This window comes from Eubacteriaceae bacterium Marseille-Q4139 (assembly GCA_018223415.1).
Lineage (GTDB): Bacteria > Bacillota > Clostridia > Lachnospirales > Lachnospiraceae > CABSIM01.
This window is the reverse complement of record JAGTTQ010000001.1, coordinates 1646865-1704535: the sequence shown is the minus strand read 5'-3', so window position 1 is coordinate 1704535 and position 57671 is coordinate 1646865. Positions and strand designations below refer to the sequence as shown.

The following is a 57671-nucleotide window of genomic DNA, read 5'->3' as shown; positions in this document are numbered from 1 at the left end:
CAGAAATATGAATTCATGTTCCAGAAAAAATTCGGCCAGAATTTTCTGATTGACACCCATGTGCTGGAGAAAATCATTGCGGCAGCCGGTGTGACGAAGGACGACTGCGTGCTGGAAATCGGGCCGGGCATCGGAACCATGACCCAGTACCTGGCCGAGCACGCCAGGCAGGTGGTGGCAGTGGAAATCGACAGGAACCTGATCCCGATTTTAAAAGAGACGCTGGCCGGATACGGGAATGTGGAAATCATCAATGAGGATATTCTTAAGGTTGACATAAAATCGCTGGCGGAGCAGTACAACGGCGGAAAGCCCATCAAGGTTGTGGCAAATCTTCCTTATTACATCACGACGCCGATCATTATGGGGTTATTTGAGAGCGGCGTGCCGGTGGACAACATTACGGTCATGGTGCAGAAAGAGGTGGCCGACCGGATGAAAGAAGGGCCCGGCTCCAAAGATTACGGGGCGCTGTCCCTGGCAGTCCAGTATTATGCAGAGCCGGAAATCGTGGCAAACGTGCCGCCGAACTGCTTTATTCCGCGGCCCAAGGTGGGCTCCGCGGTCATCCGTCTGACGAGGCATAAGGAAAAGCCGGTGACGGTGAAGGACGAGGCGCTCATGTTCAAGCTAATCCGTGCGTCCTTTAACCAGAGGCGGAAAACGCTCCAGAACGGCCTTAACAACTCGCCGGAGCTGCCGTTTACAAAGGAACAGATTGCCGCGGCCATCGACGCCCTCGGGCTTCCGGCGTCGGTTCGCGGGGAGGCACTGACCCTGGAACAGTTTGCGGCGCTCTCGGACGCCCTGGGCGGGGAGACGTAGGCGGCCGAAAGCAATTTCCAAAAACGGAAATCATTAAGCGGAAATCATTGGGGAAATGCCGGGCCGCTTTGCGGTTCCCGACTCATATATCAAAATGGAAAGGGGAAACAATCTATGGGATTCAATGAAAAGACACATGCATTCATCGCCGCGAAATTTTATGTCCATCTGACCGAACATTTCGGCGAGAGGGGAAAGGCTGCGTTCACCCATGCAGTCCGCTACTACGCGGAACAGCGCGGCCGCCGCATGGCCCAGAGAGCCATTCGGGACGGGCAGCCGTTAAACTATGAGACGTACTGCCGGTACGGCGAGTGGAAAAACACAAAGGATGTGGAAGAGCTGGGCTGTTCCAACCAGGTCACAGTGGAGAGCTACGGGCCTGACTACGTGATGCAGATTCACCGCTGCCCATGGCATACGCAATTTAAGGAAATGGGGCTGAAAGATGCCGGCCTGGCATATTGCAGCGTCCTGGACGCGTCCATCTGCCGCGGCTTCAACCCGGACATGGTCTACGAGGTGCCGCAGACGCTCCATGATCACGATTACTGCATCCAGATTATCCGGGATTCCGGCTTTGAGGACGGTCAGGCCGTGGAGAAGCGCCCGGAAGGGATTCGCCCCTTTGAATACCACTGCGGCCATTCCTACTGGTCGTTCAGCGAAGTTTCCGCCGCGATTTTCGGCGCGGAAGGCGAGACGGTGAATCTGGAGGTCATGGAAGACTTTAAGAATGAATACGGAGAGGAAATGGCAGGCATTCTGGCCGGGTACCGGAACACGAATTTCAATGTCTGTTAAGTAAAATGCTATGAAACAACTGAACTTGCTTGAAGCGCCGGTGGAAAAGGTATTTTTAAGCTACCTTGTGCCGTCCGTCAGCGCCACATTGGTGACATCCATCTACATCCTTGCAGACACCATGATGATCGGCCGCGGAATCGGCGCGCCCGGCATCGCGGCCTTAAACATCCTTCTGCCCCTGTACAGCCTGTACTACGGCATCGGCATGATGTGCGGCATCGGCGGCAGCGTCCTGTTCGGCTTTTCCCGCGGAAGCGGAAGAGAGGTTGAGGCGCGCCGGTACTTTACGACGGGGCTTATCATGGTGGTGGCAGCGGCCGCGGCTGCGCTCATCGGCGGCCATGTGTTTTTTGATCCGCTGACAAGACTTCTCGGAAGCACGGATTCCATGGAGGCATACATGGTGCCTTACGGCCGTGTCCTGATGACAGGGGCGCCGGTTTTCATGCTGTCGTCGTTTCTTCAGGCCTTTGTGCGGAACGACGGGGCGCCGAAGCTCGCCATGGCCGGCGTCATCAGCGGCGGCGTCACCAACGTGGTTTTAGACTATGTCTTCATTTTCCTGATGGGCTGGGGCATGGGCGGCGCGGCCCTTGCGACGGTCATGGGGACGACGCTTACGGTGGCCATTTTGTGCAGCCACTTCTTTTCGCCGGAGAACCGGCTGAAGCCGGAGCGCGGGGCAAGCTTCAGAAAAGCGAAAGAAATCGTGGGAAACGGCCTGTCGAGCTTCATTCTTGAGGTCTCCAATGGCCTTGTGATGCTGCTCTTTAACCGCCAGCTTCTCGCTTATGTGGGAGATCTCGGTGTCGTCGTCTACGGCATCATCAGCAACGCCTCCCTCGTGGTGGTTTCCATCAGCAACGGCCTTTCCCAGGCGGTTCAGCCGCTCCTTTCCGCCAATTTCGGCGCAGGGAAAACCGGCCGGATCACCGAGGCAAAACGGCTTGCAATCCGGGTAGCGCTCCTTGCCGGCTGTATCTTTACGGCTCTGGGCATGCTGTTCCCGACGCAGCTCACCTATCTGTTTCTGGAGCCGACGGAAGAAATTCTTGCCATGGCTGTGCCAGCAGTGCGGATTTATTTCCTGGGCTTTCTGGCGTGTGAGTGGAACATCATGTGCGGCACGTATTTCCAGGCCACCGTGCGGCCGAAAAAGTCCCTGACGATCACACTTCTCCGCGGCGTGGCCTTAAATGTGCTGTTCGTTTTCCTGCTGCCGGCAGTTTTCGGCGTAGACGGGATTTGGGCCGTCGTGACCGTATCGGAATTTATCACGGCTGCCGTTGTGTTCGTCTTCATGAAGCAGGAGGGCAGAAAAAATCAGGGATAATTCCCGAAAACCGGAGCCTGTAAAATCATGGCATTTCCAGTTGACACGGGAATGGGCGGTTGATAGAATTAGTTCAGACAGGAATTTTTGACAAAAAAGGAGCGGAAGAAAATGGGAATCAGAATTGGTATCCTGGGTTACGGAAACCTGGGAAAAGGCGTAGAATGTGCAGTAAAGCAGAATCCGGACATGGAGCTTGCGGCCGTGTTTACCAGGAGAAATCCGGACACGGTAAAGATCCTGACGGAGGGCGTTAAGGTATATCCATTAGACGAAGCGAAAAACATGACGGATCAGATCGACGTGATGATCCTCTGCGGCGGAAGCGCGACCGATCTGCCGGAGCAGACGCCGGAGTTTGCAAAGCTGTTCCATGTTGTCGACAGCTTTGACACCCACGCAAAGATCCCGGAGCATTATGCGGCCGTGGACGCAGCCGCAAAGGAAGGCGGGAAAGTGGCCGTCATCTCCGCAGGATGGGATCCCGGCATGTTCTCCTTAAACCGTGTATATGCGAATGCGGTGCTGCCGGATGGCCGTGACTATACGTTCTGGGGCAAAGGCGTGAGCCAGGGGCATTCCGATGCGATCCGCCGGATTGCAGGCGTAAAGGATGCAAGGCAGTACACAATCCCGGTGGACAGCGCGCTGGAGGCCATCCGGAGCGGCGAGACGCCGGAGCTTACGACGAGAGAAAAGCACACGAGAGAGTGCTTCGTTGTGGCGGAGGAAGGCGCCGACCTGGCAAAGATCGAAAACGAGATCAAGACCATGCCCAACTACTTTGCAGATTATGACACGACGGTTCATTTCATCACGGAAGAAGAGATGAAGAGAGACCACAGCCGTCTGCCCCACGGCGGCTTCGTGATCCGCAGCGGACGGACTGGCTGGGATCTGGAGAATAAGCATGTGATTGAGTACAGCTTAAAGCTGGATTCCAACCCGGAATTTACGTCGTCGGTGATCGCAGCATGCGCCCGCGCCGCATACCGCATGGCAAAAGAAGGCCAGACGGGCTGCCGGACGATTCTCGATATCCCGCCGGCATACCTTTCCGCAAAGAGCGGCGAGGAGCTGCGGAAGGAACTGCTGTAAAGAAACAGAATGATGTAAGGAATGTCAGAGGAAGATCAGCGTAGTCTGCTGCCGCACAGGATTTTTCTGCGGATTGCCTGTGCGGCGGGGCGCGCCCGCGAAGAGTCCGGCCGGATTGGCTTTCAGGACATGCGCGCGGCAGCAAAGGAAGTCCGCAAGCGGGCTTCTTTTTATTGCACAAGCCATGCCTCCGTTTCGGAGGAAAAACAGACAAGAGAGAAAAGGATGGAGAGTATGGGAAAGAGAGAAGGAACGGCACAGCAGTATAACGGGATTACCGAAGGTGTTATCTGGCAGCAGCTTTTAATATTTTTCTTCCCGATTCTGTTCGGGACTTTTTTTCAGCAGCTTTACAATACAGCAGACGCCATGATCGTAGGAAAGTTCGTGGGCAAGGAGGCCCTGTCGGCCGTAGGCGGTACGACGGGAACCCTGATTAACCTGCTGGTTGGCTTTTTCGTCGGCGTTTCCTCCGGCGCAGCCGTCGTCGTGTCCCAGTATTACGGGGCGAGACAGGAGGACTATGTGAGAAAGGCCGTCCATACGGCGTTCTGCATGGCGCTGGCCGGCGGCGTGCTCTTTCTGGTGGTCGGTGAAACCATGGCGCCCATCGCCCTGCGGGCCATGGGTGTGCCGGATGAAATCATGGACTACTCCGTCACCTACCTGCGGATTTATTTTGCCGGCATTATCGTGAACCTGCTCTACAACATGGGTGCGGCGATCCTCCGGGCAGTCGGCGATTCCAGGCGGCCGTTATTCTTCCTGATTGCGGCATGTCTCACGAACATTGTCCTGGATCTGGCGTTCGTTGTGGGCCTTAAGATGGAGGTTGCCGGCGCAGCCCTGGCGACGATTCTTTCCCAGCTCATTTCGGCAGTCCTCGTTATGGCGACGCTGATCCGCTCGAAGGAGTGCTACCGGTTCAACATAAAGGAACTGAAGGTGGATCGGATGATGCTTGTTAAGGTGGTAAAAATCGGCCTTCCTGCCGGCCTTCAGTCCACGATGTACTCCATCTCCAACATCCTGATCCAGGCCAACATCAACAGCTTCGGCACGGACACCATCGCGGCCTGGGCCGTGTACGGGAAAATCGACGGCCTGTTCTGGATGACCATGGACGCCATGGGTATTTCCGTGACGACCTTTGCCGGACAGAACTTCGGCGCGAGAAAAATTGACAGGCTGAAACGGGGAACGTATGTGGGCATCGGCATGTCCACGGTTATCACCCTGGTGTTAGGCGCTGTGATCTGGGTGCTCGGCGGGCCGCTTTCCTCCCTGTTCACCAGTGATCCGGCCGTCATGGAATTGAGCGGAAATATCATGCATTTCCTGATTCCGTTCTGGGTAACGTATATCTGTGTCAACGTGTATCCCTGTACCCTGCGCGGCATCGGCGACGCGTTCGTTCCCATGCTTTTGATCTGCTTCGGAACCTGCGTGCTCCGTGTGGCCTGGGTGTTCATCGTGACGCCGTTTAACCCGACGTTAATTACGACGCTTGTGAGCTATCCGTTAAGCTGGACGGTTACTTCCATTGCGTTTATCATTTATTATTACCGATTCAGCCCCATCAGGAAGCTGAAATAAGGATTCTATGAGGACAGAATTTGACTATATGGAAAAAGACGGGGGCGCCTGTGTGACAAAGGTTTTTTCACCAGGCGCCGCCTGTGTTATCCCGGAAAGCCTTGGCGGCCTGCCGGTCACGGAGCTTTCCGACAGGCTGTTTGCGGGGACGGGCGTGGAAGAGGTCTATCTTCCGGCCGGCTTAAAGAAGATTGGGAAATATGCGTTTTACAACTGCGAGCGCCTTTCTCTTTTCGACGTCCACGGCGCGGCCACGGAGATCGGCGGCGGCCTGTTTAACGGCTGCCGGAACATAAGGGAAATCCGCCTGCACATGGAGCGGGGCGCCAGATCCGGGCTTCGGGATTTTGTGACGGAGATAAACGGCCGCCTGACGGTGCGCTTCTTTTTTATGCAGGAGGACGGAACGGAGCGGGAGGAAGCGCGGTTAATTTTCCCCCTTTATTATGATGAGGCGGTGGAGAATACGCCGGCCAGGATCATAAGCTCCAGCATCCACGGCACCGGACAGAAATACCGCTACTGCTTTGAGGACAGAAAAGTGCGGTTTGACCGGTATGATAAGCTGTTCCCGCTGGAAAAATATGAAGAGGACGTTTTTTTGGCGGCGGAAATTGCCGTCTGCCGCCTGCGGCATCCGGCGGAGCTTTCCGCTGAGGCAAAAGGGGAGTATGAGGCGTTTTTGAGGGAACACCTTTCAGAGCTTCTTTATCAGGCTGTAAAGGACGAGGACTTGTTTTTCTGGCTCTTTGGGCAGTTCGGGGAAAGCCTGGGGCAGAGCGATCTGGACAGGCTGATTCTTGCGGCGTCGGAGAAAAAGAAGGCCGGGATTTCCGGCCGCCTTATGGAGGAAAAGCGCCGGAGGTTTGGCGCGAAAAAAGAGCTGTTTGAGCTTTAGGACGGAGGGATGAGAATGGAAGAGCCGTACCGCTCCCCGATTTTTAAGGAGCAGGAAAAAGCCGAGGCGCTGGCCGGTGTCTGCGCCGATATTCTTAAAAATTCCAGGAATGAACTGTATCTTTCCATGCGCTTTTTCGACAGCGCCTTAAACGCCCTGCGTCCCGTCCCGGATTTCTCCTTAAACGGGATGGGGACGGACGGGTCATCCCTGTTTTTCGATCCATCCTTTACGGCTGCTTTATACCGCCGAAACCGGATTTATGTAAACAGGATGCAGCTTCACATGATTTTCCACTGTCTTTTCGGCCATCCCTGGAACAGGAAAGGTCGGGATGAGAGGTACTGGAACCTGGCCTGCGACATTGCGGCGGAGTCCATGTTAGACGATTTAAAAAAGCCCTGCGTTTACCTGCATGTCCCGCCTTTCCGCAGAGAGCTTTACGGGCGGCTAAAAGAACAGCTTCCCGTCCTTTCTGCCGAGGGGATTTACCGCGTGCTCCTTTCCATGGGGCTTTCCGAGGCGGAATACGGGCGCATGTCCGCTGAATTTTACCGGGATGACCACTCCCGCTGGGAGGATAAAAACGGGCCGTCCATGCCGAATCAGAACAAAAAGAAGGACTGGGACGACAGGCGGGAGAAGATGCAGACGGAGATGGAGGCGTTTGCGTCCGAGGCGTCGGAGGACGAAAAAGAGCTTCACAGACAGATTGCCGCGGAGAACAGGGAGCGGTACGATTACCGGGAATTTTTACGGAAATTTTCTGTTTTAAAGGAAACTGTGCAGGTGGATCCCGATTCCTTTGACTATGTGTTTTACAGCTACGGCATGGAACTCTACGGAAATATGCCGCTCATCGAGCCCCTTGAAACTAAGGAGACGAAGCGGATCGAGGACTTTGTGATCGTCATCGACACGTCCATGTCCTGTTCCGGGGAGCTGGTGAAAAAATTTCTGGAGGAGACCTGTGCCGTGCTTTCGGAGAGCGAGAGCTTTTTTAGGAAGGTGAACATCCACATTTTGCAGTGCGACGATAAGGTGCGCCAGGATGTGAAAATCGAAAACAGGGATCAGCTCACGAAATACATGGAAAATCTGACGCTTTCCGGCATGGGCGGGACAGATTTTCGGCCGGCGTTCCTTTATGTGGAACAGATGCAGCGGGAAAACCGGTTTGACAGCCTGAAAGGGCTTTTGTATTTTACCGACGGCCGCGGGATTTTTCCGGTGAAAATGCCTCCATATGACACGGCTTTCGTGTTCATGCAGGAAAACTATATGGACGTGGATGTGCCGCCCTGGGCCATGAAGGTGATTCTTGACGAGGACGACCTGGATAAAAATGTCCGGGCCAGGTGACGGAGAAGGGAATAACATGAATATCAAGAGAGCAAAGGAAGAAATTAAGAATACGGTTCATGCATATCTTCTTAAAGATGAACACGGGGAGTACGTGATTCCGGCGGAAAGACAGAGGCCCGTCCTGCTTATGGGGCCGCCCGGCATCGGGAAAACGCAGATCATGGAACAGGCCGCCAGGGAGTGCGGGATCGGGCTGGTGTCCTATACGATTACCCACCACACGCGCCAGAGTGCCATCGGCCTGCCGTTTATCCAGGAAAAGGAGTACGGAGGCGTAAAAAAGCATGTGACGGAATACACCATGAGCGAGATTGTGGCGGCCGTCTATGACTGCATGGAGGCGACGGGGCTTTCGGAGGGGATTTTGTTTCTCGACGAGATCAACTGCGTTTCTGAGACTCTGGCGCCGGCCATGCTCCAATTTCTTCAGTACAAGACCTTCGGAAACCATAAAATCCCGGACGGCTGGATCGTCGTGACGGCCGGGAACCCGCCGGAGTACAATAAATCCGTCCGGGAGTTTGACCTGGCGACCCTCGACCGTGTGAAGCGGATCGACGTGGAGGCGGATTTTTCTGTTTGGAAGGAGTATGCGAAGAACGTCCGCATCCATCCGGCCATTGTGTCTTATCTGACGGCCAGGCCGCAGTATTTCTGCACGACGGAGACCACGGTGGACGGGAAACGGTTCGTCACGCCGAGGGGCTGGGAGGATTTGTCAAGATTCTTAGAGGTCTGCGAAAAGCTTGGAACGCCTGTGGACCGGGAGGTGGCGCTTCAGTATGCGGCGCACCCGAAGATTGCCGGGGATTTTGCGAATTATCTGGAGCTTTACTATAAATATCAGGCCAAATATCAGATCGAAGAGGTGCTTCGCGGGCACCGGGACGAGACGCTCATAAGAAAGGCGTCCCGGGCAGATTTCGATGAGCGGCTTTCTGTCATAAGCCTGCTTCTTTCCGGGCTCGAGACGGCGTTTCGGGGCGTTGGGGAGAAAAAAGCGGGGACAGAGCTTCTGTTCGGCGTTTTGAAGGAATTTAAGGCGCGGGTTTTGGCAGAAGGCGGAACTGCGGGGATCGAAAGTTCGGGCAGGCAGAACGCAGGCGCGGCCTCGGTTTTCGAGGCGCTGGTGCATGAATTCCAGGAAGACCATGAGCGAAAGAAAAAGGCAAAACTGCTCTCCAGGGAACAGGAATACCGGTACCGGGACGCGGAGGCGGCATTAAACGGATATCTTCTGGCGTTAAAGAGTGAGGGGCTTTCAGAGCCGGAGACGGCCTTTTCCAAGGTGCGGGAGCTGTTCGGAAACGACAGGGAGGCGTATTTTAAAGCCTGCGAAGACACGGCGGCAATGCTTGAGCATGCTTTTGATTTCATGGAAGCGGCCTTCGGCGACAGTCAGGAGATGGTGAGCTTTATTTCGGAGTTGAATTCCAGTCCGCACGCCGTGGACTTCTTAAAGGAGCAGGAATGCGAACGCTATTACCAGTATAATAAAAAGCTTTTGTTTGAGGACAGGGAAGCCGAACTTTTAAGGCGGCTTGACAGCTTAGAAGGACTGTAAAAAGAGGAGGAAAACATCATGCAGTACGAGGGAACCTTATACCGTCCGCCCAGTGAGGCGCGGAGCCTGATTATCCAGGTGACGATTGGCTGTGCCCATAACAGGTGCACCTTCTGCAACATGTACCGCGAGAAAAAATTCCGCATCCGGACAAAAGAGGAGATCATGCGGGATCTCGACGAATGCCATGCCGTGTACGGGCCGTATGTGCGCCGCGTGTTCTTTGCCGACGGGGATGCGCTTGTGGTAAAGACGGAGATGCTTCTGGAGCTTCTCGCCTATGTCCGGGAAAAATTCCCGGCGGCGGAGCGGATTGCCGCTTACGGGACGGCAAAGGATGTGCTCCGTAAAACGGAGGACGAGCTTCGGGCACTGGCGGCAGCCGGGCTGGAGCTCATCTATCTCGGGGCAGAGTCCGGGGACGACAAAGTCCTTGCCCACATCAAGAAAGACGTGACGGCGGCACAGATTGCGGCGGCCGGGCAGAAACTAAAGCGCTGCGGCCTGAAGACGTCGGTGACGCTGATTTCCGGCCTCGGCGGGAGAAAAGGCATCCGGGAGCATGCCGTAAAGTCGGCGGAGCTCATCAACCAGATGAATCCGGAGTACGCCTCCTTTTTGACGCTTCGCCTTTATGAGGGGACGGAGATGAATGAGGAAGTGAAGCGCGGCGACATGGAGCTCATCACGCCGGACGAGATCGTCGAGGAGATGGAGCTGTTCCTTAAAAACATCGACTCGCCGGGCACGATTTTCCGCACCAACCACGCTTCCAACTACGTGGTTCTGGCCGGGACGTTCAACGAGGACATCCCGGACATGTTAGAGCAGCTTGAGGATGCGAAGGCGAGACAGAGATACCGTCTGGAAGAGTGGAGACGCCATATTTAAAAGGACGTGAATGCAATGCGGGAATATTTTATGAAGACAGAGCGCCTCGGGTTTTCCGTATGGGAAAAGGACGATCTGGAGTTTGCGAAGCTTTTGTGGGGCGAGCCGGAGGTCACGCGGTTCATCTGCGCCTTGGGGGTATTTTCCGGGGAAGATATCAAAAAGAGACTTGAGACGGAGATGAGAACCCGGGAGAGCTTCGGTGTCCAGTATTGGCCGGTGTTTCTTTTGGAAACCGGCGAGCTTGCCGGCTGCTGCGGGTTAAGGCCCCATGACGGCGGAAAAGAAGCTGGAAAAGTTTTTGAGATTGGTTTTCATTTCCGCAGCCGGTTCTGGGGACAGGGGCTTGCAAAAGAAGCGGCCGGGGCCGTGATCCGGTATGCCTTCGAGACGCTCTCGGCCGACGGACTTTTTGCCGGGCATCATCCGGAAAACAGGCGGTCGGAGAAGCTGTTGAAAGAGCTGGGATTTGAATTCCTAGGAACGGAGTTTTATGAGCCGACGGGGCTTTTGCATCCGTCGTATTGGATGGAGAAGAAAGCTTATAGAGTGTAGTTGTCGGCACGGACAGAGGCAGGGAAGTAATCGTATCTTGCAGAACGGCATAGCGTATAGCTATGCCGTTCTGCTTTTTCTTGCCGTTTCGTGCTCCTCCGCGCTATTCCCCTTTGATGATGCCCTGCAAATCCTGTTTCACCTGCTGATAGGTCAAGGCGGGTATGGGAATACAGATCCCGGAGATCAATTCCACTTCAAACCGCCGGATGGCGACGATAAACAGCGTGTTTACCAGATAGCCCCGGCGGAGCGGGTAGAACAATTCCGGCAATTCCTTTGCGATCTCACCGATGGAGCTGTTACAGGAGATCACCCGGTCAATGCAGACAAACTCGGTTTTCCTGCGCTGGCTCTGCACATACAAGACCGTATTGGGATTGACGAAAATCGTCTGCGTCCCACTTCGGATTGGCAGGCGCCGCCCGGATGGGCGCTCCAACAGCAGGCTGCGGACAAAATGCGTGGTATTCATGTCCAGTTTCAATATCTTGCTTTCACGAGGCTGCATATACTCATAGGAATTGTGCTGGTGTACCATCTTCAATTCCCCGCCGATCATGCGGTAGCTAATGGTGAAATGATTGATGACGCGGAAAGATCCCTCCAAACTTTCCACGATGATCTGGCCGCAGACCTGGGCCGCTTTGTCTCCCAGGGAAACCGGGAAATACTCTTCCTGAACCACGCGGACTGCTTTCCCGGTAAAGCCCTTGAAATGCTCCCGGATGGTGTTGCCGCCAAACAATAGCGGTTCCCCTGTGCCCAGGTAAACGCTGTCGGGACATAGGTAGGAAAACCATTTATCTAAATCCCCCGCATAGTGGGCGTGGAACAATTCTTTTGTAAGCGCCGCGACTTTCTCTAAATTGATTTTTTCTGTTGCCATAGACAGACCGCCTTTACGCATTTTCTTTCATTTTAGCAAATGCCGGAAAAGAGAACAAGGGGAAACACATGATTCGTGCTATAAAACGTATCATTGGTGCAAGCAGTATTGACCTGCTGTGCCGCCATCAGTATAATTGCAGAAAGAGAAACCATGCGGTTTTTTGCCAAAAGAGGTTAACGGGGGATGATACAATGAAGACAAAACGAAACTTTTTAGCCTTGATGCTCAGTGTGTGCATGGCCGTGCTGCTGTTGGCTGGATGCGGCTCCAACGAATCGGGAGCGATACAGTCTTCTGCGCTGCCCGCCTCTGCAAGCACCTCGGCATCTTCTCTTGCCGTTACGCCGGAACCGGCAGAACCGGAATCGCCCGTCCAAGGCCAAACCGCCACACTGTATGTGGGGACAAGGGAAGTTGGCTTTGCAGAATACCCCCTGAGTTATGAAGGGGAGTTGACCCCGGAAATTTTAATCCAGGGTATCGCGGATTTGACCGGCTGGGATTTGACGCTGGCCGAAGCTGTGACCACTGGAAAGGGCGGCATGAGCGTGTGCATGTCTGAAGAATCCTCGCTTTTTGTTGGCCCGCCCAGCCCGCAAAAGGACGAATTCCACATGTTCGATGGGGTACAGCTTGCTGAAACCATCCTGGACAGCATTCAAAAAACCTTGCAGGAGGGCTTCACCGGAGAGGGCGGCAACCCGGATGCCCTGGATATCTTCTACTATATGGAAGGCGAACAGCCGCTTTCCCTGTCCAACATCGGCATGAGCTGGCCGATGGACGAACCCTACATATGGGAGAACGGTCAATAAACTGTAAACAGATGAGGAGGATGTGTTCACAATGAAAAGAGGCTTTGCGCTTTTTCTGTGCGTGGTGTTGCTGATGGCGGGTTGTTCCGCCGCCCCCGGTGAGGTGCCGCAAACCGTAAACTTGAGTTCTGAAGCAGTCCCGTTTTATCGGGGCAGCATAGACAATGTGTCTGAAATCACGCTCTATTACAAGGATGGACAAACGGATATTCCCTATGTCGATATGGATACGGTGCGGGAAGTGGCGATAGATGCGCAGAGATACCTGGAGGACGACGGCTACCAGCTGACCATGGAGACGGACGGCAAAATGGTGGACTTTGTGCGCGAAAATGGCAGCCGGGTATCCATTGATTTTGACGAGAGTTCAATTGGCTGGGATGACTACAACCTGTTTACGACTGCAAGCTACGCGCAGCAGCAGCTGGATGTTCTGTCGAATACCGGGCTGGATGAAAACGGGGAGCCGGAGCTTTTTCAGCGCGGCGATTCCTCCTTTGTGCGCCGGGGTGAAAGCATTGGGCTGTACTTTGAAGACTTTTTCATCGAACTGATCTATGAGGACGGCAAGGGGTATATGCCCTTGCAGACCTTCTCCGACTTGTTCCTGGCTTATTTTTATATCAATCTGGCGTACAACGGAGAAGCGGTGTTTATGATTGAAGCGACTGATTTGGGCGACATGCGCGAAACCTACTATTCCGTGGAGCCGCGTGAGCGCAGCGCGGAACTGGCGCGCTTTAATTATGTTGAAACCTGCCTGTCGCTGCAATTCAATTACGGCCTGAAAGACGAACACGATATCCCATCTTTCGGCACCTTGTTTGAGCTGACCGGCATAGACCAGGCGATGCAGAGTACGGACGCACTTGAGGCCAATGTGGCGCTCAGCGATGTGATCAACGGATACATTGATGACCTGCACAGCGCCTTCGTTTTCGCTTCCCCTTATGCCGGTGACGTGGCAGTTGAGCCGAATGTGCAATCCCTGTCTGCCAACCGGATCATAGGTCACGCGCAGCGCTTGAGCGCGGCGGCCAGGGAGTACTTCCCGGATGGCATGCGTTTTTATCAGGAAATTGGCAATACGGCGTACATCTCCTTCAACAGCTTTACTGCGGATTATGATAACGATTACTACGGTGCTTTGGCAAGCGGGGAACCGATTGCCGACACCATTGGGATCATCATGTATGCCCACGCCCAGATTACCAGAGAAAACAGCCCCATTGAAAATGTGGTGCTGGATTTGAGTCTGAACACCGGCGGCCATGCGGATGCGGCCATTTATACAATAGCCTGGTTCCTGGGAGAATGCGACCTGCATTTGGAAGACGCCGTGACCGGCGCCCGGTCGTCCACGAACTACCGGGTGGATGTAAACGGCGACCGCAAGTTTGACGAAAATGACAGCATTGCCCATTTAAACCGCTACTGCCTGGTTTCACCCGTCAGTTTCTCCTGCGGCAATCTGGTGCCGGCTGTGTTTAAGAACTCCAACCAGGTCACGCTGCTTGGCCGGCAAACGGGCGGCGGCGCATGTGCGGTGCAGCCACTGGCGAGTGCAGATGGTTCCATATGGCAAATATCCAGCCGCCTCCGCCTCAGCACTGTGACCAACGGTTCCTTCTATGCTGTGGATCAGGGCGTGGCGCCGGATGTCCTCATTGATAAGGACGAAAGCTACTATGACCGCGAAGCACTCACCGAGTATATAAACAGCCTGTTCTAATTGTGGAGGGGCCGGGGCATGAATTAGGGAGACCACAATTCCCGCAGTGCGGCCCAGATGTATTGAGGCATCCTGTATGCCCTTGTAGGAGGTTAGTATGAAACGTATTAAAAAAGTGCTTGTGATTTGCCTAATGGCCGCATTGCTTTTCGGCTGTTCAGAGCCAGCTGTGGAAGGAATGTCTGATAAGGAATCCTCTGCTGAGGGTTCCTCCGCGGAGGAATCTTCCGCTGTAAGTTCCACCGTTGAAGAACTGCCCAATGAAACCAGTGCAGAATGGACGGTTATGCTTTACCTGTGCGGCACAGACCTGGAGAGCGATGGCGAAATGGCAACCTACAACCTGACGGAAATTTCACAGGTTATACCCAACGACCAGGTTAATTTTGTTATGGAAACCGGCGGCACACAGGAATGGCATGCAGAGGAGAGCCTGGGCCTTACCATATCCGCTGACCATCTTCAGCGCTGGAGCTACGGCACAGACGGGTTTAGCCTGGTGGAAGAGCTTCCCCAGGACAACATGGCCAGTGCAGATACGCTGGCAGACTTTGTTTCCTGGAGTGCAGAGAAATATCCGGCAAAACGGTATATGCTGGTGATGTGGGATCATGGCGGCGGCAGTGTTTCTGGGCTGGTTGTGGATGAACTGCATGGAGATGCCATTATGCCCTTGGACCAACTGGAGATTGCGCTGAAAAAGGCGGATGTGCAGCTGGAGGCCCTTGTAATGGACGCCTGCCTTATGGCCACGCTGGAGACGGCACAGGCCGTCGAGGACAGCGCCAGATATCTCATTGCTTCAGAAGAGATTGTAGCCGGTGCGGGAACGTCTTATGCCCAGTGGCTGCAATACCTCTACGATACCCCGGAATGCGACGGTGCGGCCGTGGGCAGGTTTTTCTGCGATTCCTTGCAGCAAAAATACGCGGAACTTGGCATGATCAGTACTTCGTCTACTCTCACCTTTTCTGTGATTGACCTTCAGAAAATTGACCGGGTGAGCCAGGCCTTTGACGAGATGTTTGAGGAAATCAGCCAGAAGCTTGCCTACCCCAAAGAATTTTTTAAGTTTGCCTACTACACGCAGGATGCCCAGCGCTATTATGATGAAACCATGGTGGATTTGGCAGATATGGCCGATAAGCTGCGAGGCAAGGCGCTTTCCAGCGAAGTGGCCGGCGAAGTGTATGAAGCGGTGCGCGACGCGGTGGTATATAATATAAAAGGCGACAAACGCAGTTATTCCAATGGCATCTCATTCTTTTACAACCCTTCCGCCTCTGTTGGCGCGCTGGATCACTATGCGCGGAGCTGCAAAAGTGCGCCCTATCTTGCCTTTTTGGACGCGGCAAACATGAGCTGGACCGCGCCTGAGTGGGTTTACGAGCAGACAGAGAAAGTCAAGGATATCTCCCGTGCGGATTACACCGTGCAGTCTCAAATTGCCCTGACGGAAGAGGGAATGCCCCAGCTGCGCATCACCAGTGCCCCCAGCGCAGTGAGCGCGGTTAACGCGTACTTCTTCCAATACGACGAAGATATCGATGGGTGGATTACGCTGGGCGGATATGCCGATGTGTTTGGCGACTTTAGCGAAGGGGTGTTTGAAACGGACTTCCCGGCGGAGTGGACGACATTAAACGGCCACTTCTGCGAGATGGACATCGTGGAGGAAAAGCAGGAATACATCCTCTACCGCGCGCCGTTCAGTTATGCTGGGGAAGGCGCGGAGGGGGATTTTGAGTTCCGGCTTGCGTATGTGTACGACGAGGCGCTGACCATGGACAGTGTGAAGCCCGATGCGAATGAAGACGTGTTTCAAGGTCAGTTCGAAGTTTATGGCGTGTGGGATGGAGACACGGCGAACAGCCTTTCGCTGCCCAGCCGGAAATCCATTGAATTGTATGACTATTATGGCATGCCTATTGTGATGACCCGCCGTCACGTTTCTCTGGACAATGGCAGCATCCATGTAGTTGACACAGTTGAGTCAGAAATATTTACGCTGGATGAAGACCATGTATTTTCCGGGGAAGATCTGCCTGAGGGGCAATACGCCATGATTTTCAGAATCACGGATGTATTTGGTCAGGATATCGTATCGGACGTTTTCTCCATCGAATGGGATGGAGACACGGCGCAGTTCTCGTGTGATTTTGTGGCGGACTAAGCTGCTGCCACTAATAAGCAGACAGAAAAACAGAGAGCCAACCACTTTTGGAAGTGATTCGCTCTCTGTTTTTGTTTGCAAGCCTTTTTGTCAGCCGTTAAGTTCATTTACTTGTGATACTTCCTTATCGGTGCGCATCTAGTGGGACTCTTTCCTTTTCCTCTATTTATTAAGCGTCAGCACAGCCGTCTGCGGCCTGGAATCTTCATCCAGTACAAAGGTATTCGTATCGTACCGCACCACGTCCTTGCATAATTCCAGATACGCTTCCAGCCGTCCGATAACGGGATAGCCGAAGGTATCGGAGCGGTAATGCATCGGAATCACAATGCGGGGCGCCAGCTTAAGCGCCAGGTCTCTGGCCTGGGCGGCGTCGATGGTATAATACCCGCCGACAGGCAGCAGAAGCACATCCGTTTTCTTCAACAGCTCCATCTGTTCCGCATCGGGGGAACATCCCAGGTCTCCCAGATGAACCACCTTCATTCCATGTGCTTTCAGGATATGGATGCGGTTGGGCCCGCGAAGCTCGCCTTTCTGATCATCGTGGTAGGTGTCGATTTTCAGGATCTCAAACGGATTCTGAACCGGATTTGCGTTCACCGTCACGGCCTCCCGATATCCGTGGTCGCCGTGCTCGTGGCTGCAAAGCACCTGATCCGCAGTCAGGGAAAGCGGCTCAAGTCCCGGGACAGAGCCCGGCGCGTAGGGATCAAAAACGATGGAATAACCGTCGGCAGAGACAGTGAAACAGGAATGGCCGTTCCAAGTGATGGTAATTTGATTCTTGCTCATAAACAAACTCCCCTCTCTGAAAAATAACTAAGGATTTCTTTGGTATGGGTGCGCCGGATACTGCTGCGGCGTCTGGCCGCTCCCATGTCTTTGTCATCTGCTTATATTATAACAGCTTGAACAGAAAACAGGAAGAGCATTCCTGCGATTTTAGGCAGGAAAAAGGGCAGGATCCCATTGGAAATCCTGCCCTTTCGAGGCTCTGCGCCAAAACTGACTACTGCGCCCAGACGCCGTTTTCGTCTACAAAGTATCCATCCGGCGTCATTTCATTCTGGTACATGGAGCCGAACGGCCGCTCCGCTGCGCCGTTGTATGTCCAGCCGCCTGTCTTTTCATTAAAGTTCCAGGTGACGGCCATTGGCGTCGGGTTCAGGTAGTACCATTTTTCACCAATGTACTGCCAGCCGGTCAGCATCTCGCCGGTGCCCGGCTTTAAGTAGTACCACTTTCCGTCCTGTTCGTCGAAGTGCCAGCCCTCGATCATCGTTCCGAGCATGCCGTCCGATGTCCTGTGCAGATAGTACCACTTCTGTGTGGCCGTATCCAGGTACCAGCCGTACTGCATGATCCCGTCAGCGTCGAAGCAGAACCAGCCTTCGGACGGCTGTCCTTCGACGGCATAGGGGTTCTTCACAAACGCCCACTGGCTTCTTAAGGCCGTGCCGTCATTGAGGATAAACTTCCACTGATGGTATTCCGGGGCTGTTACAGGTGTCGCGCCTTCCGGTACCGGGGCACTGATGGGGATGTTGATGTTCTGCGGATCCATATGTACCCATCTGCCGTTTAAGCCGACGGTGTAGGTGCCGCCGCGTCCGGAACGGCCGCCGTCATCATCGTCATCATTCTCATCGTCGGTTCCAGGCGTCTCTGCCGGAATCTTTTCATAATATACGCGGATATCGAGATCACCGGTCAGAGACTCACCGGCTGCATTGCCTTCTATGCGGACGATCCGGTAGCCGGCAATTTCTGCTGCGGTGAGATGGCTCACATCATAGGCGGAGCCGTCCTCGACGTCAACGGAGGAAGCCTGCTTTAATACCTGTCCTGTTCCGTCTTCCAGATAATGAACGGTAACGGTGTGGGAAACCGGAGGCTTCGGCTCCGGATCCGGGGTTTCGGCATTCTTTGTGTAGAAGACGTTAATGACGATGTCTGCGGCTCCTACTGTGCCGGAAACGTCGCCTTCAACGGTGCTCCTGGTATAGCCTTCGATGGCGAGCTCTGCCGCGGCCGTCACGTCATATGCCGCACCGCTTTCCTTCTTTTCCGCATACGGCTGGACGCTCGGGATGGGCTGTCTGGTTTCTGCGTCGAGGTAGTTTACGGTGATGGTATGGGTTTCCGGTTTCGGCGGCTCCGGGGTGTCGGTGTTCTTGGTGTAAAATATGCGGATTTCAAGGTCAGCCGCGTCCGCCGGTGCCTGTCCGGTCAGAGGCTTGTCCGTTTCCGCAAAGGTGTACCCGTCAATGGTGACCTGAGCTTCCGAGACATCATATGCCGTTCCGACAGCAAATGCCTTGATAAACGGCTCTGCGATGGCCTCTCTGCTGTCCTTATCCAGGTACAGGACTGTCACGGTGTACTGCGTCTTGTCCTTCGTGTAGTAAGACTTGATGACAATATCCTGGGTCAGGGAGGTTCCAGTTAAGAGCGTTTCATCTTCCACATGGCTGAAGGTATAGCCGGAGATGGCTTTTTTTGCTTCTGACGTCACGTCATACGGCTGTCCCTCACGAAGCTCCAGCTCATCCGTTGTGATGATTTCTCCTGTTTCATCATTGATCCGCTCGATGAAAATCTTGTGGGTCGGTACCTTCCATACGAGAGCGAAGGGGCTGAAGCCGGATCTTCCCACCTCGAAGCGGATACCGTTTTCTGTCATTTCCAGAGGCCGGTCGGCGCTTCCTTTCTGGAAAAGCTCAACCTGGCTGTTTGCAATGGCTTCTTCCACCTGCGCCTGTCCGCGGATGCCGTATTCCCTGTGCAGATCCATGAAATGAACCAGCGTAAAGTCGGTACTGGAATCGGTTCCCTCTGGGTACGGGAGATAGACGGTGGAGCCGCTGCTGGCAGATACCCATGCATTTCCGTTGTATGCATCCACCAGGTCGAGGTAATGGAAATCATACTGGTATCCCTCGCCTGGCGCGGTTTCCGGAAGGACTTCTTCGGCCTTTGCTTCCAGAAGCGCCTGACGGTTGTCGCCTTCATCTTCGAGAAGAAGATCATCGTCGAGGATGGAGATACCGTCGGTATTGGTTATTCTGCGCTCATTATCGTTGTTGATGTAATACGTTGCGTTCGCCTTTTTCACGGCCACAGCATGTTCCACTGGCGCCGCTGGCTCTTCTTCTGCAAGGAGATGAGTGATGGTTCCGTCCTGGGCTGCACTGATGTTCTCCGTGTGACGGACAATCAGCGTTCCCGGCTCAAAGCCTGCAACCTCGTTTTCATTGATCTGGAGTTTTGTCGACGGATCTGTAAGCTCCAGATGAACTTCGTATTCACCGGCTGCCGTATCGTCGTCAACAAGGTTTCCGTTTTCATCCTGATAGCTGACGGAAAGGAGACTTACCAGATGTTCCATGGCGGCGTCACCTGTGAAGGGGGTGTCTTCGCCATTGACTTCCAGCTTACGGATGCTGTCCAGACAGTTGTTTAATGTAACGGTCGGGAAGCCGGATTCCGAGGTCTCCTCGCCCTGGCCGCCGCCGGTATAAATCGTGATGTCGTCCGGCGAAAGCGTGTATTCGTTATTGTTCACGAACATAAGCGCATACGCCGTTCCCGGTGTGAGGTTTTTCATGGTGACATCAATTTCCGCCTGATTTTCCACTTCCTCTAAAGTCAGAGCTGCATCGTCTGCCGGAGTGCCATCTTCTTTTAGCGGGATATATGCGGCAAAGAGTCCGGTTTTCTTGGTAGAACTCGGCCGTGTGAGGGTAAAGTGGTATTCCTCTGTTGATGGCATGATCCAGAGGGCTGAGGTACCGATGGGAGTCCAGTCCGGATGCTCTGTCTGAACGAGAGACTTAATCTGGTTTACTGCATCGGATTTGGCTCTTCCCAGATGGACATCCGCATAATTTTCATCCAGTGTGAGTGTGCCAACGGGAGTTATTCCGGAAAGTATTTCCGACAATTCAGAAGAAAAATTAACGCTTCTATTGCCCTTTACAACTCCGGATTTGATAAATAGACGCTGGTTTTCATTTTCGGAGTTTAGAGAGGTAGCGGATACTTCAAGGGCATTTTTTTCTATAATACCTCCTTCGATATCGACAATTGTCTGTGCCTTTGAAGAGCCTTCAAATCGAATGCCTGGGCCTCCATTTTCAGTAATATGGCCGCCTGTCATGCTGACGAGGGTCGGTGTAAGCGTATTATCTGATTTTATACGGATTCCACCTTCCGTATTTCCGGATATGGTTCCGCCTTCCATTACAAGTTTTGCAGTATTGCCGACTCTAACACCATATCCGGTATTATTCCGAATTTTTGCTGTTTTTGTTATGGTGCAAACCGGCATGTTATTCTCTCCCTGACCACGGTTTGCCGCAATAAAGAGAGCTGGTTGAGTGATATAGCTGATTTCGCCGGAAATTGTAAGTTTTTCACGTAATGAATTTGTATAAATGGCACCGACATCTGTTGTATCGCATTCCGTGATAATTCCATGCTCTAGCAACTCAAAAGTATTATTATTGCCGCGTATCCGGATTGCGACGTTCTCGAGACTGCAATTACTAATTTTTCCATCGATTTTTATTGTGTTATTACCGTCGCATTCAGCAATACCGCCTAACGTGATATCAGAAATCTTAGAGCCATTTTCCATAGTAAATTTAGAGGTGCCCTTTATAAACAGGACTACATCTGCGCTTTTAGATGCTGTTATATCGCATATGCGTCCGGAAGCCCCAAGCGTAACCTCGGAAGAAGAATCTTCGTACACAGCGATCCCGCCAAATCCGCGGCCTTCTGTCCCGAGATTATATGCTTGAAAATTGGGCTTTCCAACCGGCGTAATACGGGAAATCACACCATTGATTTCCGACTTCCCGCCGTCCTGAGAATAGAGTGCACGTCCATAGACATCCGATATTTCGGCTCCGTCCTCCATGGTAAAGGTACCGCCTTGGTTCCAGACTGCGGCAAAGCCGCCTTCCCGGTCTGTAAATCCGTCGTCAATAATTTTGCTTCCGGATTCCATAATAAGAGTGCTGCCTTCCCCGTTTACGCCGCCAATACGGACTGCGGATAAGCCGCCAAAATTCTGGAGCGTTGTCCCTTCTCCAAGAATAATGGTTCCTTTCCCGTCGCCGTATGCTGCGATAATGGCGTCTTGGACTCTTTCTTCATTTTTTTTATCGCCATCGCCTCCTATGGCGTCTTCAAATTTGGTTCCCTCTCGAAAGCCAGCATCGTCCAGCGTAATGTCAGTAAACGTCACTCTCGAGCCGTTGGCAACCTCAATCATCGCCGCGTTATAACCGCCGCGATTCGTATCACTAGCGAGCGTAAAATTTTCGCCTCTGGTCACGGTGTGCCCCTGCCCGTCAATGGTGATTGTCTTTTTATCAATCAGGCTTCGCTCTGTCGCAGTGAGATCCCTCAGCACATAAACCGTCGCCCCATCCGCGGCCTCTGTTACCGCCTCACTCAAAGACTTAAAAGTAACATCCGTGTCTCCCGACTCAGTCTCCGATACCCGGATCGCATTGGAAGACGTCTGAACCGGTGCGTTTGCCAGAACAAGTTTCGTATTCTGCCCGGCGGCTGTGCTGGCGATTTCCGCCAAAACAATCTCAACCTCACAGTCCTCCGAAACCTTCTCCACCTGATAGCTCCAGCTCTTTCCAAGCCCCAGAAGGCCCCTGCTTCCTTCCAGCACCTGTCCGTTCGCTGTCACGCTTTCGATTTCATAGCCGGTTTCCGGTTTCACATGGAATTTCAGGTCTTTGCCGGCCTTTACAGAATCCGGCCCGTCGACCTCGGCCATGTCTTCCAGTTCTTCCGGAAGAACCGTGTACACGACATCAAATTCAGGCTGTTCTGCGTTGGAATCCGTCGCCTTCTTCCCGTCAGCGAAAGTTTCGCCGGCCGAAGACGATGCCCCGTTTGCGTTTCCGGCCGACCCGACAGCCGCAAAGCCAGTTATTGCGCTGTTCGCCATCAGGACTGCTGCCAGAAACGCTGCTAAATACTTTTTACCCATAGCTGCTCCTTTCCCCCGGACGGCCGCATGGTTTTGCCGTCCCTTGATTTTTTATAACGGGATCATAAAATTGCTCCCGCCGCGAAAAGCGATCGGAAAAACTTGCAGGAATGTCCTTCCAGGCGCCATCCGCGTAAATAAAAAGTGGCTCATTCCCCGGCAGACAGCCGGAAAAAATCCCCACTCCTTATTTTCTATGTATCTGTGTGTCCGTCGGAAAAGCCGCAGAAAATATCCTCGGCTCCGCGCCTTGCCCTCACGGCGTCTTCGTAGGTCTGGAAAGTCCCGAGATGGTAGACCTTGCCGTGAAAGCCGATAGAAGCGCGCCAGCGGTTTTCGCCCTTTTTATAGACGCCTTTCCGGCCGCTCGTATTGTTTGCATACAGCTTCCGGCCGGAGATCCGCTGTACCCGGTCAGTTTTCTCTTCCTTTGCAGCCGGAGCTTTTCCGGCCCGCCGTTTATCCCGGCAGGCTTCACAGCATTTTGCCAGCCCTTGTCTGAGGGAATCCTGCTGGCAGACCATCCAGTTTCCGCAGTCGCAGCGGCAGAGCCAGTAGGTATCCCGCCCGTCTGTTCCCGGAACCGCCCCGATGGCCGTCAGGCCTCCGAAGCGCAGCCCGGAAAGATCAGTTATAAGCCCGGAGCGCACCTTTTTCCGGTAACAGCCGCAGCTCTTTGTATGCCCGTTTTTCAAATGGGACTCTTCAATGGTTTTTCGATTCCCACAGTCGCACAGGCAGTCCCAATAGGGATGGCGCGCGTCACCCCGGCTGCTTTTTCCAAGCACCGTCAGATAGCCGAATCTCCGTCCTGTTAAATCCTGTTTCATGCCTTTTCCCCCAACTGCTACATAATTCTTATTATGAGAGGCCGCCTGGCGTCCGCCTTCTAAAGAACCGCCTTTAAAGGGCGGCAAAATGGAAGGAAATGGAAAATATAGGAAAAAATTCCTGATTTCTATTGAGGTTTTCCAGCTTGTATGCTATTCTTAATACATGGCAAATGTATGGTTAAAGGGATATTTTTTATTTTTTTGAAATAGTAAAGAAGAAAAAACATGACATAATAAGAAATATAGGAAGCTTTTGCAAACAATAAGCTAAATTGACGGATTATAATATCAAGCTCGCATTTCACGCCCCGTTCGGGCATGCATTCCAGACCTTTTAAACAAATTTTCCGCAGGCATTTCCATATCTGTGAAAAAAGTGCTTTACAAAAATACTTTAGTATGCTACCATGATACCACAACAGAGAACGAGAGGAGACAACATTATGAAAAGACAGATAATCAGCATGGCAATGGCAGCAGTTATGGTTTTATCTCTGGCAGGATGTTCCGGCACGAATACCGCGGCGGCCGGGAAGACGGCAGATACGAAGGCAGAAGAAACGGCCATTTCCCCCGCAGAAACAGAAAGCGCAGAAGAAGTAACAGAAACCGTCTCCGAATCGGCAGAGGAATCCGAAAAGCCGGACTTTATCGTCGGCTTTGACAAAGAATTCCCGCCCATGGGTTTCGTTGATGAAAACGGGGAGTACACCGGCTTTGATTTGGAGCTGGCGGCAGAGGCCGCAGACCGGATGGGAATGACGTTTAAGGCGCAGCCCATCGCCTGGGATTCCAAGGACATGGAGCTGGAGGCCGGCACCATCGACTGTATCTGGAACGGCTTTACCATGACGGGGCGCGAGGAAGAATATACCTGGACGAAGCCCTATATGGAGAACAGCCAGGTCATTGTTGTAAGAAAAGATTCCGGCATCGCATCCGAGGATGACCTGGCCGGGAAAAACGTGGAGGTGCAGGCCGATTCCACCGGCCTTCGGGCGCTGGAAGCCATGCCGGAGCTCATGGACAGCTTCGGAAGCTTAAATCAGGTGGCAGATTACAACACTGCGTTTATGGATCTGGAAATGGGAGCCGCCGATGCCGTCGTTATGGATGTAATCGTGGCTGGCTACCAGATGGAAAGCCGCGGCGAGGACGCCCCGTTTGTGATCCTTGACGATTCCATCTCCACGGAGGAATACGCTGTCGGCTTCAAGCTTGGAAATACAGAGCTTCGTGATAAGGTACAGGCGGCATTAGACGACATGTATGCGGACGGCACCATGAAACAGATTTCCGAAAAATGGTTCGGAAAGGACATTACGATTTCAGAATAGAAAAGAAGCGGGAGAACGGATATGGAACTGGCAGTCATGATGCTGCGGCTATTGGAAGGACTGAAAGTGAGCGCCGCCATCTTCGCGGTGACACTTGTTTTTTCCCTGCCGCTGGGGCTTTTCGTCTCCTTTGGGCGGATGTCGAAAAATCCCCTCATAAGAAATCTTGTAAAATTTTATATCTCGGTCATGCGGGGAACGCCGTTAATGCTTCAGCTCATGGTGGTCTATTTCGGCCCGTTTTACCTGTTCCGGATCCCCATCGGCGGCGGCTACCGCCTTTGGGCCGCGTTCATCGCTTTTGTCATCAACTACGCCGCCTATTTCGGGGAAATTTTCCGGGGCGGGATCCAGTCCATGCCGGCAGGGCAGTATGAGGCAGCGAAGCTTCTCGGCTACACAAGGCCCCAGGCCTTCCGGAAAATCATTCTGCCGCAGGTCATAAAGCAGATCCTGCCGTCGGTCACAAACGAGGTCATCACGCTGGTAAAGGACACTTCCCTGGCCTACACCATCGCTGTGACGGAGATGTTTTCCATGGCAAAGGAAATCGCCGCCCGGGAGACGTCGCTTGCTGCTTTCTTCGCTGCCGGGCTGTTTTACTACATCTTTAACGCTCTCGTGGCCGCGGCCATGGAGTATGCGGAAAAGCGGCTTTCATATTATAAATAGGAGGGAACCATGAAGCTTTTGGAAATGAACCATATGGAAAAGGCCTTCGGCGGGCAGGCCGTATTGAAAGACATTTCCCTTTCCGTAAAAGAAGGCGAGATCGTGTCTATCATCGGCCCCTCCGGCTCCGGGAAGTCTACGCTCCTCCGGTGCGCCGCCATGTTGGAGACGCCGGACGGCGGGGAAATCCGCTACATGGGGACGCCGGCCATGTGGACAGACCGGGACAAAGCCGTCCGCTATGCAGGAAAACGGACGCTGCGGGAAATAAGCGGATGTTTCGGAATGGTGTTTCAGAATTTTAATCTTTTCCCCCATTACACGGTCATGAAAAACATCACGGACGCGCCGATTTCAGTTCAGAAACGGGAGAAAAAGGAAGTGGAGAGGGAAGCGGAGGCGCTCATAAAACAGATGGGTCTTGCAGGAAAGGAAGATGCCTACCCGTACCAGCTTTCCGGCGGCCAGTGCCAGCGGGTCGCCATCGCAAGGGCTCTGGCGCTGAAGCCAAAGCTTTTATTTTTCGACGAGCCGACGTCGGCGCTGGACCCGGAGCTGACGGGCGAGGTCTTAAAGGTCATCAAATCCCTGGCGGATCTTCAGATCGCCATGGTGATCGTCACTCATGAAATGGCGTTTGCAAGGGATATTTCCGACCGGGTCATCTTCATGGCCGACGGAACCATCGAAGAGGAAGGCACGCCGGAGCAGGTGTTCGGCTCTGAAAACGAGCGGACAAGGGCGTTCCTTGGAAATTACGGGCGTTTTGCCTGGAGCTCCTGACAGACATCCTGAATAATTGCGAGAAGGTCCTCCTTTGCGGGGGACTTTTTTTCTTTGTGAAAATAGACGTACCTGGTATAGTCGAATTTTTCGTCGTCGACAGCATAGATACCGGCGTCTTTGAGAGGCGGCCGGTTCCAGGTGTAAAGCTCCGGAATAAAGGAGATCCCATGACCGGACTCCGCAAGGTTTAAGCAGTTGTCCGTGTTCTGGCTCTCAATGACCGAGGACGGCTTGATGCCGTAAAAATCCACGATGGCGCTTATGATGGTGTGGAGATGCTGGTGGGGCTTTCCCGTGATGATCGGGCAGCCCTTAAAAGGCAGGCCTGTAAGACGGCCGGGCGCCGCGAAGCTGGTGTCTTCTTTCGGCAGGCCGAAGTCTTCGGAAATCTGTCTGGGGACGACAACAAGGAGCCGGTCACGGAGAACCGGCACGTATCCGTCCGTATCCGGAAGCTTTCCGCGGACGGGATCTGTGATATTGGACAGGACGAAATCCAGCTTTTTGTCGAGAAAAAGGGAAAAAAGATTTCCGCCGAAGTCCTCGACGATGTTGAGGCTGGCCTCGGGATGGCGTTTGGAAAACGTATTCATGATCTGAAAGGCGATGTATCCGCTGATCCACGGCGTGATGCCGAGGGAGATGCTCTCTTTTTCCTGGTTTTCCGCGGCAGAGAGCTCTTTTTTGAGCTGGCCTGCAAGAGCGAGGAACTGCCTGGCGTAGTTCTGGTAGATTTCGCCGGCTTTTGTGATTTCTAACTCATTCCGGTTCCGCTTAAAAAGCTGGACGCCAAGCTCGCTCTCCAGGCTGAGCAGATATTTGCTCAGAGTCGGCTGGGAAATAAAAAGCCGTCTGGCTGCTTTGGATATGTTTTTTTCTTTTGCGATGGTGAGGAAATATTCAAACTGCCGTTCTTCCATTGGCGCCTCCATGCCGGCCTGCCATGCGCGAAAGGCTATGGCTCTATTCGGAAAATGTCTTTTACTGTCTCTGCCGTTTCATGTATAATAATGCTAAGAAATCTTAGCCTCCCGTCTTCCGGATCAACAGTTTTATTATAGCGAAAAGCAGGGGAAAATTCAATGTACAAATCCAGGGAAGGCCGGGAGGGGAAGGGAGAAAACGATGACCGAAACGTATGACGTGCTGGTAGTCGGCGCAGGAGTCGTAGGCTGTGCCGCAGCAAGGGAGCTTTCCAGGTACCAGTTAAAAATCTGTGTGGCGGAAAAGGGGCCGGATGTCTGCATGGAGACCAGCTCCCGGAACTCGGCGGTTCTCCACGCCGGTTTCAACAACAAGACCGGCTCGCTGATGGCAAAATTCTGTGTGGAGGGGAACAGCACCTTCGATCAGGTGGCAAAGGAGCTTGACATCCCGTACCGGCGGACGGGGAAGCTGGTGGTGGGCTTTACGGAAGAAGACAGGGAACATCTTTACGGCTTAAAGGAACAGGGGGAGAAAAACGGGATCCGCGGCATCGAGATCGTTGGCCGTGATTTTATCGACAAAAAGGCGCCGAAGGTGGGCGGAAACTTCGCCATGTGGTCGCCGACGACAGCCATTTTAAGCCCGTTCCAGTTCACCTACGGCATGGCGGAAAATGCCGCAAAAAACGGCGTGAAATTTTTCACCGACAGCGAGGTGACGGCCATTTCCCGCGATGAACAGGGAATCTACACCGTAAAGACAAAGAGCGGCGATATCCGCACCAGGTGGGTCGTAAACTGTGCCGGCCTCGGCGCCGACAAAATTTCGGCCATGCTCGGCATCGACGAGTACACCATCTACCCATGCCGCGGCGAATATTTTATCCTGGATAAAAAGGTCAGCAGCATGCTGCCGCTCCCGGCCTACCCGGTTCCCAACATAAAGACCGGCGGCCTCGGCATCCACTTGACGCCGACGCTGGACGGAAATATCATGGTGGGCCCGAGCACCGAGTACATCGACGAGCGGGACAACTATGCGGCGACCCAGGAAATTATGGACATGTTAATCGAGGATGGAAGCCGGATTTTCCCGTACCTGAAAAAAGAGTATTTTATCCGCAACTTTGCCGGCATCCGGCCGAAGCTAAATCCCAAGGGCGTAGGCGGCTTCCATGACTTTATCATCGAACGGCGCGACGACATTGCGCCCCATGCCGTGAACCTGGTGGGCATCGAATCGCCCGGCCTTACGAGCGCCGTGCCGATTTCCAAAGAGATTGTGCGTCTCATAAAAGAGGTGGAGGACTTAAAGGAAAATCCGAACTTCGACCCGATCCGCCGCCGCTTTGTGACGTTCCGTGACAAGAGCCCCGAGGAACAGGCCAGGTTAATCGAGGAAAATCCCGACTACGGCGAAATCATCTGCCGCTGTGAGACCATCACAAAGGCCGAGGTTTTAGACGCCATCCGAAGGCCTCTCGGCGCCCAGACCGTGACAGGTGTCAAATACCGCTGCCGCGCCATGATGGGGCGGTGCCAGGGCGGCTACTGCCAGACGAGGATCACGGAGCTTCTCATGAAGGAAAAGGGAATCCGGCCGGAAGACCTGACGTATGAGAGGCGCGGTTCCTATCTTTTCACCGGGGAGGTGCGGACGAAATGAGCGAAATCAGAAACAAGCAGGTCATCATCATCGGCGGCGGCCCCGGCGGGCTTGCGGCGGCGGCCGAGCTTAAGAGAAACGGCATCGGCGATATTTTAATTCTTGAGCGGGAACACAGCCTGGGCGGTATCCTGCGTCAGTGCATCCATGACGGCTTCGGCCTCACCAGGTTCGGTGAGACGCTTTCCGGGCCGGAGTATGCCGCACGGTTCATCGACGAGGTAAAAGCCATGGGCATCGAATACGTGACGGATGCGACGGTCATCGGCCTGACGGCAGACAAAAAGGTGACGGCGGCCACGAGAGACGGACTTCTCATTTACCAGGCAAAGGCCGTAATCCTTGCCATGGGATGCAGGGAGCGGACGCGGGGCGCCCTTTCGATCCCCGGCGAACGGCCGTCCGGCGTGTTCACGGCCGGCGTGGCCCAGACGTACATCAACCTGAAAAACAAGATGGTGGGACGCCATGTGATTATTTTGGGCTCCGGCGACATCGGCATGATCATGGCAAGGCGCATGACGTTAGAGGGCGCCAGGGTGGAGGCGGTGTTCGAGATCCAGCCGTATCCCAGCGGGCTTCCGAGAAACATCGAACAGTGCTTAAACGACTATGATATCCCGCTATATTTAAGCCGCACCGTGACGAAAATCAAAGGTCATGACCGTCTTGAGGCCGTCGAGGTGAGCCAGGTGGACGAAAATTTAAAGCCGATTCCCGGGACAGAAAAGGAATACGCCTGCGATACGTTAATTCTTTCCGTGGGGTTAATCCCGGAAAACGAGCTGTCTTTGATGGCCGGGGTCGAGCTGGATTCCAGAACGAAAGGCGCGATTGTGGACGAGTTTTACCAGACGACAGTGCCGGGCATCTTCGCGGCAGGAAATGTGCTTCATGTTCATGATCTGGTGGATTTTGTGTCTTTGGAGGCGGAGCGGCTCGCTAAGTCCGCGGCGCAGTATGTAAAGGACGGTTTTCCCGAGGCGGGAATCCGCGTGGAGACCGGCGGGCTTGTGGGCTATACGGTGCCGCAGAAAATCACGGGAAAGGACGACGTTTCCCTTTCTTTCCGGCCGAAAAAGCCGGTTCGTGACTGCACGGTGGAAATCTGGCAGGACGGGACACTTCTCGTATCCAGAAAATATCCGAAGCTTCTCCCGGCCGAGATGGAGAATATAAAGCTCCCGGCGAAAAAGCTGGTTTCCGGGGCTGACATAAAGGTGGTGACGAGCGTTGAATAAGACATTTACCTGTATTTTATGTCCCAACGGCTGTGAGGTAACGGCCGAGTTTGAGGACGGGAAAGTCCTGTCCGTGGCCGGGAATAAGTGCGAAAAAGGCGCCGGCTACGTGGAACAGGAGCTGACAAACCCGGTGAGGAACATTGCATCCTCCGTGCTTGTGGAAGGCGGCGATATGCCCCTTGTGAGCGTCCGGCTCTCCGGGCCGATTCCAAAGGGAAAAATCATGGACGTCATGGGCGAGATCAAAAAGACGGCTGTGACAGCGCCGGTACATATGGGCGACGTGGTGATTCAGAATGTTCTGGGACTTGGGCGCGATGTGATTGCGACGCGGGATGTGGAGACAGAAGAATAAGAGTTGGCAGACGGCGGTTCTTTCCTGGGCGGGGGAGAACCGCCGTTACTGTAAGTATTGACAATTTTACTGCCTTGGATATAATGGAATTAAATTAAAATAATTGCATATAATCATGAAAGGAGGGAAATCGGATGGCTGTGGATTACCGTAAAGTATGTTTGGATTTGTTTGGGACGGATGATGTAGAGGAATTAACCAAAATTGCGCGGACACTCAAAATTAAGAATTCCCGAAATGCAGGCCGGAAGAAAAAATTTACTTCGGAAGATGTGGAGACGATCCGCGGCCTGATTGAAGACGGAATGACAGTGAAGGAAGCGGCAGAGCGTTTCCAAACCTCCCGGCAGGTAATAGGAAAATATCTGAATGAAAAGCCGGCGAAAGGCTATACGCTGCGTATGACTTATATGTATCAGCAGCATCCCTGCACAGTCATTGATGTAGATTTTCTAAATCAAAGGGTAATGGTTCAGAATAAAACGAAGGACTTGCTTCACCGTGCATTCGGCGTGATTGAAAATCCTACCTGGAATGACTTTGAAACATTTTTGAGGGAGCGCTGTTTTCCCGCTGCCCGCGGCAATGCAAAAGAAATATTAAAGGAACTTCAGCTCCCATGCTATGACCCGCTTCAGATCGTAGAAAAAACGCGGGGACGGACGTCCGAGGATGACATGTGGCTGAAGTTCAGCTACTACCCGATGGAAGGAGCAGCGTATGGAAATCATCAATCTTGATGCTGTCAGGCAGGAACCGATTCAAGGATATACATCGAAAGGCGATCAGCCGAAATGGCAGTTGGGCGGCAGGTGGTATAAAGCCGACCACATGGGCTATGAAGCTCTGGCTGAAGTTTTGATATCACGGCTTTTAAAGCTGTCCAATGTGCCCGGCTTTGCAGAATATGAGCCTGTGCTGATTCGGTACCGGGGAAAAGAAATTCCCGGCTGTGTCAGCAAAAATTTTCGGGGAAAAGACGAAATGCTGGTGCCGTTTGAGCGGCTGCACCGCGCCTATAAAGGCCGGGGGCTGGCGGCAGTGCTTGGCGGGATAGATGAAGTTCAGGAGCGGATTCGCTATACGGCAGACTTCATTGAGCAAACCACCGGCCTGACAGAAGTGGGAAAATATCTGACCTTGCTGCTGGAACTGGATTCGTTCTTTTTGAACGAAGACCGCCATACAAACAATCTGGCGGTTATCCGAAATGAGAAGACGAAGGAATTCCGCCTCTGCCCGATTTTTGATAATGGCCTGGCCCTGCTTGCGGATCTCAATGATTATCCTCTGGACAAAGATCTTTATGATTGCATCAGGCGCGTTCGGGCCAAGCCCTTTGATTGCGATTTCGATGTGCAGGCTGAAGCTGCTGAAAAATTATATGGGATGCAGTTAAAATTCTCTTTTTCCGAAAAAGAGGCGTCCAGGGAACTGGAATTTGTGAAAGAGCTGTATGGAGAGAAGATTTACCGCAGAGTAGAGCAGGTGTTGTTTGAGCAGATGAGGAAATATCGAGTGTATTTTTAATATTGGCTGATAACATTTGGTGTATGGAATTGCTGCGATAGAATTGATTGCAAGAAAATAAGCTCGAACTTGTCGAACCAGGCAACCAGCCTAAAAAGCTCCCCAGAGCTTGAGACTTCGCTGGGGGACTTTTTTGTACATATGCAACTTTTAGAATTCTTGGATACCATTATCTTAAACCCAAAAAGAAAAAATGTCAATCCCCTGAATTTTCCATTCCCCCTCTGGATTTTTCCCCCAACCTCTGTTATAATAATTCCCCGCCTTATGCTGGAAGGTGCCGCCCATGGATGGGAGGCGGTGCCTGCTTCAGATTTACGGACAGCGCGCAAGCTGCACCGGCTGCCGCTGCCGGGCCGAAATGGCCGATAAGGGAAATTTGAGAAAAGTAAAGGAGAAAAAACATGACAGAGGGGAAAGACAGGGAGCGGCTCCATGAAGAGCAGCACCTAAAGGACTGCCTGGACATCATCCGGGAGAACATCCGCGGCTACGAGGAAAAGATATCCGGCTACCGCAAAGAAGTGACCGAGCTCTATCAGGCCGTGAAAAAAGGAGAAGGCGACTCCTACGGCCAGCTTGCCGCCGGGCAGAGCATTCTGGAATACACGGAGAATGCGCTGCGGAAAAACCGCGCGGCCTTAAAAAAAGCGTATTTCGGCCGCATCGACTACGAGGATTACACATACGGACTGACGGAGAGCCGCTACATCGGGAAAAACGGCGTCACGCGCAACTCCGACGACGTAGTCATCGTAGACTGGCGGGCGCCCGTATCCGGCGTCTATTATGAAAACGAGCTCGGCGAAGGAAGCTACGACGTGCCGGGCGGCGGTACCGTGGACATCGACTTAAAGAAAAAGAGAACCTATGACATCGACGGCGAGACACTCCTCGGCTTTTATGACGACGACGTGGCGGCCAACGACGAACTGCTCATCAAGTATCTGTCCCAGAATAAAGAGGCCGTTCTCGGGGACATCATCGCAACCATTCAAAAGGAACAGAACGAAATCATCCGTGACATCCCGTTTAAAAACATCATCGTTCAGGGCGTAGCCGGCAGCGGAAAGACGACCGTGGCCCTGCACCGGATTTCCTACCTGCTTTACAACTACGAAGACCGCTATAAACCGTCGGAATTCTGCATCGTCGGAAGCAGCGACATGCTTTTAAATTATATCAGCAGCGGCCTTCCGGAGTTAGACGTAAACCATGTGAGCCAGATGCGGATGGACGTGTTCCTTCCTTATCTTATGGGAAACGCATGGAAGAAAAAATATAAAATCATGCCGGACGACGCCATGGCGCCGGTAAAAAGCAAGCTGCCGTTCATAAAGAAGCTGGACGCCTTTCTGGAGGAAAAGAGGCGGGCGGCCATCGCACCAGCCGATATCCGGGACAATGAGCTCGGCACCGTCCTTTCCAAAGAGAATATCAGGGAAACCATGGAGCGGAACCCGCAGATGTCCTTACTCCAGCTTGAAAAGCTGTTAAACGAGCGGCTGAAATCACGGCTTAAATTTTTATGCACGGAAAAAGAGAGCGGATACCGCATAGAAAAAATTCTATCGTATAAAAAATTCTACAACACGGCAGAGAAGAAGTGGACGGAGGCAGGCATCTATCTGGAATTTTTAGAAAGCCTGGGAGACGGCGCCTGGGAGGAGACGGCCGCCCACATAAAGGACGGGCAATTCGACATCTACGACGCCGCGGCCATGTGCCTGATCTGGAAGCGGATCCTCGTGAAAAAACAGCCGGAGGAATTCAGCCAGATCATCATCGACGAGGCCCAGGACTTCGGCGAGATGATTTATTATGTGATGCGGGAGCTTTTAGAGGACTGCTACTTCACAATCATGGGCGACGTGTCCCAGAACATCCGCTACGAGACGGGCATGAATGACTGGGAGGGACTCAAGGAAGTGATGTTCCGAAAGGAAAGCGACAGCTTTTACCTTCTGGCGAAAAGCTACCGGAACACCATCGAGATCTCCGAATTTGCCGGCCGCGTTTTAGAGCGCGCGTCCCAGGGAAGCTATAAAATCCAGCCGGTCATCCGCCATGGCAGGCCAGTCTCTGTACAGACGGAGACCGAAGAACGGCTTTCCGAAGCGTTAAGGGAGACCGTGGAAAGCGCAGAGCGCCGCGGCTACGAGACGATTGCCGTCGTCTGCCGCGACGAAAGCGAGGCAGAGGAAGTGAAAAAAATCCTCGGGATGGAAAAGGAGAACGGGGATTTCCATAACGGCGTCATGGTGCTGCCGGTGACGATGACAAAGGGACTGGAATTCGACGTAGTCATCATCTGGAAGCCGGACGACATGCACTTCGGCGAAAACGCCAGGGAGGCAAAGCTCCTCTATGTGGCAATCACCAGGGCGCTCCATGAGCTGTACTTAATCGGGGACAGGGCCGTAAGCCGCCTTTTAGAGCGGACGGCCTGATGTCCTGGCAAAATAAAAGATATACTGCTGCATGACGCCGGCATAGCCCTGATACCTGGAAAAATATTTCCGTATGAGGGCATCGGAGAGCCTGTCTTCGGACAGGCCCCTCTTTTTTCCGCGGTACCTGGGCGCATACTGGGACATGAGAATTTTCCGGATCCAGGTGTCCACGGGGAAGGCGTCGATGTGGTGAAGGCCAAAAAGGCAGATGCAGTTGGCGACCTTTTTCCCAATGCCGTAAAAGCCCTGGAGATAGTCCATGGCATCGTCATATCCCATGGAAGCAAGCCGCATGAAATCAAGGCGGCCGGCGCAGACATCTTCGCACACCGCATGGATATATTTGGCGCGGTAGCCAAGTTTTAGATCAAGAAGTTCTTCCAATGAGGCGCGGTTTAGCTGTTCCGGCGTCGGGAAGGCGAAAAAATCCGTCTTACCGCCGCCTGCCCAGTCAGGCGCCGTGCAGGAAAGCTTTGTGCCGTAGCGGCGGCTTAAGTCTTCCACAAGCCGGCGAATGGCCGGAATGGTCTTTTGCTGCGATATGATGAAAGTGATAATCATTTCCCAGGGATCCTGGCGGAGAATCCGGATCCCGCTTCCGCTTTCGGCCGCCTCCGTCAGGTAGGAATCTTCGGGATCGACGGACGCGATCATGGCGGCGTAATCGGTCTGCATGTCAAAATAGTTTTCCCAGAAAGCCCGGGCGTCTTCCGGACAGGAAAACTCGATCTCATCCCCGTCTTTCCGGACATATAAAACATGGCCGCCGCTCACTGCCGTGTAGGCGTGGGGGACATGTTTCACCGGCAGCATGCGGAAGCACTGGCCGGAATCGGCAATCTGATCCAGGTCGAAATTTGTTGTCTGATATCTGAACATGTCATTCCTCCTGGTATGTTTTATACGCGATTGGGAGGGAAAATGCAAGCGGAAAAATACTTCCCGGAGACATTCGCTGGCCGCCCCCTGAAAACTGTGATAGAATAGAGAAAGAACACAATCGGAAAGGGGAATTCTTATGGCAGAAAAGGACGCATACAAAAAGATGGCAGAAAACGTGATGGAATGGCTGAAAAAGAGGAACATGGAGGCGTTTTACTGCGCGGACAAAAGCGAGGCCTTTGAGCTGGTCTTAAAGCTCATGGAGAAAAAGGGCTCCGTAAGCTGGGGCGGCTCCAACACGGTTCGTGAGCTTGGGGTGTTAGACTGCTTAAGGGAGCGGGGCTATGAAATGATCGAATATAAAGAGGCCGACAAAAAAGAAATCGGGAGCCCCATTTTTCAGCAGGTGGCCGGCGCCGATTATTTCCTCATGGGCACCAACGCCATCACTTTGCGCGGCGAGCTTGTGAACATCGACGGGGCCAGCAACCGGCTGTCCAGCCTGCTTCACGGCCCGAAAACTGTCATCATCGTCGCCGGAATCAACAAGCTTGTGCGGGACGTGGAGGCGGGGATCGACCGAATCCAGACATCGGTCTGCCCGGTGCTGGCCGATAAAACGGGGCGGCAGACGCCCTGCGGATTAAAAGGCATCTGCACCGACTGCCTGTCGCCGGACTGCATGTGCTGCAACATTGTGATTTCCCGCCGGTCGAGATATACGGGGCGGGTTAAGGTGATTCTCGTGGGCGAGGCCATGGGAGTATAAAGGAGAAATTTATGACGGACATAACCAAGTGGATGGAAGATTTTGCGGAAGCCGTAAAGGCCGCTTTCGGGGAGCGGGTGGTTTTCATCGGGCTCCAGGGAAGCCGCGGCCGCGGCGAAGCAGGCCCGGACAGCGACATTGACACCGTGGTGATTTTCGACCGCCTGGACATGGAGACGCTGGCGGCTTATGAAAAAGTCCTGGACGGGCTTCCTGACAGAAAGCTGGTCTGCGGCTTCGTATCGGGAAGGGAAGAGCTCCTTTGCTGGGAGCCGTCGGATCTGTTCCAGTTTTATTTCGATACATCGCCGGTTTTCGGAAGCCTTGACGAGTTAAAGCCGCTTCTTACGGAGGAAGCGGCGGCCCGTGCCGTAAAAACTGCGGCCTGCAATATCTATCATGGCTGCATCCACAATGTTCTCCATGAAAAGGAGCCGGAAATCTTAAAAGCCCTTTATAAATCGGCGGTATTTGCGGTGCAGACGCTCCATTACAGGAAAACTGGAGTTTACATAAAAAAGCATGCGGATTTACGTGATGCCGTCTCGGGAGAAGAGCTTGAAATCATGGAAACCGCGGAGGCGTTTCGTGCAGGGAAAATGCCGTCGTCTCCCGGGGATTTTGAGACGGCCTCCTGGCGGCTGATTTCCTGGGCCAGAAAGCAGATTGTGTCATAAAATATGAAAAAACGGCGGCCGGAGCTCTGTCCATTCCGGCCGTTTTCTGCTACAATAGGAGAGAGAATCGGCAGTGCCGCAAAAAGGCGGCGGAATGGAGAGACGGATGACAAAAGAAGAACTGGCCCTCACCATCGTGGAGCGGCTTAAAAAAGAATATCCGGACGTGGGCTGTACCCTGGATTACGATAAGGCATGGAAGCTTCTCGTGAGCGTCCGGCTGGCAGCCCAGTGCACCGACGCGCGGGTGAATGTGGTGGTGCAGGATTTGTATGCAAAATACCCGGACGTGGATGCCCTCGCCGCGGCGGAGGTATCGGACATCGAGGCGATTGTAAAGCCCTGCGGCCTCGGGCACAGCAAGGCGCGGGACATCAGCGCATGCATGAAAATACTGAGAGATGAATACGGCGGAAAAGTGCCGGACGACTTTGACGCTCTCCTTAAGCTTCCCGGCGTCGGACGGAAAAGTGCCAACCTGATTATGGGGGATGTGTTCGGGAAGCCGGCTATCGTGACGGATACCCACTGCATCCGCCTGGTGAACCGCATGGGGCTTGTGGACGGGATCAAGGAGCCGAAAAAGGTGGAGATGGCTCTCTGGAAGTTAATTCCGCCGGAAGAGGGGAGCGATTTCTGCCACAGGCTGGTGTTCCATGGCCGGGATGTCTGTACGGCGCGGACAAAGCCCTTCTGTGACAAGTGCTGCGTGCAGGACATCTGTGCAAAAAACGGAGTTTAGGAGCCGGAAATCGTATGATTTATCGCTGCAAAAAGGAAGACTGCGGCTGCATCGTGGAGCAGGACGAGGCGTTAGCTGCCTGCCCGCAGTGCGGCGGCATGGTGGAGAAAACAGAAGAAGGGGAGCTTAACGGCCGCGAGTGGACGGTGCTCGGGAATTTCTGGCTGGAAAAGGGAGGCCAGGAGGCAGACGCGCGCGGGCTTTTCTGCTACCGTCAGGCGGCCGCCAGGGGGAGCCTCTGGGGCATCTGCAACCTGGGCGGCTGCATGGAACAGGGAATCGGGACGAAGCCGGAGCCGAAGCAGGCCTTCTGGCTTTATGAACAGGCGGCCATGGAGGGCTACATCCCGGCCATCTACCGCCTCGGAAACTGTTTCCGCGACGGGATCGGAACGGCGAAGGACGAGGCGCGTGCCTTCGCCTGCTACCGGGATGCGGCCGAGGAAAACTATCCGAACGCCCAGTTTAAGCTTGCCCGCTGCTACCATGAAGGCATCGGGACGGAGCCGGACGATGAGCAGGCATTTTCCTGGTATCAGGCAGCGGCATGGCAGGGCTTTGTGCCGGCGCAGGTGATGCTCGGGCGTTTCTATGAATTCGGCGTCGGGCAGAAAAAGGATGAGTCCATGGCGGCCGCCTGGTATAAAAAAGCGGCTGAGGCCGGGGATGAGGAAGGCCAGTGCTCTTATGGCTGGTGCCTGGAGGCCGGAATCGGAGTGGAACAGGATCCCGAGGCGGCCGTTTTCTGGTACAGCCGTGCCGCGGCCCAGGGACATTTCCGCGGCATCTGCAACTGGGCCTCCTGCCTGGAAGTGGGATTTGGAACCGAAGAGGATCCGGAACAGGCGTTAAAGCTGTATCTCCAGGCAGCAGAAGCCGGTTCGGCCCGCGGCTTTGAGGAAGCCGGGCGCATGTATAAGGCCGGGATCGGCACGGAAAAGAATGAGGAGGAAGGCTTCCGCCTGGAACTGTGTGCGGCGGAACTTGGCTCTGCGTCGGCATTTTCGGCGCTGGGAAGAGACTGCGAGCTCGGCATCGGAACGGAGGCGGATCCCGGACGGGCGTTTTCCTATTATAAAATTGCGGCGGAAGGCGATTCCCCGTCCGGAATGTATCGGCTCGGACGCTGCTATGCACTGGGAATCGGGACGGAGGTTGATCCGGCCCTTGCGGCCGCCTGGTACGAAAAGTCCGCAAAAGCCGGCCATGTTGAGGCCATGTACAACATCGGCTATCGGTACGGCGTCGGCTCCGGCGTAAAAAAGGATCCCCAAAAGGGCTTCCGCTATTACATGCAGGCAGCCGGGCGGGGGTATGACCGGGCGCTTTTCGCTGTCGGAACCTGTTATGAATGGGGGCGCGGCGTTGCGGCGGATAAGAAAAAGGCCAGGGAGTATTATCAAAAGGCCGCAGATATGGACTATGCGCCGGCCATGTACAACCTGGGATGCAGCTATGACGGCGAAGATCCCGACGACGACCGGGAGAAGGCTGTTTACTGGTATAAAATGTCGGCAGACAGGAACCATCCGCCGGCCATGTACAACCTGGGCATATGCTTTCGGAAAGGCGAGGGCGTGCCGCAGTGTGCAGAAGAAGCCGTCTACTGGTACCGGAGAGGGGCCGGATGGGGCGATACAGGCTGTATGTTTGCGCTCGGAAGCATGATTGTCAGCGGGGAAACGGCGCCGCAGGACGGAGAGACGGCTCTCGGCTGGTTTTTAAAGGGCGCAAGGAAGGATGACATCGAATGTCTCGGCGGGATCGGATACCTTTATGAAAGAGGCTTTGATGTAGAAAGAAATATAAAGAAGGCAGTGCTCTGGTACCGGAGAGCGGCACGTCTCGGCCATCCATATTCCAAGGCACGGCTTGCGCGTCTGTACCTGAACGGAGATGACGACGAGGACAGGAAGCTGGCGCTGCCGCTTGCAAAGGAAGCCTCAGAAGGCGGTGAGCCGTTCGGCTCCTATCTTGTGGGCTGCTGTCTGGAATGCGGCATAGGGACGGAGAAAAACCTGACGGAAGCGAAGGAGTGGTACGAAAAGGCTGCGAAAAAGAACCAGGAGGACGCCTTGTACCGCCTGGCCCTGTGGAAGGCCAGAGGGATCCTGACGGAGAAAGACCCGGAGCATGCGTTAAAGCTTTGCGAGACGGCGCTCAAGCACCTGGAAAAAGCCTACGGCAATGATAAGCTGCAAGAAAAGCTTAAAGAACTGGAAAAGGAGATCCGGGAAGAGTTCAGGAAATAAAAGCGGGAAACGGCGGCCGCCCCATTCCATTTTGGAGGGGAGTTTGGTATAATAGTAAAAAATCTGCCGGAGTGCAGCCAGCAAAGGAGAGGAAAGCGATGAATTACAACGAAGAGGCATTAAAGCTCCATGAAGAGCATAAAGGAAAAATAGGGATCACCAGCAAAGTTCCGGTGAAGACCAGGGACGACTTAAGCACGGCCTACACGCCGGGCGTCGCGGAGCCGTGCCGGAAAATCCATGCTGATAAAAAGGACGTGTACCGCTACACGGCAAAGGGGAATCTGGTGGCTGTCGTGACAGACGGAACGGCTGTCCTCGGCCTTGGCGACATCGGCCCGGAGGCAGCCATGCCGGTCATGGAAGGAAAGGCGATCCTGTTTAAGGAATTCGGCGGCGTGGATGCGTTCCCGATCTGCCTGGATACAAAGGACACCGAGGAAATCATCAAGGCGGTGAAGTACCTGGCGCCCACCTTCGGCGGCGTGAATCTGGAAGACATCGCTTCCCCGAAATGCTTTGAGATCGAAGAACGGCTTGAAAAAGAGCTGGACATCCCGGTTTTCCATGATGATCAGCACGGCACGGCCATCGTCGTGACGGCGGCGCTCATCAATGCCTTAAAGGTGGTTGGAAAGAAGATGGAGGAGATCCATGTTGTTTTAAACGGCCCGGGCTCTGCGGGAACAGCCATCATTAAGATGCTTTTGGCAGCCGGTGTCAAGCACATCATCGCCTGCGATGAAAACGGCATCCTTTACAAAGACCGCGGCGTCGGCATCAAGGATCACAAGAAGATGCTCTGTGACATCACAAACGAGAACGACCTGCGCGGCGGCCTGGCAGAGGCTCTTGAGGGCGCGGACGTGTTCATCGGCGTTTCCGTGGCAGGCGCCCTGAAGCCGGAAATGATTCAGAAGATGGCAAAGGATCCCATCGTATTCGCCATGGCAAACCCGACGCCGGAAATCATGTACGACGAAGCCATGAAGGCAGGCGTCCATGTCATGGGTACCGGCCGTTCCGATTTCCCGAACCAGATCAACAACGTCCTGGCATTCCCGGGAATCTTCCGCGGCGCTTTAGACTGCGGCGCGCGTGACATCAACTACGACATGAAGGTGGCCGCGGCCTACGCCATCGCCGAGCTGGTGGAGCCGGAGAAGCTCTGCGAAGAGTACATCATCCCAGGCGCACTGGATCCAAGAGTAGCCGAGAATGTGGCAAAACGCGTTGCTGAGGCGGCCGTAAAATCCGGCGCAGTCAGGAAGTAGAAGAATACAAAAGAACAGGAATATTTTTTCACCCCTCTTGCATACAATGTTTAGCAGAGGGGTGAAAGTATGTCTGATTATAAGAGGTTGATCTCATATATTTATGAATACGAAGGAAAGACCAAAGGAAAGAACATCGGCTTTGTGAAGCTGGAGGCCAGGAACGGGCAGTGCCGGCTGAACGTGAATGTGAAAAAGGTCTATGTGGGCGGCAATGCCGTCGGCGTATTTCTGCTCGGAAAGGGGAACCAGGAAACATTTCTCGGAAACATTTTCATCCGTAACGGAGCCGGGGAGTTCCGCGCCTCGGTGGATGCAAGGAATGTGGAGGGAACCGGGAATGACCTGGATACATATTACGGGCTGACGATCCATGATGTGAAAAATTCCTGGCGTTCCTATACGACCATATGGGAGGACTCCGTGGCGCACATGGCGCAGGAGACGCTTCCGGGGACGGAAAAGAAGGATCCCCTCGAGGGGCAGGCCGTCTCCAGCGTGGTGAAGGAGATTGAACAGGAGATCGCCAGGGAAGAAAAGCGGAAAACAGAAGGAACAGACACAGAGCCGGAAGAAGATCTGAGGGCCCATGCAGCCGAGGTAGGGCTTGCGGTAAAATATCCCGAGAGCGGGACGCCAGCCATGGAAGAATATCCGCCGGGAGGCTTTGAACGCCAGCCCGGGCGCGGAAGCGGAGATGGGAATGTAATCGTAAATTTTCCCGGACGGACGTTTTCCCAACAGGGAAAGATGCCAGCGGCGCCGTCGGGCATGTTTTCGGGCCGCGGCCCGGAGCTGGTTTCCGGCATGGCGGATGAGGAGCTGCCGGGAACGGAGATACCGGCGGCGCCCCTGTCCCAGCAGCAGCCATTTCCCTGGAGAAATCAGCAGCCCGGGACGCCTCCCGGCGGCTTTGGCAGGCAGATGCGGCAGCCGGGATTTCCGGCCGGCCTGTCTTTTCTGAACCATTTCATGAACGGCCAGCCGCAGAATTTTGCCGGCCGGCCGGCGGCCGAACGGCAGGGACAGACGGGAGCAGCAGACAGCGCCGGAAGCCAGACAGCGCCGGAACAGCCGGCCGGGATCCAGAACGGGGATGCGGCTTCGTCAGCCAGTGGAATGGGCGGAAATCTGCGGGAAGCTGCGGTGATGCCAGCCGTTGGAGCGGGCAGGAACCTGGGGGAAGCTGCGGTGCCGACTTACGATGGAGCTGGCAGTACACCGGGCGGAAGTGCAGTTCCCTCTTCCGTCGGAGCAGACGGTACACCGGTCGGCGGTGCTGCTCCCTCTGCCGTCGGAGTTGGCGGCGATGTGGGAGGCGGACATACGCCGTCAGCCGCTATGGCTGCCCCGGACAGAACAGGCGGAATGCCGGAGACGGCCCCGCCTGCGGCTGAAGCAAAAACCGTACCAGAGACGGCAGGAACCGGCGGTTCTTCCGTGCGTACTGAAAACAGTTCGGTATCTGCCCCTTCCGTCGGGATCCGCTCGGAAGAAGCCGCGCCGGTCCCCGGCGCAGGCGCTGACCCCAAAAGCGTTCCACAGGGCGGGAACAGTGCCGCCATTGACCCCAATTTTTCGGGACAGACGGCTCCAGCGCAGGCACAGACGCAGATGCCGGAAAGCCAGTTCCCGCCGTCTGCGGCACGCGCTGAGGGAAATTCTGTGGTTACAGAGAATATGGCACAGGCTGCACCCGCGGAAGAAACTTCGCCGGACACGGCCGGGGAAGAAAGCCGTGCGCCGGAAGAGACAATGGTTTCGCCGGAACTGGAAAATGAAGAAGTGCTCAAATACCTCCGGGATACGGAGGAAACGGCGGCCAGCCCGGAAAAGCTGTGGCAGGAGCTCAGAAAAAGCTATCCGAAAATCCAGCCCTTCGACTATGACGACGGCTGCGAAATCCTGACAATCCGTCCCCAGGACATCGGCCGGCTCCCGAGGGAAACCTGGGTTTACGGCAACAACAGCTTTCTTCTCCACGGCTATTACAGCTTCCGCTACCTGATTTTAGTGCGCCTCGGAAATTCCAAAGGACGGCCGCGCTATCTTTTAGGCGTGCCCGGCCATTATTACAGCAATGAAAAATACATGGCTTCCATGTTTGGCTTCCCGAACTTTGTGCTGTCAAAAAAACAGCCGCCAAATGACGGCCGTTTCGGATACTGGTACACGGATGTGAGAATGGGATAAGGTTAGTAATCAATGCCGCGAAGCTCTGCATGGCCGACAAACGGCCGGACAATTTCCAGAAAGGAAAGCAGCTCTTCTTTCCCATAGCTTGTATAAACCGGGTTCAGGACATTGCCGGAATCCACAAAGTTTTGCAGATAGTAGGAGGGGCAGCCCTCGATCCACGGCCCGATCTTTTCAAAATCGGCGGCGGAGTGGAGCTCCCGCACGACGGTTGTGCGGAATTCGTAGGGCACAGTCCCCTGTTTTAGAAAATCGACGCTTTCCTCAATTTTTCCCATGTCAATGGACGGTACCCCGGCAACCTGCGGGTACCGTTCTTTGCATGTCTTGATGTCCATGGCCACGTAGTCCGCAAGGCCAGCGGCGCAGATTTCCTTTAACACCTGCGGCCGGCAGCCGTTGGTATCCAGCTTAATCTGGTAGCCGAGCCGCCGGACTTCTTCCATAAATGGAAGCAGATCCGGCTGGAGCGTCGGCTCACCGCCGGTGATGGCGACGCCTTCTAAAATCCCGCGGCGCCGTTTCAGGAAATCCAGCACCTCCGAATCGGTAAAGGCCGCAGGCGCGTCGTTTCCGAGAAGGTCACTGTTGTGGCAGAACGGGCAGCGGAAATTGCATCCGCCCGTAAAAATGGTGGCGGCCACATGGCCGGGAAAATCCAGAAGCGTTGTTTTTTGGAGTCCGCATATTTTCATAGAATGTTTCATTCCTTCCAGCGTGATTAGTTTTCAGGGACGCATCCGCCGCAGGCATGCGTTTCTTACAGTATAGACGCTTGGCAGCACAATGTAAAGCCCGGAAGGCGGCTTGCAGGCAGCGCGAAAGGATGCTAAAATAAGAAAGCAAATATACAGACGGAGGTTCGGCGGATGCCAGAGGAAAAATATATGCGGGAGGCGATCCGGCAGGCGAAAAAAGCGGCGGCTTTAAAGGAAGTCCCCATCGGCTGTGTGATCGTTCACGACGGGAAAATCATAGGGCGCGGATACAACAGGAGAACCATCGACGGGAATGTGCTGGCCCATGCAGAGATCATTGCCATCAGGAAGGCGTGCAGAAAAATCGGCGACTGGAGGCTGGAGGACTGCACGATGTATGTGACGTTGGAGCCATGTCCGATGTGCGCCGGAGCCATTGTGCAGGCCAGGATTCCGCGGGTGGTAATCGGCTGCATGAATCCGAAGGCGGGCTGTGCCGGTTCGGTGCTGGATCTGCTCCATGAAGACGGTTTCAATCACCAGGCGGAGACGGAAATCGGGCTTCTGGGTGAGGAGTGCTCCGCCATGCTTAAGGAGTTTTTTAAGGAGCTCCGGGCAGAGGGAAAGCGGAAGAAAGAGATGGAAAAAGAGGCTTGCGAAGCCTGTCAGAAAATGTAAGAAAGTGTTAAGATTTAAGTCCTTGCACCGTTTGGTCTATTATGATAGACTGAAACTGTACAAGGACTATTTTAATAGACCAATACCGGGGAACCCGGAATTTTACGATGCTGTGCTGCGAAAATAGCAGAAAGTGGGGATAAAATGGAGAGACTGAAACTGCACGAAGGAGAATTCCGGTTCATGGACCTGATCTGGGATGTGGAACCGGTGCGTTCTACGGAGCTTGCGAAGCTGGCTCTGGAAAAGCTGGAATGGAAAAAGTCCACATGCTATACGGTGCTTAAAAAGCTGGAGGAAAAGGGCTTTGTAAAGAATGAGAATGCCGTCGTTACCTCCCTTGTGGACAGGGAACAGGTAGGGAAATACGAATGCGAGATCCTGATAGAGAAAAGCTTTGGCGGCTCTCTGCCGGCCTTTCTCAACGCATTTTTAAAGGACAGGAAACTGAGCCGGCGGGAGGCGGAGGCCATTTACCGGCTTGTGGAACAGGCATTGCCCGAAGAGGAACAGGATAAGGGAAAGGAGACATAGGATGAGCGGGGTATTGGCAGGGAAATTGTTTGGCATGACTGCGGCGGGAAGTGTGATGATACTTCTGACGCTTATTTTGCGGCCTCTTTTTAAGCAGCTTCCAAAGCGGTATTTCTGTGTTTTGTGGCTGTTTGCGATGGTTCGCCTTTTATGGCCGTTTACGTTCGCGTCCCCGGCTTCGCTTCTGCCGGTAAATCCGGAGCCGCTTGTGCAGGCGGAGTATGGGGGAAATACGGTAACGTATCTGGACACGGGGATTTCCGCTATCGACCGGCGCGTGAATGTGATGCTGGTGCCGTCTGCGGCGCAGGGGGAAGCTGCGGGGCACGCGGCGTTTTTCCAGGCTCTCCCTGGGATTTTTACGGCCGTCTGGCTGGCCGGACTGGCGCTGTTTCTCGGCTTTCACGGATTCCGGTACATAAAACTGATGAGACAGTTAAAATGTGCTGTCCCGGGCGACGGCGGCGCATATTATGCGGAAGAACTGGCGTCGCCGGTGACGGCAGGCCTTATACGGCCGAAAATTTTTCTTCCGGAGTATCTTCTTTCCGGGGAATATAAAGCGGAGAGGGAGATGATCCTGGCCCATGAGAGAGCCCATATCCGGCGCGGCGATCCGCTTTGGAAGGCGTTCTCCTTCCTGGCTCTTTCTGTCCACTGGTTCAATCCGCTTGTCTGGCTGATGTTTGTCCTGTTCGGGCGCGATCTGGAAATGGCCTGCGATGAAGCAGTAATCGGGACATTGGGGGAAAACAGGAAGAAAGAATACTCCATGGCGCTTCTTAAGTTTTCCGTCAGGAGAAGCGGGCTTGGCCTGCCCCTGGCCTTTGGAGAGAGTAGCACGGAGTCGAGAATCCGGAACATTTTAAAATATAGCCGGCCGAAGAAATGGATCTGCCTGGCTGCCGTCCTCCTTTTGGGAGCGGCTGCCGTGACGCTTTTGACGGATCCGTTAAGGCCGGAACAGGAAGGAGCCGGAAGTATGACAGGAGAAGAATCCAACGTCAGCATCATTGGGGGAGCCGATGGCCCCACCTCAATTTTTCTTGCTGGAAAAACAGATGGAACAGGAGACGAGGGGATCAGCATCATCGGGGGCGCCGACGGCCCCACCTCGATTTTTGTTGCCGGGAAAGTAGGGGAAGGCGGAGAAGAAGACGGTGTGCCGGCGGCCCATATTGACCTGGAGGCGGCCGGGGATACGCCCATCGGTGAGTACGCGGAGCTGGATTATGTGAGCGCTGGAAAAATTGCCCTCCATGGAAACTTCGGCTATCTGAGCTTTCAGATAACGGAAGGAACCGGGGAACCCGGGGCAGAGCTTTTAAGCGCCGTCACGCTTGAAGAGACAGGTGGCCTCGTCATGGCCGGCGATGCCTATACAGGGGTATTTGCCGGGGAAAGCGGGACGATTATTATCCCGGAAATTTATTCGGAGACGCCGGCGGAAAAAGCCTTGTACATCTATGATGAAGCACAGGATCGGGTTTATGAGGTGTCCCAGGTTTCCGGGGACATGCTGGAGACCATGACGCAGATTAGCGATGCCCCGGCCCAGTTAGAGCTATATCATGAGCTTTTAGAACTGTTCCTGTCGGAGGAAAGCGGCCGGATTTATTATGGCCCGACGGAAATTGCGGAGTACGACACCAATACGTACGGCTTCCTTGCCGCCGACGGAGAGAACTTAAGCAGCCTCTGGTACGGAATCTGGAACAGGGATCTGAAGGAGATCAGAAAGATCCCGCTCTTTTCAGAATAAACCGGAGACAAATCCCTCCCAGCGTTTGCTTTGTGAAGGCGGGAATGGTATAATAACCGCAGAGCGGTTATTATACCGGCGCATACCGGTTTCCGCGCCCGCCGCGGAAAGCCGGGCGCTAAATTCCGCCGGAGGCTCTATGGCCGTGAAACGGACATAGAATAATAGCCGCAGAGCGGTTATTATACCGGCGCATACCGGTTTCCGCGCCCGCCGCGGAAAGCCGGGCGCTAAGTTCCGCCGGAGGCGGCGGCGCCCACAGCGCCGCCGCCAATTCACAGCAAAGGAGAGGGTATATGTTAATCATCAAGAACTGCAATCTGATCACCATGGCCGGAATATACAAAGAGCATTACGACGTGGCGATAGAAGAGGGGAAATTTGCCAGAATTGAAAAAAATCTCACGCCGGCGCCAGGCGATCAGGTGGTGGATGCCGGAGGAAAGCTTGTGACTCCAGGCTTTATCGAACCGCACTGCCACCTCGGAATGTTAAGCAGCGCCGGGGAGGACGGGAATGAAAAGACAGACCCGATCCATCCGGAACTGCGCGCCATCGACGCCATCGACTTTCACTCCGAAACCTTCACACAGGCGCTTCACGCAGGCGTGACGACCCTGGCTGTCGGGCCGGGAAGCTCGAATCTGATGGGCGGCACCTTTGTCTTCATAAAATCCGCCGGAGAAACGCTGAAGGAGCGGATTATCAGGGAAGAAGGCGCCCTGAAAATGGCGCTGGGCGAAAATCCGCGCTTAAATTACAGCAGGCGGAACCAGACGCCGACCACGCGGATGGGATCGGCGGCCCTGATGCGCCAGACTCTTTACCGGGCGAAGGAATACCGGGAAAAATGGCTGGCCCACCAGGAAAAACTGGAACGGGGAGAAGAGAGTACGTTCCATTTTGATCTGGCGATGCATTCGCTGATGCGCGCCTTTGACGGCATGCTGGTGAAGATCCATGCCCACCAGGCGAACGATATCCTGACTGCAATCCGGATCGCAGAGGAGTTCGGGCTGAACCTCAGCATCGAGCACTGTACCGAGGGCTGGATGATGACGGATACGTTAAAGGAGGCCGGCGCCCACTACATTTTAGGCCCCACCATCGGCGGGAAAAGCAAACTGGAGGTACAGAACAAACGGTATGATGCACCTGCGCTGCTGGAACAGGCCGGAATTGAATTTACGCTGACGACGGATTCCCATGTGATTCCGATGGAAGGTTTTCTGCCCCAGGTGGCAATCCTGATCGCAAACGGGCTGTCAGAGGAGACGGCGTACCGCTGTGTGACAATCTATGCGGCGAAAGCCCTGGATCTCGGAGACGAGCTCGGCAGCATTGAGCCTGGAAAAACGGCAGACCTCGTCGTCTGGGCCGTGGATCCGTTTGAGACAGGCGGAAAACCGGAGACAGTCGTCATCAACGGAAAGATTGTGTACCAGAGGACGGAAGCAGGGGAGGAAACCATATGCTGATTCAGAATTGTTTGCTGATCGACGGAGCGGAAATATTTGAGAAGAAAAAAGATATCCGGATTCTGGACGGAAAAATCTTTCAGGTGGAAGACTGCCTGACGCCGGAGAATGGGGAAGAAATTATAGATGCCGGAGGCGCCGTTGTGACGCCTGGATTCGTGGAAGGAAACTGCCAGCTTGGCATCACGAGCCAGGTTCACCGCTTTGAAGAAGCGGATGCCAACGATGCAAGGCCGGTGATGCCGGAGATGCGGGCGTACGACGCTTTGAATTTTGCAGACGAGGGCTTTGAGATGGCTGTGAGCGGCGGCGTTACCTGCGCCGTAACAGGGCCGGGAAATGAAAATCTGATCGGAGGCACCTGTGCGGCCGTAAAGACGGCCGGCGATAATCTGGAGAAGCGGATTGTAGTGCCGGAGATTGCCTACCGTTTCGTGTTCACCAATGCGCCGAGAAAGAAATTCGGCGCCAAGGGAAAGAGCCCGGAGACGAGAATGGCCAGTGCAGCCATGATCCGCGAGGCATTATTCCAGGCGCAGGAATACCACCGGAAGGAAAAGGCCGGGGAAAAGCAGGAATACCGGATGGAGCTTGATGCCCTGGCGCGGGTTTTTGATGGAATGCCGGTGCAGATGGTGGCCATGAAGGCCAATGACATGGAGGCTGCCGTGCGGATCGGCGAGGAATTCGGCCTCAACTATATTCTGGTGATGGCTTACGACGCCCTGACTGTCTGCGAGGATCTTCAGAGAAAGGACTTCAAATTTATCATCGGGCCGTTATACGGACTCTCTTTCTCCGCCGAGGCGGCAGGAAAGGATCTGGCCCTTGGGGCGCGGATGGAAAAAGCAGGCATTCATCCGGCCATCGCAACGGGTCATCCGTCTATCTCCGAGGATTTGATCCGGATGCAGCTTGCCCTGATGGTTGACCGTGGACTCGGAAGAGAGGAAGCCATCAAAGGCGTGACGGCATATCCGGCAAAATATTACGGCCTGGATTTCAGAATCGGAACCCTGGAGCCGGGAAAAGATGCGGATCTCGTGATTTGGAACGGTGATCCGATTTCCTATTCCGGAAGTGTGGGAACCATGCTGATTGACGGAAAAAAGGTTTTTCCCTAAAAGCCGCGGAGCGGAAACCTTGACAAAACAGACTCTGTCATATATACTAAACTAATCCGTACAGCCGGGGAGTTAGCGGTGCCCTGTACCTGCAATCCGCTAGAGCAGGGGTGATATTCTGCCTAGGGTGACTCGCTGTGGAGCTGCCCCTGGTAAGCGGCGTTGACGTTTTGGTCTTACGCAATGGGAATCTCTGAACCGTGTCAGGGCAGGAATGCAGCAGCACTAAGGGGAACCTCTCATGTGCCGTGAGGGTGCCGGGACTGAGCTGGCTGCCAGGGTAACGTCTATGGCGACCACTCGAAGCAGAATGTACGGATTTTAAATTTGCAGAAACTTTAATAAGGCAGAGAAATGAATAAAGAGAAGAACAGAGGGGTGCGGTGATATGTGGAAAAGGATCATACTTTTGCTCGCACTCCTTTTTGCATTATTTGGCGTGGTGTTTGTGCTGCCGCGGGCGCTTGAAAGGGGAGTAAGCCCGACGGGAACCACGGCGGAAACGCCGGCAGAGCTTCCGACGGAGTCCATGGAAGAGTCGTCCTTTCCCCATGAGACCGTGGAGACGGAGCGGGAGACGACGCAGCCGGAAACAGAATATTATCCGGGAGAGCCGGTGGTTCGGGAGAAGGTGCCGTCAAACCTGATTTTTGCATCGGATATCCACTACATGTCCCAGTCCCTGACGGATTACGGCCAGGCCTTCAATGAGCTTGTGGACAACGGAGACGGAAAAGTCGTCCGCTATATGCCGCAGATCTGGCAGGCTTTTGCGGCGGAGGTCACAGCAGCCGCACCGGATGCGCTGGTGCTCTCCGGGGATTTGACCTTAAACGGGGAAAAAGTGAACCATGAGGAGCTGGCTGCCCTTTTGGGCCAGATTGAGGCTGCCGGAGTCCAGGTTCTTGTGATTCCTGGGAACCATGACATCAATAACCCTTATGCCACCTCGTATTTCGGAGAGAAACAGAGCTTTGTGGAACAGGTGACGCCGGAAGAGTTCCGCCGGATTTACGGCCCATACGGCTACGACGAGGCAGTAAGCCATGCGCCGGATTCCTTAAGCTACCTCTACATATTGAATGATACCACCTGGATGATGATGTTGGACACCTGCATCTATGACCCGTTCAACGAAGTGGGCGGAATCCTCAATGACGGAACAGTGGAATGGATGGAACAGTGCCTGCGGAGCGCCTACGAACAGGGAATTACCGTGATTCCTGTGGGGCACCATAACCTTCAGGAGTTAAGCCGCGTCTATGTGGATGAGTGCGTCATCGAAAATTACGAAGACGTGATGCACATTTTGGAAAAATACCTGACGCCGGCGTATTTCAGCGGCCATCTCCATGTCCAGAGAATCCAGAAACACATCACGGAGCCGGGCGTGGCCGACAATGTGTACGGGATTTATGAGGTTGTCAGCAATTCGCTGATTATTCCGCCCTGCCAGTACGGAAGCCTTTCCTTGGCGGCGGACGGAAGCATGAGCTATCACACGAGAAACACGGATATTTCCGCCTGGGCGGCGGCAAACGGGGAGACGAATCCTGATCTTCTGGATTTTTCGACCTTCAGCAACGTATATCTCAGGAATGTGATCAGCCACCAGACATACAGGGCCATCGAGGATATCCCGGACGAGCTGCGGAGCAAGCTGGCAGATTTTTATGCGGATCTGTATCAGGACTACTACGCCGGCCGGAAGATTGACTATGAGGCGAAGCTCAAGGAGGAGGGGTACCGTCTCTGGGACCGCTTCATGAATCCAAGTATCCAGTTCCGCCAGGTGGAGGGCATGATGAAGGACAGCATGGCGGAAAACAACAACGCGGAGATTCCAAATCCCATTTTTCAGGTAAGGGAATCACATCCATAAACTCCGGAAAATGGAAAAAATGCCGGAAAAACAGGAAGAGAGGGTGCACGGGGACGCAAATTTTCCTTGCCCCTCTCTTTCCTTTGTATTATAATTACAAAATGATGGTGGGGACAAGGGGGATTTTGTCCCCTGATGATATGGGCGAAGAACGAAAATGGGTCTTCGGGAAAGGACATGGCATATGAAAAGAGTAGGATTTCTGACAAGCGGCGGAGACTGCCAGGCTCTCAATGCAACCATGCGCGGCGTGGCAAAAGGATTATACCAGTTATATGGAGATGAAGTGGAAATCATCGGATTTGAAGACGGCTACAAGGGACTCATGTATGCCAACTACCGCGTGATGAACCGGTCCGATTTCTCCGGGATCCTGACAAAAGGCGGGACGATGCTCGGTACTTCGAGGCAGCCGTTTAAGCTCATGCGCGTGCCGGATGAAAACGGATTGGATAAGGTGGAGCTGATGCGCCATACTTATTATAAGCTGAAACTGGATGCCCTCGTCGTCCTCGGCGGAAACGGGAGCCAGAAGACGGCAAACCTGTTAAGCCAGGAGGGCTTAAACGTCATCGGGCTTCCGAAGACCATCGACAACGACCTCTGGGGAACGGACATGACCTTCGGCTTCCAGAGCGCCGTGGATATTGCGACAAACGCCATCGACTGCATCCACACGACGGCTGCCTCCCATGGCCGCGTGTTTATCGTGGAAATCATGGGACATAAGGTCGGCTGGCTGACGCTGCACGCAGGAATTGCAGGCGGCGCAGACATCATCCTTCTTCCGGAAATCCCTTACGATTTAAAGAAAGTCGTAAAAAAGATCAAGGAACGCACGAAGGGCGGAAGCCGGTTCTCCATCCTTGCCGTGGCGGAGGGCGCCATTTCCAAGGAAGAGGCGGCCATGTCAAAGAAAGAGTTTAAGAAGCACATGGAGGAAAAGGCGGCCAAATATCCGTCCGTCGCCTACGAGCTTGGCGCAAAGATCCAGGAGATGACCGGCCAGGAAATCCGTGTGACAGTGCCGGGCCACATGCAGCGCGGCGGCGCTCCGGTGCCGTATGACCGTGTAATTTCCTCGCGGATCGGCGCCCATGGGGCAGAGCTCATCGACCAGGGAAAATTCGGACGTCTCGTAGTCGTAAAAAATAATGTGATTACAGATATTCCGCTGGAGGAGACGGCCGGGAAGCTAAAGACCGTTGATCCGAAGGCTGATGTTATAAAAGAAGCCAAGCTCCTCGGGATCAGCTTTGGAGACTGATAATTTATGTCATATACAGCGTTATACCGGAAATGGCGGCCGCAGACGTTTGCGGATGTAAAGGGCCAGGACCATATCGTTACAACCTTACAGAACCAGATTCTTTCCCAGAGAATCGGCCATGCCTACCTGTTCTGCGGTACACGCGGAACAGGCAAGACGTCTGTGGCGAAAATTTTTGCCAGGGCGGTAAACTGCGAGCATCCCGTGGACGGGAGCCCCTGCGGCGAATGTCCCAGCTGCAAACAGATTGCGGCCGGAACCTCCTTAAACGTGGTGGAAATTGATGCGGCGTCCAACAACGGCGTCGAAAACATCCGGGAAATCCGGGAGCAGGTTCAGTATCCGCCGACGGAAGGCGCCTACCGTGTCTATATCATCGACGAGGTTCACATGCTCTCAACGGGGGCTTTCAACGCCCTTTTAAAGACACTGGAGGAGCCTCCGTCTTATGTGATATTCATCCTTGCGACGACCGAGGTTCACAAGATTCCGATCACAGTGCTTTCCAGGTGTCAGAGGTATGATTTCAGAAGGATTACCGTGGATACCATCGCTGACCGTCTGAAAGAGCTGACGGATGCGGAAGGGATGCCTGTGGAAGAGAAAGCGCTCCGGTATGTGGCGAAGGCCGGGGACGGTTCCATGCGAGACGCCTTAAGCCTTCTCGACCAGTGCGCGGCCTTCCATTTTGGGGAAACTCTGACGTATGAGCATGTTTTGGACGTCCTGGGTGCCGTGGACAACAGCGTGTTCCGGGAGCTTTTCCGGGCTGTCCTGGAAAATCGGACGAAGGACTGTATCATGAAGCTGGAGGAAATGGTGATCCAGGGGCGCGAGCTCTCCCAGTTCGTCGTGGATTTTATCTGGTTTTTACGGAACCTTCTGCTTTTAAAGACGGCCGACGAAGCGGAAGACCTTCTTGATATGTCGGAGGACAATTTAAAACAGCTCCGCGAGGACGCGGCTCTGGCCGATGAAAACACGCTGATGCGGTACATCCGGGTATTTTCCGAGCTTTCCAGCCAGATCCGGTTTGCCAGCCAGAAGCGGGTCATGATCGAGCTGGCGTTAATCAAGCTTACGCGCCCGCAGATGGAACAGAGCATGGATTCCGTGCTGGAGCGGCTGGAACAGATTGAAAAACAGCTTGCGGATGGTGCCTTTTATGCAGGCGCATCCGGCGCATATCCGGCGGCCGGAAACGGCGCCCCAGCCCCAGGCTTTTCCGGCACAGAGGGAGCTGGAGCGGCTGCGGCCGGCATGGGAGCCCAGTCCGGAAATGCCGGATTTTCAGGCGCGGCGCAGGCTCCGTCTGAGGCAGCAGCTTTTGCCCCGGGAGATATCGCGCCAGGCGGCTATCCGGCTGCGGGCGTTCCGGTGCCGGAGCCGAAAACCGTGAGCCTTCCGAAGGCTCAGCTTGAGGACCTGAACCTCATAAGAAATGAATGGGGAAAGATTGTAAAGGAACTGGGCATGTCCATACGCCCGAGCTTTCGGGAGACGGTGGTGGAGCCGTCGGGCGAAAGCTGCCTCTGCATCGTTTTTAACGATCCGATGAACTTTACCATCGGGAGCCGTCCCGTGATTCTCGGCGATTTGGAGCGGTACGTGGAAAAAACCTACGGGAAATCCATGTATTTTAAGGCCAGGCTGCGGGAGACCGGCGAGCGTCTGGATACGCGCTATATCAGCGATGAAGAATTAAGAGAGAATATCCATATGGATATCACAATAGAAGATTGATTTTCAGGAGGAATACACCATGGCAAAACGTGGCGGTTTTCCAGGCGGAATGCCTGGCAATATGACAAATCTGATGAAACAGGCGCAGAGAATGCAGCGCCAGATGGAAGAGAAGACAAAAGAGCTTGAGGAAAAGGAATATACGGCAGCAGCCGGCGGAGGAGCCGTTTCCGTGACGGTTTCCGGGAAAAAGGAAGTCCTTTCCGTCAAGATTTCCCCGGAGGCAGTGGATCCCGATGATGTGGAGATGTTGGAGGACATGATCGTGGCTGCCGTCAATGAGGCGTTTCATAAGATGGAAGAGGACAGCAGCGCTGTTATGGCAGAGCTGACCGGCGGCCTTGGCGGCCTGGGAGGGCTTTCTTTCTAATATGGATTATTACAGCAGTCAGATTTCCAAACTCATCGAGGAGCTGTCAAAGCTCCCCGGCATTGGGAGCAAGACGGCACAGCGGCTGGCTTTCCATATCATCAACATGCCGGAGGAACAGGTGGACCGTCTGGCCGGCTCTATCCGGGATGCGAAGCACAATGTCCACTACTGCAAAGAGTGCTTTACGCTGACAGACCGGGAAATCTGCCCGATCTGTGCGAGCCCGGGGCGCGATCATGGCGTCATCATGGTGGTGGAGAACCCCAGGGATTTGGCGGCATACGAAAAGACCGGGAAATTCGAGGGCGTCTATCATGTCCTCCACGGGGCAATTTCCCCTATGCTCGGGATCGGGCCGAATGACATTAAATTGAAGGAACTGATGGCAAGGCTCCAGAAGGATGTGAAGGAGGTCATCATTGCGACCAATTCCAGCCTCGAAGGAGAGACAACGGCCATGTACATAAGCAAACTGATTAAGCCGACGGGAATCAAGGTGACGCGTATCGCAAGCGGCGTCCCGGTCGGCGGCGATCTGGAGTACATCGACGAGGTGACGCTTCTGCGTGCGCTGGAAGGCCGGGTAGAGCTCTAAAAAGTAGGAGATGCGAAAGAAATGGATAAGTACGAGTTTAACATCAAGGTTGAACAGATTAAGAAACTGGTAAACCGGGGAGACTATGATACGGCGATGAAAATTGCCGATACCATCGACTGGCGCCGCGTGCGGAACGCGAGCCTGCTCTCCATGATTGCACAGATATACGAGAAAAACGAGGAATACCAGGAGGCGAAGGACATTCTTCTCCTGGCCTTTGAGCGCGCGCCCATCGGAAAGCGGCTTCTCTATAAACTGGCGGATCTGGCGTTAAAGGAAGGCAATGTTTCGGAGGCGGAGGCCTATTACAGAGAGTTCTGCGACCTGGCGCCGGAGGACTCCAGGCAGTACCTTTTACGGTACCTCATCCTGAAAGCGAAGGATGCGCCGGTGGATCAGCTCATCCGTGCGCTGGAAACATATACAGCCACTGAGGTGGAAGAAAAATGGATTTATGAGCTGGCGGAGCTGTATCATGCGGCAGGAATGGAGGACGCATGCGTCCGTACCTGCGATAAAATCATGCTGCTGTTCGGCCTTGGAAAGTATGTAGACAAGGCCATGGATTTGAAGCTCCAGTATGCGCCGCTCAACAAGTATCAGATGGATCTTGTGGAAAACCGCGACAAATATGAGGCAAAGCTGCGGGCCGTCGAGGAAGAGTACAGCGGTGCCGGCCCGGAATTTGACGAGTACGAGGAAACCAGGAGCCAGGCGAGGAAGGCATCCGAGGACGAGCTTGTGATGAAGGTTCATGAGGATGTCCAGACGGAAAAGCTTGCACGGGAGATGTCCAAAATTTCTGAGGATGACATGAGGACAGCCGAGGTGGAGGACGATATGGATGCCACAAGGCCGCTAGCAGATATTAAATCCATCCGGGACATTAAGCCGACAAAGCGCGTGCTGGAGGTGGCCGCAGAGCGCGACCAGGAGGAAGTGCGCGAGATCGAAAGACAGCGTGAGGCTATCCGCGCCGCAAAGGAGCGGGAAGAAATGGAAGAAGAAGCGCTGCGCCGCATGGAGGAAGAGCGGGAGGCCGCCCGCCGCGCCGAAGAAGAGCGCCGTGCCAGAAAGCAGGCGGAGATTGACAGGGAGCGTTCCGTCCGGAAAGGGATTCATGTGGCTGCGCCGGAAGAGGATCTGGAGGTGGAGTCGTTGGACGAAGCTCTGGATGTCAACAACCTGATGATTGAGGCGGCCTCGGAGGAACGCGGACTTTCCCTGGCCTTAGAAGCGTTGAAACAGATCCACAGGGAGCTTGGCTACAAGAATCCTGTTGCGAAAATCAGCAGCGAGAAGTTAAATAAGCGCGGAATCAGCCAGGTGGCGGAAAAGCTGGCCGGAAAGGATCTCATCATCGAGCATGCGGCTGACCTGACAGACGCTGTCCAGAACGAGCTGGATGAGCTGATGGAGCGGGATAAGTCCGGCATGATTGTGGTTCTTATCGACACGCCGAAGAATCTGGAATATCTCCATGGACATAACGCGTCCCTGGCCAGCAAGTTCCAGTATATCGGCGCCGACAGCCGTGCCCAGGAGCAGATTTTAACGGAAGCAGCCGTGGAAGAGGCGCTTAAAAAGGAAACGGAGACCCAGGAGAACATCGCAAAGGAAGTCGTGAAGCCGGCGCCGAAGCAGGAGACGGAGGAGAGCCGTCCGGAGAAACCGGCCGCTGTCCGTCAGACGCCGCCTGCAAAAAAGGCCAGCGCAGAGGAAGACGAGGAAGAAGAAATTCCGGTGCGGAGAAAGGCTGTCAAAGAGGAACCGGCTGAGGAAAAACGGCCGAAGCGCGCCGCCATGCCGGGCCGGGAGTTAGAGGAGCCGGCCGTAACGGATGAGGAAGATGACCTCGAGAGAGAAGAGGATTACCAGAGAGACCGCGAACCGGCGGAGGATGTGGTGCCTGGCGACTTCGACGATGAAACAGAGATGGATCTCGATGAATTTGCACAGTATTGCTGCAAATATGCGTCGGAGATTGATTGCAGCATAACAGGCAAGAGCCTTCTGGCCCTTTATGAGCGGATTGAAATGATGGAAGAAGACGGCATCCCGCTCACGAAAAGGGAAGCCGTGGATCTGATCGAGGAGGCGGCCGATAAGGCAGAAAAACCGTCTCTCGGAAAGAAAATTACGGGCTTGTTCTCTCCGAAGTACGATAAAGAGGGGCTCTTGATCCTTCATGAAGATAATTTCTTCGATTAAATGGTTACATTACATAAGGAGAGCTGCTGCATGGATTGCGGCAGCTTTCTCTGGTTAGAGCGAAAGGGAATACGCTTATGGATATCAGACTGATTGCCACGGATCTCGACGGGACGCTTCTGGATGAGGAAAAGAAGGTGCCCGAGGAGAACATGGCCAT

General features: G+C 54.2%; 46 protein-coding genes, 1 other RNA gene and 1 pseudogene (2 of these 48 cut by a window edge). 41 read left to right on the top strand and 7 right to left on the bottom strand.

All coding sequences use genetic code 11. The features are described from left to right. The 10 genes from rsmA to KE531_08195 all read left to right on the top strand — a co-directional run. On the top strand, window positions 1–825 hold the 3' portion of the coding sequence (gene rsmA / locus KE531_08240) for a 16S rRNA (adenine(1518)-N(6)/adenine(1519)-N(6))-dimethyltransferase RsmA (GenBank protein MBR9953607.1). It extends 42 nt beyond the left edge of the window; only the last 825 of its 867 coding nucleotides appear in the window; the start codon falls outside the window, past its left edge; the stop codon is at window positions 823–825. A gap of 114 nt (window positions 826–939) precedes the next feature. After that, entirely contained in the window at window positions 940–1629 is a 690-nt protein-coding gene (locus tag KE531_08235) for an L-2-amino-thiazoline-4-carboxylic acid hydrolase (protein ID MBR9953606.1), read from the top strand. Between the two features lie 10 nt (window positions 1630–1639). Further along, entirely contained in the window at window positions 1640–2965 is a 1326-nt protein-coding gene (locus KE531_08230) for an MATE family efflux transporter (GenBank protein ID MBR9953605.1), read from the top strand. A gap of 111 nt (window positions 2966–3076) precedes the next feature. After that, window positions 3077–4063 carry a diaminopimelate dehydrogenase gene (locus KE531_08225; protein ID MBR9953604.1) on the top strand — a complete coding sequence of 329 codons (987 nt, stop codon included), beginning with the start codon at window positions 3077–3079 and terminating at the stop codon, window positions 4061–4063. 234 nt (window positions 4064–4297) lie between these two features. Further along, window positions 4298–5659: an MATE family efflux transporter gene (locus KE531_08220; protein ID MBR9953603.1), complete on the top strand. Its 1362-nt coding sequence runs from the start codon at window positions 4298–4300 to the stop codon at window positions 5657–5659. 7 nt (window positions 5660–5666) lie between these two features. Beyond that, on the top strand, window positions 5667–6557 hold the full coding sequence (locus KE531_08215; GenBank protein MBR9953602.1) for a leucine-rich repeat protein: 891 nt from the start codon (window positions 5667–5669) through the stop codon (window positions 6555–6557). Between the two features lie 15 nt (window positions 6558–6572). Then, complete coding sequence (locus tag KE531_08210) at window positions 6573–7919, top strand: metallopeptidase (GenBank protein MBR9953601.1); 1347 nt, start codon at window positions 6573–6575, stop codon at window positions 7917–7919. Between the two features lie 16 nt (window positions 7920–7935). Beyond that, a complete protein-coding gene (locus tag KE531_08205) occupies window positions 7936–9486 on the top strand; it encodes an AAA family ATPase (GenBank protein MBR9953600.1) in 1551 nt (516 codons plus the stop codon). A gap of 18 nt (window positions 9487–9504) precedes the next feature. After that, window positions 9505–10377 carry a radical SAM protein gene (locus tag KE531_08200; protein MBR9953599.1) on the top strand — a complete coding sequence of 291 codons (873 nt, stop codon included), beginning with the start codon at window positions 9505–9507 and terminating at the stop codon, window positions 10375–10377. Window positions 10378–10392: 15 nt separating this feature from the next. After that, a complete protein-coding gene (locus KE531_08195) occupies window positions 10393–10932 on the top strand; it encodes a GNAT family N-acetyltransferase (protein ID MBR9953598.1) in 540 nt (179 codons plus the stop codon). 103 nt (window positions 10933–11035) lie between these two features. On the opposite strand, the gene KE531_08190 is transcribed toward KE531_08195, so the two are convergent. Then, window positions 11036–11821: a LytTR family transcriptional regulator gene (locus KE531_08190; GenBank protein ID MBR9953597.1), complete on the bottom strand. Its 786-nt coding sequence runs from the start codon at window positions 11819–11821 to the stop codon at window positions 11036–11038. A 194-nt stretch (window positions 11822–12015) separates the two neighbouring features. Here KE531_08190 and KE531_08185 point away from each other — a divergent pair, with 194 nt between their 5' ends. The 3 genes from KE531_08185 (at window position 12016) to KE531_08175 (ending at window position 16544) form a co-directional block, all read left to right on the top strand. Beyond that, entirely contained in the window at window positions 12016–12639 is a 624-nt protein-coding gene (locus tag KE531_08185; GenBank protein ID MBR9953596.1) for a hypothetical protein, read from the top strand. Between the two features lie 31 nt (window positions 12640–12670). Beyond that, a complete protein-coding gene (locus tag KE531_08180; GenBank protein ID MBR9953595.1) occupies window positions 12671–14371 on the top strand; it encodes a hypothetical protein in 1701 nt (566 codons plus the stop codon). 97 nt (window positions 14372–14468) lie between these two features. Then, the gene (locus KE531_08175; GenBank protein ID MBR9953594.1) at window positions 14469–16544 is read left to right on the top strand and encodes a hypothetical protein; all 2076 of its coding nucleotides are present in this window, start codon (window positions 14469–14471) and stop codon (window positions 16542–16544) included. A 162-nt stretch (window positions 16545–16706) separates the two neighbouring features. Here the strand turns inward: KE531_08175 and KE531_08170 are convergent, their stop codons facing one another. The 3 genes from KE531_08170 to KE531_08160 form a co-directional block, all read right to left on the bottom strand. Continuing rightward, window positions 16707–17339 carry an MBL fold metallo-hydrolase gene (locus KE531_08170; protein MBR9953593.1) on the bottom strand — a complete coding sequence of 211 codons (633 nt, stop codon included), beginning with the start codon at window positions 17337–17339 and terminating at the stop codon, window positions 16707–16709. A 217-nt stretch (window positions 17340–17556) separates the two neighbouring features. After that, window positions 17557–22566 (bottom strand): MucBP domain-containing protein, encoded by a 5010-nt coding sequence (locus tag KE531_08165; GenBank protein MBR9953592.1) that lies wholly within the window; start codon window positions 22564–22566, stop codon window positions 17557–17559. 194 nt (window positions 22567–22760) lie between these two features. After that, on the bottom strand, window positions 22761–23396 hold the full coding sequence (locus KE531_08160) for a hypothetical protein (GenBank protein ID MBR9953591.1): 636 nt from the start codon (window positions 23394–23396) through the stop codon (window positions 22761–22763). Between the two features lie 446 nt (window positions 23397–23842). Here KE531_08160 and KE531_08155 point away from each other — a divergent pair, with 446 nt between their 5' ends. The 3 genes from KE531_08155 to KE531_08145 are packed head-to-tail and all read left to right on the top strand — an operon-like array spanning window position 23843 to window position 26191. Beyond that, a complete protein-coding gene (locus tag KE531_08155) occupies window positions 23843–24736 on the top strand; it encodes an amino acid ABC transporter substrate-binding protein (protein ID MBR9953590.1) in 894 nt (297 codons plus the stop codon). A gap of 21 nt (window positions 24737–24757) precedes the next feature. Beyond that, on the top strand, window positions 24758–25408 hold the full coding sequence (locus tag KE531_08150; GenBank protein ID MBR9953589.1) for an amino acid ABC transporter permease: 651 nt from the start codon (window positions 24758–24760) through the stop codon (window positions 25406–25408). 9 nt (window positions 25409–25417) lie between these two features. Further along, the gene (locus KE531_08145; protein MBR9953588.1) at window positions 25418–26191 is read left to right on the top strand and encodes an amino acid ABC transporter ATP-binding protein; all 774 of its coding nucleotides are present in this window, start codon (window positions 25418–25420) and stop codon (window positions 26189–26191) included. Here KE531_08145 and KE531_08140 read toward each other — a convergent pair. Next, on the bottom strand, window positions 26164–27114 hold the full coding sequence (locus KE531_08140) for a LysR family transcriptional regulator (GenBank protein ID MBR9953587.1): 951 nt from the start codon (window positions 27112–27114) through the stop codon (window positions 26164–26166). The genes KE531_08145 and KE531_08140 overlap by 28 nt on opposite strands. A 205-nt stretch (window positions 27115–27319) precedes the next feature. Here KE531_08140 and KE531_08135 point away from each other — a divergent pair, with 205 nt between their 5' ends. From KE531_08135 to KE531_08110, 6 genes are all read left to right on the top strand, one after another. Continuing rightward, entirely contained in the window at window positions 27320–28786 is a 1467-nt protein-coding gene (locus tag KE531_08135; GenBank protein ID MBR9953586.1) for an NAD(P)/FAD-dependent oxidoreductase, read from the top strand. Beyond that, window positions 28783–30027, top strand: coding sequence for an FAD-dependent oxidoreductase (locus KE531_08130; GenBank protein ID MBR9953585.1), 1245 nt, complete (start codon window positions 28783–28785; stop codon window positions 30025–30027). Before KE531_08135 ends, KE531_08130 begins: the two co-directional genes overlap by 4 nt. After that, window positions 30020–30385, top strand: a complete 366-nt coding sequence (locus KE531_08125) for a DUF1667 domain-containing protein (protein MBR9953584.1) — start codon at window positions 30020–30022, stop codon at window positions 30383–30385. The genes KE531_08130 and KE531_08125 overlap by 8 nt, the downstream gene beginning before the upstream one ends. Window positions 30386–30519: 134 nt before the next feature. Beyond that, window positions 30520–31125 (top strand): Hin recombinase, encoded by a 606-nt coding sequence (locus tag KE531_08120; GenBank protein MBR9953583.1) that lies wholly within the window; start codon window positions 30520–30522, stop codon window positions 31123–31125. Continuing rightward, window positions 31106–31915, top strand: a complete 810-nt coding sequence (locus KE531_08115; protein MBR9953582.1) for a hypothetical protein — start codon at window positions 31106–31108, stop codon at window positions 31913–31915. The genes KE531_08120 and KE531_08115 overlap by 20 nt, the downstream gene beginning before the upstream one ends. A 404-nt stretch (window positions 31916–32319) precedes the next feature. After that, window positions 32320–34365 (top strand): ATP-binding domain-containing protein, encoded by a 2046-nt coding sequence (locus KE531_08110; protein MBR9953581.1) that lies wholly within the window; start codon window positions 32320–32322, stop codon window positions 34363–34365. Here the strand turns inward: KE531_08110 and KE531_08105 are convergent. Beyond that, entirely contained in the window at window positions 34348–35247 is a 900-nt protein-coding gene (locus KE531_08105) for a 3-methyladenine DNA glycosylase (GenBank protein ID MBR9953580.1), read from the bottom strand. The genes KE531_08110 and KE531_08105 overlap by 18 nt on opposite strands. 139 nt (window positions 35248–35386) lie before the next feature. Between KE531_08105 and KE531_08100 the strand changes: the two genes are divergently transcribed. From KE531_08100 to KE531_08075, 6 genes and pseudogenes are all read left to right on the top strand, one after another. Next, window positions 35387–36019, top strand: coding sequence for a lactate utilization protein (locus tag KE531_08100; protein ID MBR9953579.1), 633 nt, complete (start codon window positions 35387–35389; stop codon window positions 36017–36019). Window positions 36020–36030: 11 nt separating this feature from the next. Further along, window positions 36031–36696: a nucleotidyltransferase domain-containing protein gene (locus KE531_08095; GenBank protein MBR9953578.1), complete on the top strand. Its 666-nt coding sequence runs from the start codon at window positions 36031–36033 to the stop codon at window positions 36694–36696. A 106-nt stretch (window positions 36697–36802) separates the two neighbouring features. After that, window positions 36803–37438 (top strand): endonuclease III, encoded by a 636-nt coding sequence (locus KE531_08090; protein ID MBR9953577.1) that lies wholly within the window; start codon window positions 36803–36805, stop codon window positions 37436–37438. Window positions 37439–37452: 14 nt separating this feature from the next. Beyond that, window positions 37453–39690, top strand: coding sequence for an SEL1-like repeat protein (locus tag KE531_08085; protein ID MBR9953576.1), 2238 nt, complete (start codon window positions 37453–37455; stop codon window positions 39688–39690). 98 nt (window positions 39691–39788) lie between these two features. Further along, window positions 39789–40964, top strand: coding sequence for an NAD-dependent malic enzyme (locus KE531_08080; protein MBR9953575.1), 1176 nt, complete (start codon window positions 39789–39791; stop codon window positions 40962–40964). Window positions 40965–42794: 1830 nt separating this feature from the next. Continuing rightward, a pseudogene (locus KE531_08075) lies at window positions 42795–43157 on the top strand (hypothetical protein). A gap of 2 nt (window positions 43158–43159) precedes the next feature. Here KE531_08075 and KE531_08070 read toward each other — a convergent pair. Continuing rightward, window positions 43160–43855 carry an anaerobic ribonucleoside-triphosphate reductase activating protein gene (locus KE531_08070; protein ID MBR9953574.1) on the bottom strand — a complete coding sequence of 232 codons (696 nt, stop codon included), beginning with the start codon at window positions 43853–43855 and terminating at the stop codon, window positions 43160–43162. A gap of 174 nt (window positions 43856–44029) precedes the next feature. On the opposite strand from KE531_08070, the gene tadA reads away from it, so the two are divergent. The 13 genes from tadA to KE531_08005 all read left to right on the top strand — a co-directional run. Next, a complete protein-coding gene (tadA, locus tag KE531_08065) occupies window positions 44030–44536 on the top strand; it encodes a tRNA adenosine(34) deaminase TadA (GenBank protein ID MBR9953573.1) in 507 nt (168 codons plus the stop codon). 144 nt (window positions 44537–44680) lie between these two features. Further along, complete coding sequence (locus KE531_08060; protein MBR9953572.1) at window positions 44681–45070, top strand: BlaI/MecI/CopY family transcriptional regulator; 390 nt, start codon at window positions 44681–44683, stop codon at window positions 45068–45070. 1 nt (window position 45071) lies between these two features. Further along, window positions 45072–46832 carry a hypothetical protein gene (locus tag KE531_08055; protein ID MBR9953571.1) on the top strand — a complete coding sequence of 587 codons (1761 nt, stop codon included), beginning with the start codon at window positions 45072–45074 and terminating at the stop codon, window positions 46830–46832. A 296-nt stretch (window positions 46833–47128) separates the two neighbouring features. Next, window positions 47129–48310, top strand: a complete 1182-nt coding sequence (locus KE531_08050) for an amidohydrolase (GenBank protein ID MBR9953570.1) — start codon at window positions 47129–47131, stop codon at window positions 48308–48310. Then, window positions 48304–49434 carry an amidohydrolase family protein gene (locus KE531_08045; protein ID MBR9953569.1) on the top strand — a complete coding sequence of 377 codons (1131 nt, stop codon included), beginning with the start codon at window positions 48304–48306 and terminating at the stop codon, window positions 49432–49434. Before KE531_08050 ends, KE531_08045 begins: the two co-directional genes overlap by 7 nt. Window positions 49435–49490: 56 nt before the next feature. Beyond that, an RNA gene (gene ffs / locus KE531_08040) (signal recognition particle sRNA large type) lies at window positions 49491–49752 on the top strand. A gap of 70 nt (window positions 49753–49822) precedes the next feature. Beyond that, window positions 49823–51316 carry a metallophosphoesterase gene (locus KE531_08035; GenBank protein MBR9953568.1) on the top strand — a complete coding sequence of 498 codons (1494 nt, stop codon included), beginning with the start codon at window positions 49823–49825 and terminating at the stop codon, window positions 51314–51316. A 184-nt stretch (window positions 51317–51500) separates the two neighbouring features. Then, window positions 51501–52583 (top strand): 6-phosphofructokinase, encoded by a 1083-nt coding sequence (locus tag KE531_08030; GenBank protein ID MBR9953567.1) that lies wholly within the window; start codon window positions 51501–51503, stop codon window positions 52581–52583. A gap of 6 nt (window positions 52584–52589) precedes the next feature. Continuing rightward, window positions 52590–54329: a DNA polymerase III subunit gamma/tau gene (gene dnaX, locus KE531_08025; GenBank protein MBR9953566.1), complete on the top strand. Its 1740-nt coding sequence runs from the start codon at window positions 52590–52592 to the stop codon at window positions 54327–54329. Window positions 54330–54348: 19 nt separating this feature from the next. Continuing rightward, a complete protein-coding gene (locus KE531_08020) occupies window positions 54349–54699 on the top strand; it encodes a YbaB/EbfC family nucleoid-associated protein (GenBank protein ID MBR9953565.1) in 351 nt (116 codons plus the stop codon). Between the two features lies 1 nt (window position 54700). Then, entirely contained in the window at window positions 54701–55297 is a 597-nt protein-coding gene (gene recR, locus KE531_08015) for a recombination mediator RecR (protein MBR9953564.1), read from the top strand. Window positions 55298–55318: 21 nt separating this feature from the next. Further along, window positions 55319–57511 (top strand): hypothetical protein, encoded by a 2193-nt coding sequence (locus KE531_08010; GenBank protein ID MBR9953563.1) that lies wholly within the window; start codon window positions 55319–55321, stop codon window positions 57509–57511. Window positions 57512–57588: 77 nt separating this feature from the next. Then, window positions 57589–57671, top strand: the start of a protein-coding gene (locus KE531_08005) for an HAD family hydrolase (protein ID MBR9953562.1). Its footprint extends 790 nt past the window's final position; 83 of the gene's 873 nt are visible here — the first part of the coding sequence; its start codon is at window positions 57589–57591; its stop codon lies beyond the right edge, outside the window.

What these genes read in the sequence shown, in the direction of transcription:
- KE531_08150 (MBR9953589.1), top strand. Translation starts at nt 24,758, where the DNA reads ATGGAACTGGCAGTCATGATGCTGCGGCTATTGGAAGGACTGAAAGTG.
- KE531_08035 (MBR9953568.1), top strand. Translation starts at nt 49,823, where the DNA reads ATGTGGAAAAGGATCATACTTTTGCTCGCACTCCTTTTTGCATTATTT.
- KE531_08070 (MBR9953574.1), bottom strand. Translation starts at nt 43,855, where the DNA reads ATGAAAATATGCGGACTCCAAAAAACAACGCTTCTGGATTTTCCCGGC.
- KE531_08120 (MBR9953583.1), top strand. Translation starts at nt 30,520, where the DNA reads ATGGCTGTGGATTACCGTAAAGTATGTTTGGATTTGTTTGGGACGGAT.
- KE531_08235 (MBR9953606.1), top strand. Translation starts at nt 940, where the DNA reads ATGGGATTCAATGAAAAGACACATGCATTCATCGCCGCGAAATTTTAT.
- KE531_08115 (MBR9953582.1), top strand. Translation starts at nt 31,106, where the DNA reads ATGGAAATCATCAATCTTGATGCTGTCAGGCAGGAACCGATTCAAGGA.
- tadA (MBR9953573.1), top strand. Translation starts at nt 44,030, where the DNA reads ATGCCAGAGGAAAAATATATGCGGGAGGCGATCCGGCAGGCGAAAAAA.
- KE531_08020 (MBR9953565.1), top strand. Translation starts at nt 54,349, where the DNA reads ATGGCAAAACGTGGCGGTTTTCCAGGCGGAATGCCTGGCAATATGACA.
- KE531_08225 (MBR9953604.1), top strand. Translation starts at nt 3,077, where the DNA reads ATGGGAATCAGAATTGGTATCCTGGGTTACGGAAACCTGGGAAAAGGC.
- KE531_08190 (MBR9953597.1), bottom strand. Translation starts at nt 11,821, where the DNA reads ATGGCAACAGAAAAAATCAATTTAGAGAAAGTCGCGGCGCTTACAAAA.
- KE531_08030 (MBR9953567.1), top strand. Translation starts at nt 51,501, where the DNA reads ATGAAAAGAGTAGGATTTCTGACAAGCGGCGGAGACTGCCAGGCTCTC.
- KE531_08140 (MBR9953587.1), bottom strand. Translation starts at nt 27,114, where the DNA reads ATGGAAGAACGGCAGTTTGAATATTTCCTCACCATCGCAAAAGAAAAA.
- KE531_08160 (MBR9953591.1), bottom strand. Translation starts at nt 23,396, where the DNA reads ATGAAACAGGATTTAACAGGACGGAGATTCGGCTATCTGACGGTGCTT.
- KE531_08045 (MBR9953569.1), top strand. Translation starts at nt 48,304, where the DNA reads ATGCTGATTCAGAATTGTTTGCTGATCGACGGAGCGGAAATATTTGAG.
- KE531_08100 (MBR9953579.1), top strand. Translation starts at nt 35,387, where the DNA reads ATGGCAGAAAAGGACGCATACAAAAAGATGGCAGAAAACGTGATGGAA.
- KE531_08050 (MBR9953570.1), top strand. Translation starts at nt 47,129, where the DNA reads ATGTTAATCATCAAGAACTGCAATCTGATCACCATGGCCGGAATATAC.
- KE531_08200 (MBR9953599.1), top strand. Translation starts at nt 9,505, where the DNA reads ATGCAGTACGAGGGAACCTTATACCGTCCGCCCAGTGAGGCGCGGAGC.
- KE531_08055 (MBR9953571.1), top strand. Translation starts at nt 45,072, where the DNA reads ATGAGCGGGGTATTGGCAGGGAAATTGTTTGGCATGACTGCGGCGGGA.
- recR (MBR9953564.1), top strand. Translation starts at nt 54,701, where the DNA reads ATGGATTATTACAGCAGTCAGATTTCCAAACTCATCGAGGAGCTGTCA.
- KE531_08085 (MBR9953576.1), top strand. Translation starts at nt 37,453, where the DNA reads ATGATTTATCGCTGCAAAAAGGAAGACTGCGGCTGCATCGTGGAGCAG.
- KE531_08220 (MBR9953603.1), top strand. Translation starts at nt 4,298, where the DNA reads ATGGGAAAGAGAGAAGGAACGGCACAGCAGTATAACGGGATTACCGAA.
- KE531_08080 (MBR9953575.1), top strand. Translation starts at nt 39,789, where the DNA reads ATGAATTACAACGAAGAGGCATTAAAGCTCCATGAAGAGCATAAAGGA.
- KE531_08195 (MBR9953598.1), top strand. Translation starts at nt 10,393, where the DNA reads ATGCGGGAATATTTTATGAAGACAGAGCGCCTCGGGTTTTCCGTATGG.
- KE531_08205 (MBR9953600.1), top strand. Translation starts at nt 7,936, where the DNA reads ATGAATATCAAGAGAGCAAAGGAAGAAATTAAGAATACGGTTCATGCA.
- KE531_08165 (MBR9953592.1), bottom strand. Translation starts at nt 22,566, where the DNA reads ATGGGTAAAAAGTATTTAGCAGCGTTTCTGGCAGCAGTCCTGATGGCG.
- dnaX (MBR9953566.1), top strand. Translation starts at nt 52,590, where the DNA reads ATGTCATATACAGCGTTATACCGGAAATGGCGGCCGCAGACGTTTGCG.
- KE531_08180 (MBR9953595.1), top strand. Translation starts at nt 12,671, where the DNA reads ATGAAAAGAGGCTTTGCGCTTTTTCTGTGCGTGGTGTTGCTGATGGCG.
- KE531_08175 (MBR9953594.1), top strand. Translation starts at nt 14,469, where the DNA reads ATGAAACGTATTAAAAAAGTGCTTGTGATTTGCCTAATGGCCGCATTG.
- KE531_08090 (MBR9953577.1), top strand. Translation starts at nt 36,803, where the DNA reads ATGACAAAAGAAGAACTGGCCCTCACCATCGTGGAGCGGCTTAAAAAA.
- KE531_08145 (MBR9953588.1), top strand. Translation starts at nt 25,418, where the DNA reads ATGAAGCTTTTGGAAATGAACCATATGGAAAAGGCCTTCGGCGGGCAG.
- KE531_08095 (MBR9953578.1), top strand. Translation starts at nt 36,031, where the DNA reads ATGACGGACATAACCAAGTGGATGGAAGATTTTGCGGAAGCCGTAAAG.
- KE531_08155 (MBR9953590.1), top strand. Translation starts at nt 23,843, where the DNA reads ATGAAAAGACAGATAATCAGCATGGCAATGGCAGCAGTTATGGTTTTA.
- KE531_08230 (MBR9953605.1), top strand. Translation starts at nt 1,640, where the DNA reads ATGAAACAACTGAACTTGCTTGAAGCGCCGGTGGAAAAGGTATTTTTA.
- KE531_08130 (MBR9953585.1), top strand. Translation starts at nt 28,783, where the DNA reads ATGAGCGAAATCAGAAACAAGCAGGTCATCATCATCGGCGGCGGCCCC.
- KE531_08105 (MBR9953580.1), bottom strand. Translation starts at nt 35,247, where the DNA reads ATGTTCAGATATCAGACAACAAATTTCGACCTGGATCAGATTGCCGAT.
- KE531_08210 (MBR9953601.1), top strand. Translation starts at nt 6,573, where the DNA reads ATGGAAGAGCCGTACCGCTCCCCGATTTTTAAGGAGCAGGAAAAAGCC.
- KE531_08110 (MBR9953581.1), top strand. Translation starts at nt 32,320, where the DNA reads ATGACAGAGGGGAAAGACAGGGAGCGGCTCCATGAAGAGCAGCACCTA.
- KE531_08135 (MBR9953586.1), top strand. Translation starts at nt 27,320, where the DNA reads ATGACCGAAACGTATGACGTGCTGGTAGTCGGCGCAGGAGTCGTAGGC.
- KE531_08060 (MBR9953572.1), top strand. Translation starts at nt 44,681, where the DNA reads ATGGAGAGACTGAAACTGCACGAAGGAGAATTCCGGTTCATGGACCTG.
- KE531_08170 (MBR9953593.1), bottom strand. Translation starts at nt 17,339, where the DNA reads ATGAGCAAGAATCAAATTACCATCACTTGGAACGGCCATTCCTGTTTC.
- KE531_08185 (MBR9953596.1), top strand. Translation starts at nt 12,016, where the DNA reads ATGAAGACAAAACGAAACTTTTTAGCCTTGATGCTCAGTGTGTGCATG.
- KE531_08010 (MBR9953563.1), top strand. Translation starts at nt 55,319, where the DNA reads ATGGATAAGTACGAGTTTAACATCAAGGTTGAACAGATTAAGAAACTG.
- KE531_08215 (MBR9953602.1), top strand. Translation starts at nt 5,667, where the DNA reads ATGAGGACAGAATTTGACTATATGGAAAAAGACGGGGGCGCCTGTGTG.